42 protein-coding genes (2 of these 42 running past the window's edge) are annotated in these 57,671 nt (G+C 75.6%); 25 read left to right on the top strand and 17 right to left on the bottom strand.

Going from position 1 to position 57,671, the window contains the following annotated elements:
- Both KSE_RS35120 and KSE_RS35115 read left to right on the top strand, forming a co-directional pair.
- Positions 1-440, top strand: partial view of a dienelactone hydrolase family protein gene (locus tag KSE_RS35120; RefSeq protein ID WP_051055554.1) — the 3' portion only. It extends 325 nt beyond the left edge of the window; the window shows 440 of its 765 coding nt (coding positions 326-765); its start codon lies beyond the left edge, outside the window; its stop codon occupies positions 438-440.
- 77 nt (positions 441-517) lie between these two features.
- Complete coding sequence (locus tag KSE_RS35115) at positions 518-871, top strand: VOC family protein (protein WP_197540728.1); 354 nt, start codon at positions 518-520, stop codon at positions 869-871.
- 63 nt (positions 872-934) lie between these two features.
- Here the strand turns inward: KSE_RS35115 and KSE_RS35110 are convergent, their stop codons facing one another.
- The 6 genes from KSE_RS35110 to KSE_RS35085 form a co-directional block, all read right to left on the bottom strand.
- On the bottom strand, positions 935-1,885 hold the full coding sequence (locus KSE_RS35110; protein WP_014140147.1) for a PfkB family carbohydrate kinase: 951 nt from the start codon (positions 1,883-1,885) through the stop codon (positions 935-937).
- A 98-nt stretch (positions 1,886-1,983) separates the two neighbouring features.
- Positions 1,984-2,733 carry a CPBP family intramembrane glutamic endopeptidase gene (locus KSE_RS35105; protein WP_014140146.1) on the bottom strand — a complete coding sequence of 250 codons (750 nt, stop codon included), beginning with the start codon at positions 2,731-2,733 and terminating at the stop codon, positions 1,984-1,986.
- 7 nt (positions 2,734-2,740) lie between these two features.
- Positions 2,741-5,290, bottom strand: a complete 2,550-nt coding sequence (locus KSE_RS35100; protein WP_014140145.1) for an MMPL family transporter — start codon at positions 5,288-5,290, stop codon at positions 2,741-2,743.
- Positions 5,287-6,222: a class I SAM-dependent methyltransferase gene (locus KSE_RS35095; protein ID WP_014140144.1), complete on the bottom strand. Its 936-nt coding sequence runs from the start codon at positions 6,220-6,222 to the stop codon at positions 5,287-5,289. Before KSE_RS35095 ends, KSE_RS35100 begins: the two co-directional genes overlap by 4 nt.
- A 91-nt stretch (positions 6,223-6,313) precedes the next feature.
- The gene (locus tag KSE_RS35090) at positions 6,314-7,015 is read right to left on the bottom strand and encodes a hypothetical protein (protein ID WP_014140143.1); all 702 of its coding nucleotides are present in this window, start codon (positions 7,013-7,015) and stop codon (positions 6,314-6,316) included.
- Positions 7,012-8,259, bottom strand: a complete 1,248-nt coding sequence (locus KSE_RS35085; protein ID WP_014140142.1) for an aminotransferase class I/II-fold pyridoxal phosphate-dependent enzyme — start codon at positions 8,257-8,259, stop codon at positions 7,012-7,014. The genes KSE_RS35090 and KSE_RS35085 overlap by 4 nt, the downstream gene beginning before the upstream one ends.
- A 648-nt stretch (positions 8,260-8,907) precedes the next feature.
- Between KSE_RS35085 and KSE_RS35080 the strand changes: the two genes are divergently transcribed.
- The 11 genes from KSE_RS35080 (at position 8,908) to KSE_RS35030 (ending at position 21,218) form a co-directional block, all read left to right on the top strand.
- Positions 8,908-9,477, top strand: coding sequence for a TetR/AcrR family transcriptional regulator (locus KSE_RS35080; RefSeq protein ID WP_014140141.1), 570 nt, complete (start codon positions 8,908-8,910; stop codon positions 9,475-9,477).
- A 153-nt stretch (positions 9,478-9,630) separates the two neighbouring features.
- Positions 9,631-9,963 carry a DMT family transporter gene (locus KSE_RS35075; protein WP_014140140.1) on the top strand — a complete coding sequence of 111 codons (333 nt, stop codon included), beginning with the start codon at positions 9,631-9,633 and terminating at the stop codon, positions 9,961-9,963.
- A gap of 28 nt (positions 9,964-9,991) precedes the next feature.
- Positions 9,992-10,435: a DUF5360 family protein gene (locus KSE_RS35070; protein WP_063747392.1), complete on the top strand. Its 444-nt coding sequence runs from the start codon at positions 9,992-9,994 to the stop codon at positions 10,433-10,435.
- Between the two features lie 207 nt (positions 10,436-10,642).
- Positions 10,643-10,873: a hypothetical protein gene (locus KSE_RS35065; protein ID WP_014140138.1), complete on the top strand. Its 231-nt coding sequence runs from the start codon at positions 10,643-10,645 to the stop codon at positions 10,871-10,873.
- Positions 10,874-11,407: 534 nt separating this feature from the next.
- A complete protein-coding gene (locus KSE_RS35060) occupies positions 11,408-12,382 on the top strand; it encodes a TauD/TfdA dioxygenase family protein (protein WP_014140137.1) in 975 nt (324 codons plus the stop codon).
- A 61-nt stretch (positions 12,383-12,443) separates the two neighbouring features.
- A complete protein-coding gene (locus tag KSE_RS35055; RefSeq protein ID WP_014140136.1) occupies positions 12,444-13,655 on the top strand; it encodes an ROK family protein in 1,212 nt (403 codons plus the stop codon).
- A gap of 119 nt (positions 13,656-13,774) precedes the next feature.
- A complete protein-coding gene (locus KSE_RS35050; RefSeq protein ID WP_014140135.1) occupies positions 13,775-15,382 on the top strand; it encodes an ABC transporter substrate-binding protein in 1,608 nt (535 codons plus the stop codon).
- Between the two features lie 3 nt (positions 15,383-15,385).
- Positions 15,386-16,330 (top strand): ABC transporter permease, encoded by a 945-nt coding sequence (locus KSE_RS35045; protein WP_014140134.1) that lies wholly within the window; start codon positions 15,386-15,388, stop codon positions 16,328-16,330.
- Between the two features lie 7 nt (positions 16,331-16,337).
- Positions 16,338-17,183, top strand: a complete 846-nt coding sequence (locus KSE_RS35040; RefSeq protein WP_014140133.1) for an ABC transporter permease — start codon at positions 16,338-16,340, stop codon at positions 17,181-17,183.
- A 64-nt stretch (positions 17,184-17,247) separates the two neighbouring features.
- Positions 17,248-18,885 carry a dipeptide ABC transporter ATP-binding protein gene (locus KSE_RS35035; protein ID WP_014140132.1) on the top strand — a complete coding sequence of 546 codons (1,638 nt, stop codon included), beginning with the start codon at positions 17,248-17,250 and terminating at the stop codon, positions 18,883-18,885.
- Entirely contained in the window at positions 18,882-21,218 is a 2,337-nt protein-coding gene (locus KSE_RS35030; RefSeq protein ID WP_014140131.1) for an arylsulfatase, read from the top strand. Before KSE_RS35035 ends, KSE_RS35030 begins: the two co-directional genes overlap by 4 nt.
- A 97-nt stretch (positions 21,219-21,315) precedes the next feature.
- Here KSE_RS35030 and KSE_RS43160 read toward each other — a convergent pair whose 3' ends face one another.
- A complete protein-coding gene (locus KSE_RS43160; RefSeq protein WP_157850044.1) occupies positions 21,316-21,459 on the bottom strand; it encodes a hypothetical protein in 144 nt (47 codons plus the stop codon).
- A gap of 180 nt (positions 21,460-21,639) precedes the next feature.
- Complete coding sequence (locus tag KSE_RS35025) at positions 21,640-22,113, bottom strand: GNAT family N-acetyltransferase (RefSeq protein WP_014140130.1); 474 nt, start codon at positions 22,111-22,113, stop codon at positions 21,640-21,642.
- A 252-nt stretch (positions 22,114-22,365) separates the two neighbouring features.
- Here KSE_RS35025 and KSE_RS35020 point away from each other — a divergent pair, with 252 nt between their 5' ends.
- The 3 genes from KSE_RS35020 (at position 22,366) to KSE_RS35010 (ending at position 24,784) form a co-directional block, all read left to right on the top strand.
- Complete coding sequence (locus KSE_RS35020; protein ID WP_033257895.1) at positions 22,366-23,061, top strand: hypothetical protein; 696 nt, start codon at positions 22,366-22,368, stop codon at positions 23,059-23,061.
- A gap of 268 nt (positions 23,062-23,329) precedes the next feature.
- Positions 23,330-23,926, top strand: coding sequence for a hypothetical protein (locus tag KSE_RS35015; RefSeq protein WP_014140128.1), 597 nt, complete (start codon positions 23,330-23,332; stop codon positions 23,924-23,926).
- A gap of 42 nt (positions 23,927-23,968) precedes the next feature.
- A complete protein-coding gene (locus KSE_RS35010) occupies positions 23,969-24,784 on the top strand; it encodes a hypothetical protein (protein ID WP_014140127.1) in 816 nt (271 codons plus the stop codon).
- 7 nt (positions 24,785-24,791) lie between these two features.
- Here the strand turns inward: KSE_RS35010 and KSE_RS35005 are convergent, their stop codons facing one another.
- The gene (locus tag KSE_RS35005) at positions 24,792-25,472 is read right to left on the bottom strand and encodes a class I SAM-dependent methyltransferase (RefSeq protein ID WP_014140126.1); all 681 of its coding nucleotides are present in this window, start codon (positions 25,470-25,472) and stop codon (positions 24,792-24,794) included.
- Between the two features lie 299 nt (positions 25,473-25,771).
- On the opposite strand from KSE_RS35005, the gene KSE_RS35000 reads away from it, so the two are divergent.
- Entirely contained in the window at positions 25,772-26,929 is a 1,158-nt protein-coding gene (locus KSE_RS35000) for an ROK family protein (RefSeq protein WP_033257896.1), read from the top strand.
- 93 nt (positions 26,930-27,022) lie between these two features.
- Positions 27,023-27,661, top strand: coding sequence for an alpha/beta hydrolase (locus tag KSE_RS34995; protein WP_014140124.1), 639 nt, complete (start codon positions 27,023-27,025; stop codon positions 27,659-27,661).
- Here KSE_RS34995 and KSE_RS34990 read toward each other — a convergent pair.
- Both KSE_RS34990 and KSE_RS34985 read right to left on the bottom strand, forming a co-directional pair.
- Positions 27,658-28,329: a hypothetical protein gene (locus tag KSE_RS34990; RefSeq protein ID WP_014140123.1), complete on the bottom strand. Its 672-nt coding sequence runs from the start codon at positions 28,327-28,329 to the stop codon at positions 27,658-27,660. The two genes, KSE_RS34995 and KSE_RS34990, sit on opposite strands and share 4 nt — an antisense overlap.
- A 100-nt stretch (positions 28,330-28,429) precedes the next feature.
- Entirely contained in the window at positions 28,430-29,179 is a 750-nt protein-coding gene (locus KSE_RS34985; RefSeq protein WP_014140122.1) for a GntR family transcriptional regulator, read from the bottom strand.
- Positions 29,180-29,431: 252 nt separating this feature from the next.
- On the opposite strand from KSE_RS34985, the gene KSE_RS34980 reads away from it, so the two are divergent.
- Positions 29,432-30,250, top strand: a complete 819-nt coding sequence (locus KSE_RS34980; protein WP_014140121.1) for an exodeoxyribonuclease III — start codon at positions 29,432-29,434, stop codon at positions 30,248-30,250.
- A 77-nt stretch (positions 30,251-30,327) separates the two neighbouring features.
- Here KSE_RS34980 and KSE_RS34975 read toward each other — a convergent pair whose 3' ends face one another.
- A complete protein-coding gene (locus KSE_RS34975; RefSeq protein WP_014140120.1) occupies positions 30,328-31,164 on the bottom strand; it encodes an MmyB family transcriptional regulator in 837 nt (278 codons plus the stop codon).
- 134 nt (positions 31,165-31,298) lie between these two features.
- Between KSE_RS34975 and KSE_RS34970 the strand changes: the two genes are divergently transcribed.
- Complete coding sequence (locus KSE_RS34970; protein WP_014140119.1) at positions 31,299-32,540, top strand: CynX/NimT family MFS transporter; 1,242 nt, start codon at positions 31,299-31,301, stop codon at positions 32,538-32,540.
- 291 nt (positions 32,541-32,831) lie between these two features.
- Here the strand turns inward: KSE_RS34970 and trpD are convergent, their stop codons facing one another.
- Positions 32,832-33,938, bottom strand: a complete 1,107-nt coding sequence (gene trpD / locus KSE_RS34965; protein WP_014140118.1) for an anthranilate phosphoribosyltransferase — start codon at positions 33,936-33,938, stop codon at positions 32,832-32,834.
- Between the two features lie 163 nt (positions 33,939-34,101).
- On the opposite strand from trpD, the gene KSE_RS34960 reads away from it, so the two are divergent.
- Entirely contained in the window at positions 34,102-35,484 is a 1,383-nt protein-coding gene (locus KSE_RS34960) for an aminotransferase-like domain-containing protein (protein WP_014140117.1), read from the top strand.
- On the opposite strand, the gene KSE_RS34955 is transcribed toward KSE_RS34960, so the two are convergent.
- Both KSE_RS34955 and KSE_RS34950 read right to left on the bottom strand, forming a co-directional pair.
- Positions 35,462-36,046 carry an anthranilate synthase component II gene (locus KSE_RS34955; protein WP_033257897.1) on the bottom strand — a complete coding sequence of 195 codons (585 nt, stop codon included), beginning with the start codon at positions 36,044-36,046 and terminating at the stop codon, positions 35,462-35,464. The genes KSE_RS34960 and KSE_RS34955 overlap by 23 nt on opposite strands.
- Positions 36,043-37,479, bottom strand: coding sequence for an anthranilate synthase component I family protein (locus KSE_RS34950; protein ID WP_014140115.1), 1,437 nt, complete (start codon positions 37,477-37,479; stop codon positions 36,043-36,045). Before KSE_RS34950 ends, KSE_RS34955 begins: the two co-directional genes overlap by 4 nt.
- A 191-nt stretch (positions 37,480-37,670) precedes the next feature.
- Here KSE_RS34950 and KSE_RS46090 point away from each other — a divergent pair, with 191 nt between their 5' ends.
- From KSE_RS46090 to KSE_RS34935, 4 genes are all read left to right on the top strand, one after another.
- A complete protein-coding gene (locus tag KSE_RS46090) occupies positions 37,671-37,790 on the top strand; it encodes a 3-deoxy-7-phosphoheptulonate synthase (RefSeq protein WP_148283214.1) in 120 nt (39 codons plus the stop codon).
- 227 nt (positions 37,791-38,017) lie between these two features.
- Positions 38,018-39,121, top strand: a complete 1,104-nt coding sequence (locus tag KSE_RS34945) for an NAD(P)/FAD-dependent oxidoreductase (RefSeq protein WP_157850045.1) — start codon at positions 38,018-38,020, stop codon at positions 39,119-39,121.
- A 74-nt stretch (positions 39,122-39,195) separates the two neighbouring features.
- Positions 39,196-40,149 carry a cucumopine synthase-related protein gene (locus KSE_RS34940; protein ID WP_014140113.1) on the top strand — a complete coding sequence of 318 codons (954 nt, stop codon included), beginning with the start codon at positions 39,196-39,198 and terminating at the stop codon, positions 40,147-40,149.
- Between the two features lie 48 nt (positions 40,150-40,197).
- The gene (locus tag KSE_RS34935) at positions 40,198-41,376 is read left to right on the top strand and encodes a cytochrome P450 (protein ID WP_014140112.1); all 1,179 of its coding nucleotides are present in this window, start codon (positions 40,198-40,200) and stop codon (positions 41,374-41,376) included.
- A gap of 195 nt (positions 41,377-41,571) precedes the next feature.
- Here KSE_RS34935 and KSE_RS34930 read toward each other — a convergent pair whose 3' ends face one another.
- Positions 41,572-50,808: a type I polyketide synthase gene (locus KSE_RS34930; protein WP_014140111.1), complete on the bottom strand. Its 9,237-nt coding sequence runs from the start codon at positions 50,806-50,808 to the stop codon at positions 41,572-41,574.
- On the bottom strand, positions 50,805-57,671 hold the 3' portion of the coding sequence (locus tag KSE_RS34925) for an SDR family NAD(P)-dependent oxidoreductase (protein ID WP_014140110.1). It continues 111 nt past the right edge of the window; the window shows 6,867 of its 6,978 coding nt (coding positions 112-6,978); its start codon lies beyond the right edge, outside the window; it ends in the stop codon at positions 50,805-50,807. Before KSE_RS34925 ends, KSE_RS34930 begins: the two co-directional genes overlap by 4 nt.

Here is a 57,671-nt window from a genome sequence, read left to right as displayed (position 1 = left end):
GCGCCGCGCTCGGCGCCGGGCCCGGCCGGGCCTTCGTCGGCTTCTCGGTCGGCGGCCACCTCGGCCTGCTGGCCGGCACCCGCCTCCGGCTGGACGCCGTCGCCGCCTGCTACCCGACCTGGACGCTGGAGGGCGGCACCCCGCTCGCCGACGACGAGCCCCCGCTCACCCCGGCGGGCGCGGCCGCGCTCGCCGCCCACGGCACCGCCGTCCTCGGCCTGGTCGGCGCCGAGGACCACGTCGTCCCGCCCGAGCAGTGGGCGGTGATCACCGACCGCCTCGCCGGCGCGGGCGTCCGCCACGACCTGGTCAGCTACCCGGGCGTCCCGCACGGCTTCCTCTGCGACCACCGCCCCGCCACCCACCGCCCGGCCGAGGCCGCGGACGCCTTCGCCCGCGTCCTCGCCACCCTGGCCGCCCTGCCCGTCCCACCCGCCTGACCCGGCGCCACCGACCGGCGGCGGAAGGCGAGGAGGCCCAGCTCAGGGCGGTCGGTTGCATGTCTATGATCACCACCATGGCACTTGAATGGGAACAGATCATGGTCGACTCCGCCGACCCCGTCGCCCTCGGGCACTGGTGGGCGGAGGCCCTCGGCTGGGTGGTGGTCGACGAGACGGAGGAGATCGTCGAGATCCGGCCGGAGCCGGACCGGCTGCCGGGTCTGCTCTTCGCCCCCGTCCCGGAGGGCAAGGTCGTGAAGAACCGGCTGCACCCCGACTTCCGGCCCGACGACCAGGCCGCCGAGGTGGCCCGGCTGCTCGCCCTCGGGGCCCGGCGGGTCGAGGACGTGCAGGAGGGGCAGCACTGGGTGACGCTGCTCGACCCGGAGGGGAACGAGTTCTGCGTGCTGAGCGAGCCGCGCGACTGAGCAGGTCCGGGGCCCGACCGGGCCGACCCGGTCGGCCCCGGCCGGGCCCCGGCGGTGGCGGGGTCACCAGCCGGTGTCGGCGGTGACCGCGTAGGCGTCGTCGAGGCGGGCGTCGAAGGCGGGCCGGGTGAACCGGTACTCCTGGCTGCCGGCCGATTCCAGGGCGTAGGCGGCGAGGACGCAGCCCGTCCGGGCGGCCTGTTCGTCGTCGAGGCCGTCGGCCTTCGCGGCGAGGAAGCCGGCCCGGAAGGCGCCGCCGCCGCCCGCGCCGTCGGGCAGCCGGGAGATCGGTGCGGCGGGGACGGCGACGGAGGGGCTGGCGGCGTAGTCGATCCAGACGCCCTCGGGGCCGAGGGTGGTGATCCAGCTGCCGACCCGGCTGAGCACGTCGGTGGCCGCCCAGCCGGCGTGTTCCAGCAGGGCGGCGCGCTCGCGGCGGTTGGTGACCAGGTGGGTGGCGCCGGTGAGGACGGCGTCGGCGCCGGCCCGGCCGAGCTGTTCGGTGCGGCCGGCCACGTCGACCAGGTAGGGCAGGCCGCGGCGGCGGCACTCGGCGGCCCGGGCGACCAGCAGTTCGGGTTCGGCGGGGCCGAGGAAGACCAGTCCGACGTCCTCGGGCCAGCCCTCCGGGCCGGGTGCGTCGTCCTCGGCGAGGGCGCCGGAGTGGTAGGAGACGATCCGGTTGTCGTCGGCGTCGGTGGTGCGGGTGTAGCGGGCGGTGGCCAGGCCGGCGGAGACCCGCACCCGCGAGGTGTCGACGCCGACCTCCTCCAGCCGGGCCCGGTACTCGCCGAAGTCCCGGCCGGCGGCGCCGAGCAGCAGCGGCGCGCGGCCGAGCCGGCCGAGGCCGAAGGCGACGTTGGCGGCCACGCCGCCGTAGCGGACCTCCAGGTCGTCGACCAGGAACGACAGGGACAGGTGCTGGAGTTGGGTCGGCAGCAGTTGGCTGGTGAAACGGCCGGGGAAGGTCATCAGGTTGTCGATGACGATCGGGCCGGTGACGGCGATCCTCATGAAATCCCTCACCTGGGTCGGACGGGCCGCGGACGGGCTGGTGCCGGGGAGTCGCTAGAGCAGGACGCGGTGGCGCGGGCCCGCCGGGCCCGCCGGCCTCAGAGGGCCCAGAGCACCCAGGCCAGCAGCAGCAGGTTGGCGGTGCCCTGGGCGACGGCGCTCGCGAGCGCGGAGCCGGTCCAGGCGCGGCAGACGCCGAGGGCGACGCCCATCGCGAAGACGGAGGGCAGGACGCCGCAGATCACCCGGGCGTTGAACGGGTTCAGCCCGTAGTCGCCGAGGTGGACGAGGGCCCAGCCGGCCGAGGTGACGGCGATCGCGGCGAACGGGCCGCGGGTGCGTTCGACGGCGTCGTACAGCACGCCGCGGTAGCAGACCTCCTCGACCAGCGGGACCAGGAAGCCCATGCAGAGCACCATCGCGGTGCCGATGACGACGGGCTGCCCGGGTGCCATCTGCCGGAAGAGGCCGGGGACGAGGAAGGTCCAGTTGTCGGCGCCGCGCCCGAAGCCGGCCCGGGTGGCGAACACGGTGTCGGCGTAGGCGAGCACCACCAGGCCGGTTCCGGCGAGGGCCGGGAGGAGGCGGAAGCGGCGCAGGCCGGCCGCCGCCCACTCGGCGCGGTCCAGGACCGCGACGACGGCGGCGCTCAGGCCGACCGAGAGCACCATCAGCGGCAGCGACACCGCCCCGGCGATCCGGACGGCGGCGAGCAGGGCGAACACCTTGGCGGCGGAGGCGGCCGGCACCCGCCGGTGGTGGTGTCTGAGTCGGTGCAGGGTGCGGGCCCGCCCGGCAGTGGCGGGCCCGGGGGTGGCCGGTGCCACCGCCGGGCGGTCCGCGGTCATCGTCCGGTCACCCCGCCTTCGCGGGGGCCGGGGCAGTGCGGCGCAGGCTGGGCAGCCACCAGTTGTAGCGGCGGAACAGCAGCAGCGTCGCCGGGACGAACAGCATCCGGATCAGCGTGGCGTCCAGCAGGACGGCGAGGCCGAGGCCGACGCCGTACTCCTGGAGCATGACCGTCGAGGAGAGGGCCATGGTGCCGAGGCTGCCGGCCATCACCAGGCCGGCCGCGTTGATCACCCGGCCGGTGTCGACCACGGCTCCGACGGTGGCGGTCTCCTGGTCGGCGCCGCCGCGCACCAGGTCGCGGACCCGGGTGACCAGGAAGATCTCGTAGTCCATGCCGAGGCCCATCATCAGCACGGTGAGGAAGATCGGCAGGTCGTCGATGATCGCCCGGTCGAGCCAGAAGTGGAAGACCAGCACGGTGATGCCGATCGCCCACACGTTGCTCATCATGATCGTGAGGATCAGCCGGATCGGGATCAGCAGCGAGCGCAGCGCGAAGACCAGCATCACGAAGACGCCGACCGAGACGAGTCCGATCATCTGCCAGAAGCTGGAGTTGAGCGCCTCGCCGTACTGCCGGTCGACCTGGGTGGCGCCGCCGACCGCGAGCGGGCCGACGTCGCCGGCCGCGGCGGTGGCGTCCTGGATCCGGTCGACGGTCTGCACCGCGGCCTCGGTGTAGGGCTTGTCGGCGAGTTCGACGACGATCCGCAGCGTGCCGTCGTCGGCCAGGTAGTCGCGGCGGACCTCGGGGCCGAGCGCGTCGAGCTCGGCGGCGCCGACCGGGGTGCCGAACGGCCTGGTCACGGCGGAGACCCGGGCGACGCCCGGCAGCGCGGCCAGTCTGTCGGTGAGCGCGGTGACGGCGGTGCGGCCGCGGTCGGTGAGGCGGTGCTGCCCGTCCACCAGGCCGGCGGCGGGCCGTCCGACGACCAGGGTGGGCAGCACGGCGGCGTCGCCCCACTCGCGGGCGACCAGTTCGAAGCCGGTCCGGGAGTCGGTGGCCGGGCTGAGCGCGACCGGGTCGGCGGTGGAGCGGTGCTGGGCGGTGATCACCGCGAACGGGACGGTGACGGCCGCGAAGACCAGCACGATCGCGATCTTGCGGCGGCGGGCGAGGTCGGCGGCCCGCTTCAGGTGGCGGCCGAGTGCGCTGCCGTGCTCCAGGTCGGCCAGCGCGCCGCGGCCGAGCCAGAAGAAGCGGTCGCCGAGCAGCGCCAGCAGGGCCGGGGTGAGCGTCAGCGCGGCGAGCAGGACGATCGGGATGCCGATCAGGCCGCCGTAGCCGAGCGGCGGGATCCAGTCGACGGGCGAGAACAGCGTGGCGCCGAAGGCCAGCACCACGGCGACCGCGGCGAGCAGCATCGACTCGCCCGCGTGCGCGGTGGCGTGCACCGCGGCCTCCCTGGGCGGGCGGCCGGCCAGCCGCTCCTGCCGGTAGCGGGAGGACAGCAGCATGCTGTAGTCGACGCCGGCGCCCAGCATCACGAAGTTCATGATGGTGATGGTGAACTGGGTGAGCGTCACGCCGTGGCCGAGCGCGAACAGCGCGGCCTGGCTGACGGTCATCGCCAGGCCGATCGCCGCCACCGTGAGCACGGCCGGCAGCACGGCCCGGAAGAACAGCAGCAGCACGACGAAGATGATCGCGTAGGCGACCGTCTCCATCAGCGCGTTGTCGTCCTCGGCCTTCTGGTACGTGTCCTTGATCAGCGCGAGTTCGCCGGTGACGTGGGCCTCGACCTCCGGGCCGGTGGCGGCGGCGCGCTGGGCGTCGGCGATCGCCGAGCGGAGCCAGTCGACGTCCGGGTCGTGCCCGGCGAGCTTGGCGAAGCTGACCGAGACCAGGGCGGCCCGGCCGTCGTCGGCGAGCAGCCGGGAGACGGCCCCGGCGGGCACCGGCACCGGGTAGCCGCGCCAGTCCGTCGCCTTCGCGAACGCGCCCGCGATCGCGCGGAGCTGGTCGTCGCCGGTGGCGGCGACGGCCTGCCGGGCCGGCTCGGCGAGGGCGGCCGGGAGCTGGCCGCCGGCGACGGCGGCGTCCACCGCCTGGCGGCGGGTGTCCGGCGTGGCCGGGGTCCGGGCGGCGGCGAGCTGCCGGTCGACCTCGGTGCGCACGCCCTTGAGGTACTCGTCGGTCGCGTCGCGGTACAGCGTGTACGCCGAACTCGACTGCCGCACCTCGCCGGTGCGCACGCGCGCGGCGATCCGGTCGTCCAGTTCGGCGAGCAGGGCGCGCAGCCGGGCGTCGCGGACGTCCGGCGCGCCGATCGCGACGATCGACTCGCGCTGCGAGCGGGCCGGGAACGACTCCTCGACCAGCCGGTCGGCGCGGGCGCTGCTGGTGCCCGGCACGACCTTGGACGCGCCCTGCTTGGTGAGCACGTCGTTGAGCTGGGAGGCGAACGGGAAGCACGCCGCGATGACCAGCGCCCAGATCACGAGCACGGTCTTCGGGCGGCCGGTGAGCGCCGCGGCGAAGCGCAGCAGCTGTCGCTGCACCGCGCCGTGGGTGCTCTCCGCCGGCGGTGCGGGTGTGGCGGTGGTGGTCATGCGCTGTGGACTCCCTCACGGTGCCGGCTGCCCGGCCCGGTTCCGGTGGTGGTGCCCGGGTTGGTCCCGGTGACGACGACGAAGGTGTGGCGCAGCTCCAGCGCGCCGTGGCGGGCGACGTGGTCGGCCAGGCCCTTGCGGATCAGCTCCAGGGCGTGCTCCTCGCGGCTCTGGTCGACGGCGTCCTTGAAGCCGGCCGCCGCGCCGGAGCGCTGCACCCACTCCAGGGCGGTGTCCGGCGTGGTCGCGGGCAGCACCTGCTGGCCGTCGCGCTGGACGTCCACGGTCAGGCCGGCCTTGGTGAACCAGCGGGCCACGGCGGCCGCGTCCTTCGGCAGGTTGACCCGGATCATGCCGGTGAGCAGCGACGGGTCCGCGGTGAACACCTTCTCCAGCTGCTCGATCAGCGTCTTCAGCGCGTCGCCGCGGGTCTCGATGACGACGATCCGGCCGCCGGGGCGCAGCACCCGCTTGACCTGCTCCAGCAGCCGGACCGGCTTGCTGTAGCAGATCGCCCAGCCGATGACGACGAGGTCGGCGCTGTCGTCCGGCCGGGCCCGCAGGAACTCCTCCATGTCCCCCACCTCCAGGGACACCTCCAGGCCCGGCGAGCGGGTCGCCTCCGGCAGGACCTTCGCCTTGGCGACGGCCAGCATGCCGGGGGACTTGTCGACCGCGCGGACGGAGCCGCGGCCCTCCAGCCTGCGGACGATCTCCTCGGTCAGGTGGCCGGTGCCGCAGGCGAGTTCGAGGACGTCGTCGCCGGGGCTGACGGTGACCTCGCGCAGGGCGGCGAGCGAGTGCACGCCCATCACGGGGCTGAAGTAGGTGTCGTAGCTGGAGCTGGCGGCGTCGTAGTCGGGTGTGGTGTCGGCATTGGTCCGGCTCAGCGTCAGGCGCAGGGCACGGGCGGCGAGTCCGAGGCGGCTCATGGCTGGCTCCTTGGGTTCGGTACGGGTACGCGTACGGGTACGGGCGTCGGTGGCTGGGTCGGGGTGTCGGCTCGGTTCCTCTGGGGGTGGGCTATCCGGGACGGGGCGGTTCGGGGCGGAGCCGGCCGGGGCCGGGCGGTGCGGGGCTGAGCGGCTGTTCGGGGGCGGGCGGGGCCTCGGACGGGGTCACGGACGGGGTCACGAACGGGGTCTCGGGCGGGGCCTCGGACGGGGGCGCGGCGGCCGGCCGGACGCTCCCGGGCAGGTCGGCGACGAGCAGCAGCCCGCCGATTCCGGCGAGGGTGCCGAGGACGGCGGCGGTGGCCGCCGGGGCGGCGGTCGCGGCGAGCGCCCCGGCGGCCAGGGCCGTGGCGGCACCGGCCGCGGCCGCCGCGCGGGGTGCGGGGGCGAGCGCGACGGCGACGGCGAGGGCGGCGAGCGCGGCGGCGAGGGCCGCGCACCACGGGCTGCCGGAGGTCGCGGCGGCCGGCAGCGCGCCGCCGACCAGCAGCAGTCCGGCGGCCGGCGCCCAGCCGGGCCGGGGCCGGCCGGTGCGGTGGTGGAGCGCGGCGGCCAGTGCGGCGAGCGCGGTCCCGGCCGCGGCGGCGGCGCACCACGACAGGTCGGGCCCGCCGCCGTCGCCGGGCGGGCCGGGCGCGGGGGCGAGTCCGACGCCGAGGACGGCGCCGGCCGAGGCCCCGGCCAGGGCGGCGACGGCGGCCCGGAGCGCGGGCGGTGCCGCCCGGCCCGGGGCGGCGGGCGGCACCGCCCGCGGGTCGGCCGCCGTGCTCACGGCCGGGCTGCGGCGCCGGAGTAGGCGAGTTCGGCGAGCGCCTCGACCGCGTAGCCGTCGTCGACGTCGGGTTCGTCGTCGGCGAGGAAGTGCTCGGCCCGGGCGCCGAGCGCGTCCAGGACCCGGTCGAGGTGCTCGGTGGTGTGGGTGGCCATGAAGCTGAGCCGCAGCCGGGGGGAGGCGGCGGGCGGCAGGACCGGGTTGGTGTAGACGCCGGCGTCGATGAGCTCGCGCCAGAGCACGATGGTCTCGATGGTGCCGCGGGTGCGCAGCGGGATGACCGGGGTGGCGCTCTCGCCCGGGCTGATGCCGCGCTGGCCGAGGCCGGCCCGCATGTACTCGGCGTTCTGCTGGGCGCGTTCGGCCCGCCAGGGCTCCTCGCGCAGGATCCGCAGGGCGGCCAGCGCGGAGGCGGCGCTGGCCGGGGTGGGCGAGGCGCTGAAGATCAGGCTGCGGGCGTGGTGCTTGAGGTAGTGGATGACGTCCTCGTCGCCGACGACCGCGCCGCCGAGGGAGGCGAGCGACTTGCTGAAGGTGACGGTGATCAGGTCGACCCGGTCGGTGAGGCCGAAGTAGGAGCAGGTGCCGCGGCCCTTGTCGAGCACGCCGAGGCCGTGGGCGTCGTCGACGACCAGGCGCGCGCCGCGCCGCTCGCACACCTCGACGATCTCCGGCAGGGCGCAGAGGTCGCCCTCCATCGAGTACACGCCGTCGACGACGACGAGCTTGCCGGCGCCGTCCGGGACGGCGGCGAGGGCGCGGTCGAGGGCCGGGATGTCGTTGTGCCGGAAGCGTCTGAGCTTGGCGTCGCTCAGCCGGCCGCCGTCGACGATGGAGGCGTGCGCGGCGCGGTCGGCGAAGACGACGTCGTCGCGGCCGGCCAGCGCGCTGATGGTGCCGAGGTTGGCCTGGTAGCCGGTGGAGATGACGGCGGCGGCGGGCTTGCCGTAGAAGTCGGCGAGCTCGGCTTCCAGTTGGTCGTGCAGGGCCAGGTTCCCGTTGAGGAACCGGGAGCCGGTGCAGGAGGTGCCGAACTGCTCCACCGCCCGGATGGCGGCCTGCTTGACGCGCGGGTCGGCGGTCAGTCCGAGGTAGTTGTTCGACCCGCACATGACCAGCTCGCGGTCACCCAGCGTGACCGTGGTGCCCTCGTTTCCGGTCAGCGGCAGGAAGTACGGGTAGATGCCGGCCGCCATGGCGTCGCGGGCGGCCGTGTAACCGGAGACCTTTGAGAATATGTCCACTATATTTCCCCCGAAATCCTATGGGCGGTGCACCGGCGGTCCGGAGAGCGGTGATTGACCGGCGGGCGGAATGGCGAATGCGCCCCGGGTGCCCGATGGCTTTCGGGCGGGTGGAAGTGCCACGGGTCGCGGAAGGGCGGACCGGCCTCGCGGCGGCGCGTCGTTGCGCCGCTCCGGGCCAGCTGCGCCCGGTCGTGCCGATGCTCGGCGGACGGCCGGAGAGGGTCGGACGTGTGACGGACCGCCCGGGTCACTCCCAGACAGGGATGACTGCGTGACGGATCGTCAGTCAGTGCGTGAAGGGCTTTCGACGGCTGCGTCGACCCGCGTCGGGCCGGTTCGGACGCAGCCGGAACCGCATGGCTCGCAATGGTCCCCCGTGGATGTCGAAGAGCGTTTCCCCCGGGCCCGGGTGAATTCCCGGACCGCCTTTTCGATCATCGTTCCTGGCAAAGCATCGGGCCATCGGCGGATCGATCTTCAGCCGCCTCTCCGCCGCTGGCCGAGGAAACGAAAGCATGCGCGCCGGAGGCTGTCAACAACCGTTCGAAAGCGGCGTATTGGCGTTTCCTGCCGTTACTCGCCAGTTCTGCTAGGCTGGGACCGACCGTCTAGACGGTTCGTAACACGGAGAGAAGGAACCACCCAGTGCGTGATCAACTGCTCGACGCCGTCGAGCGGCTCCTGGTGCGGGGCGGTGTCGACGCGGTGCGCCTGGACGCCGTCGCCGTCGAGGCCGGCGTGAGCAAGGGCGGCCTGCTGCACCACTTCCCCAGCAAGCGGGCCCTCGTCCAGGGCGTCGTCGAACGCCTCGCCGACCGGTTCGAGGCGGTGCTGCCCGGGCCGGACGCCCCGCCCGGCGCGTTCGCGCTCGCCTGGCTGGACGCCAGCATCCCCACGGAGTCGCCGACCGGGGACGGCAGCGGCGCCGACCAGGTGCCGGTCGCCCTGCTCGCCGCGGCCGGCGGGCCCGAGGTGCTCGACGTCCTGCGGGGGCGGTACGACGCGTGGCAGCGCCGGCTCGTCGACAACGGGCTGGATCCGGCCGTCGCGACGCTCGTCCGCTTCGCGGTCGACGGCTGGTGGACGTCCCGGCTGCTCGGCCTCGCCGTCCCGCACGACGACCTGCACCGACGGCTGCGCGAGCTGCTCGTCGACCTCACCCGCCCGGGCGGCGGCCCGGTGCCGGGCGCGGCGGACGCACCGGAGCACGGGTAGCGCACACCGCGCGCCGCCCGTGGCCACGGGCACGCCCACGGCCGCACCGCACGCAGCCGGACGATCGAGGGGGATCGTCCGGCCGGTCGACCCGGACGGGACCGTCCCGTCCGGCCGAGTCAGCACGATGACGGATGACGGGGGACGGACGGCATGACGGCATACCTTCTGGTCGGAGCGGCGATCTGCGCCGAGGTCACGGCCACCCTGGCGCTGCGCGCCTCGCACGGCCTCACCCGGCTGCTGCCCAGCGCGGTCGTCGCGATCGGCTACATCGCGGCCTTCGTGCTGCTCGCGCAGGCGCTCAAGTCGCTGAACGTCGGCCCGGTGTACGCCGTCTGGTCCGGCCTGGGCACGGTCGGCGCGCTGGTCGGCGGGGTGATCGTCTTCGGCGAGCCGGTCAAGCCGGCCACCGTGGCCGGGGCGGTGCTGGTGGTGGCCGGTGTCGCCGTGCTGTACCTCGGCGGGGGGATGAGCCACGAATGACGCCACGACCCGCGGCAGAGGAGTCCCCATGCGTGCCACGTCCGCCCCGAGCAGGGTGCTGCGCTTCACGAAGGCGTCGATGCTCGTCACCGACATCGGCTTCCTGCTCTACTGGACGGCCACCCTGCTGGCCCTCGTCCCGGCCCAGTACGCGTACAAGGACTACGACAACCCGGTCCTGAGCGACTGGAACTACTCCTTCGTCCTGCTGGACGTGCTCGCGAGCGCCACCGGCCTCACCGCGCTGCGGCTCAGCCGCTGCGGCGCGGCGAGCGGGGCCCGGCCGCTGATGCTGGTCTCGCTCGCGCTCACCAGCACCGCCGGGCTGCAGGCGGTCGCGTTCTGGGCGCTGCGCGGGGACTTCTCGATGGCCTGGTGGCTGCCGAACCTGTTCCTGCTGCTCTTCCCGGTGCCCGGCATCGCGTACCTGGTGCGGCAGATGGCCGCCGAACCGGGCCGGCCCCCGGCCTGACGCCCGCCCGCACACCTGCCCTTCCGGGCACCCTCCCGGCCCGGCTCCCGCCCGTACGGGCAGCGGCCGACGGCACTACGCGGCACCACACGACGCTGGACAGCACCACACCGCGCTGCGCCGAACGGGCCTCCCCGCGTCACCCGCCCGTAGCGCGGCGCGTTGGAACGGCGTCAGCCCTTCCCCTCTCCCCCGAGGACCCGCCCGATGCGCACCGCACTCACCGCCCTCGCCCTGGCCGCCGCCGCCCTGCTCACCCCGGCCGCCACCGTCACCGCCACCGCCGCCCCGGCCCTCGCCGACGACGCACCCGCCTCCGCGCCCGGCCCGGTCCCGAACCAGGGCTACAGCATCCCGGTCGGCGCGATCACCGACCTGGGCGCCCTGCCGGTGCTGGGCGGCCTGGGCAACGACTTCGCCCACCTGCTGGGGCAGTAGGCCCCCGGCGCCGGGACACCTGCACAGGGGAACACCGGCCCGGTCGAACGCCGGTCCGGTTGTTTCCGCTCCGAAAGTTTTCCCCGGCCCGGCGGGCGGTGACAAGGGCCCGCCGGGCTTCGTCGTGGTCCCTTCACCAGGCCGCAACATGTCGAAATACTCCGCAACACCCGCTCTCAACTGGGGTTTTGGCGATTGACAGCGGGCGTTCGGGCCGAGCACGATGAGCGCCGAGCCCAGTCGTAGCGAACCGGAAGGAGGGCCGATGCGTACCGTCGTTGTCGTCTGTTGTCCGTCGTGCCCGGTCCCGGTGCGCGTGCGGCGTGGTGGCTGTTGTCGGCGCTGCCGCGGGTAGTCCGGCCGCGTTCCCCTTCTTCTCCTCTTCCTCTCTCCGTCGCGGCGGCGTGCCCTGGGGCCCGCCCGGTGCCGCGGCGTGTCCGCTCCGGCCGACGTGGCGCCCCCTGGCGGCGCCGCGGCCGTCGCTCCGTCGCTCCGTCTCTTCGTCTGCCCGTCCGTCCGTGAAGGAGTTCCACCATGTCCGTTTCCACTTCCGTTCCCACCGAGCTGCGGCTGACTCCGGCGGCGGGCCGGATCGGCGCGATCGTGCACGACGTCAAGCTGGGCGCCGACCTGCCGGCCGAGACGGTGGCGGCGCTGGAGGCCGCGCTGTACGAGCACAAGGTGCTCTTCTTCCGCGGCCAGGAGCACCTGGACGACGCCGAACACGAGGCGTTCGCACGGCTGTTGGGGCAGCCGGTGTTCCACCCGACGGTGCCGAGCGCGGACGGCCGGTACATCTTCGAGCTGGACGCCACCAAGGGCGTGCGGGCGAACAACTGGCACACCGACGTGACGTTCGTGCCCTCGTACCCGAAGGCGTCGATCCTGCGGGCGCTGGAGCTGCCGCCGGCCGGCGGCAGCACGGTGTGGGCGAACACCGCGGCCGCCTACCAGGACCTGCCGGAGCCGCTGAAGGTGCTGGCGGAGAGCCTGCGGGCGGTGCACACCAACGACTACGACTACGCGGCGAGCCTGGCGCTGTCGCCGGAGCTGGCCGACAACGCCGAGATCGCCGAGCGGTTCCGCCGGGTGTTCGTGTCGACGGCGTTCAAGACCGAGCACCCGCTGGTCCGGGTGCACCCGGTGACGGGTGAGAAGAACCTGCTGCTGGGCTCGTTCGTGCTGAAGATCGTCGGCGTGTCGGGCAAGGACAGCCGGGCCCTGGTCGAGCTGTACCAGCGGTACGTGGAGCGGCTGGAGAACACCGTGCGCTGGGACTGGCAGGTCGGCGACGTGGCGATCTGGGACAACCGGGCCACCCAGCACTACGCGGTGAACGACTACGGCGACGAGCCGCGCCTGGTCCGCCGGATCACCCTGGACGGCGACCTGCCGGTCGGCGTGGACGGCCGCCCGAGCCGCCTGCTGGAGCCGGCCGACCCGCCGCGGGTGGCCGGCCTGGTGCCCGCCGCCGAGCTGGAGGCCGAGGCGCTGGGCGCGAAGTCCTGAGTTCGGAGCCCGGATTCCCCCCCCCGCCGACCACCGTACGAGAAGAAGAGGAGTCGACCGCGTGAACGGCACCGTCCGTGGCACCGCGGCACCCCGGGCCGGGGACGACCGGCGGGAGGCGAACGCCGCCACCGTGCTGCGGGCGGTGCTGGACCACGGGCCGGTGGCCCGCAGCGGGGTGTCCCGGCTGACCGGGCTCAGCCCGGCGGCGGTCTCCCGGCAGACCGTCGACCTGCTGCGGCTCGAACTGCTGGTGGAGCGGCCGGAGTTGGCGGTCGCCGCGCCGGGGGTGCGGGGCCGTCCGCAGCTGCCGCTGGACATCGACGACCGGCGGCTCGCGGTGGCCGGGCTGCACGTCGGCCTGCCGTACAGCACCTTCGCGCTGCTGGACCTGCGCGGCCGGGTGCTGGTCCGGCAGGAGCTGCCGAACGGCGGACGGCGCGGCCGGGCGGTGCTGAAGGCGCTGCTGGAGCGGGTGCCGCGGCTGCTGGCGGCGGCCGCGACCGGGCCGGCGGCCGGCCGCCGGGTGCTGGGCCTGGGCGCGGTGACCGGCGGGGCGGTGGACGCCGAGCGCGGGATGACCGTCCGGCACGAGCCGCTGGGCTGGCGGGAGGTGCCGCTGCGGGAGCTGCTGGAGCGGGCCACCGGCCTGCCGGTGCGGGTGGACAACCACGCCCGGGCGCTGGCGGCGGCGGAGGTGCTGTTCGGCGATCCGGCGGCCCGGCGCTCGATGGTGCAGCTGTTCGTCGGCCACGTGGTGGACGCGTCCATCTCGGTGGCCGGGACGGTACACCAGGGTCCGCCGTCGGTGACCGGCGACGGCGGGCACCTGCCGGTGCCGGGCAGCTCGGCCCGATGTCACTGCGGCCGCCGCGGCTGCCTGTCGGTGGCCGCCTCGGACGACACGCTGTTCGCGGCGGCGGTCGAGCAGGGCGTGATCGCCCGCCCGGACCGGCAGTTGCTGCTGGCGGCGGTCCGGGCCGGCGACCCGCGGGCCGACGCGCTGGTGCGGGAGCGGGCCGTGGTGGTGGGCGGGGCCCTGGCCCTGCTCGCCGACGTGGTCAACCCGGACCTGCTGGTGCTGACCGAGACCTTCTCGGTGGCCGATCCGGCCTATCTCGCGGCGGTGCGCGAGGAGTTCGCGCTCCGCTCGCACCTGCACCGGGACGCCTCGCTGCTGGTGGCGCAGCGCTTCGGCGCGGACGCGCTGGCGGTGGCGGCCTGCGCGCCGGTGCTGGGCGAGCTGTACGCCCGGCCGCTCCCCGGCTTCTGACCGTCCCCTCCCTGCGCCGCGCCGGCTCCCCTGCCCGCGCCGCCTGCCCGCGCCGCGCCGCCTCCCGCCCCTCCCTGCCTTCTCTACTCGAACTCGCTTCTCTCGAAGGACTGTTGACGATGACCGTGTTCTCCGCCGGCTCCGGTGGCCAGCTTCCCCTCTCCGCGCTCTCCCGCCGCGCCCTGCTGCGCGGTTCGCTGGCGGGCGTCGGTCTGCTGGCGCTGTCGGCCTGCCGTTCGGCGGCGGACTCCTCGCCGGCGGCGGACGCGGCGGGCGCGGCGGCCTCGCCGCGCCGGGGCGGGGTGCTGACGGTGGGCGTCGGGGTGGACTTCACGCCGGCCCTGCTGTTCGCGCAGAGCGCCAACTCGCTGCTGCAGCGCCTGGTGTTCAACACGCTGACCCGCTACGACGAGCAGCTGCGCCCGCAGCCGGAGCTGGCGAAGAGCTGGGAGGTGGCGGCGGACGGCCTGAGCGTGACGCTGAAGCTGCGCGAGGACGTGGTCTTCCACAGCGGGCGGAAGTTCACCGCGGACGACGTGGTGTTCGCCATCAAGAACCTGCAGAACCCGGTGCGTTCGGCGCAGTTGAGGTCGACGGCGGCGACCGTGACGGACTTCCGGAAGAACGGCGACTTCGAGCTGACGCTGGTGCTGGCGCACCAGGTGTCCAACCTGTTCGACCTCTTCGAGTTCATGATCATCGCGGATTCGGCGAGCGTCGAGGACGCCGTCGCGGGCACCAAGCTGATCGGCACCGGCCCGTTCACCCTGACCGACCGCAAGCCGGGCGCCTCGCTGAGCTTCGCCCGCAACGAGAAGTACTGGAACCCGGGCCGGCCGTACCTGGACGGCGTGGAGATCAAGGTGATCCCGCAGGCCGAGACGCTGCTGTCGTCGGTGAAGACCGGCCAGGTGCACCTGTCGTACGCGGTGCGCGGCAAGGACGTGGCGACGCTGAAGGACGACAAGCGGTTCCGGATCACCCAGTACGACACCGGCGCGGGCGCGTACTACATCGGCGCGAACGTGTCCGTCCCGGAGCTCCAGGACAAGCGGGTGCGGCAGGCGATCGCCTGGGCGATCGACCGGGACCGGCTGGTGCAGCAGGCGCTCGGCGGCTACGCGTCGGTCTCCTCGGTGCCGTGGCCGAAGTCCTCCCCGGCGTACCGGGAGCAGGACGCCAAGCACTACCAGCACGACCCGGAGAAGGCGAAGGCGCTGCTGAAGGAGGCGGGCGTGACCTCGCTGTCGCTGCCGCTGGCGCACCAGTCGGACGCCGGGTCGACGGCGGTCGCGCAGATCCTGCAGTACGACCTGAAGCAGGTCGGCATCGAGGTGCAGCTGCAGCCGGTGGACTCGCCGACCATGCAGAAGCAGCTGATCTCGCAGACCATGCCGGCGCTGTGGACGCTCAGCCACAGCTTCGCGCAGGCGCACCCGGCGACGCTGGCGGTCAGCGCGTACCCGTTCAACGAGGCGAAGAACACCTCGAAGTTCTCCTCGCCCGCGTACACCGCGGCGGTGCAGAAGGCGTGGACCCGCTCGGACGCGGACAGCCCGGAGGCGAAGGCGCTGTACCAGCAGGTCACCGACATCCTGCTGGAGGAGCAGTTCATCGTCGACCTGGCGATCGCCGGGCTGGTGGAGGTCGCCGGGGCGCAGGTGCACGGCGCGACGCTGAACAAGTACTCGTACCTGAACCTCGACGACGCCTACCTGGCGGGCTGAGCGGTGCGGACCTTCCTGTTCAGACGGCTGCCGAGCGGGCTGGCGGTGCTGCTGGCCGCCTCGTTCACGGTGTTCCTGATGCTGCGGCTGATCCCGGGCGACCCGGCGACCACGCTGGCGGGGCCGGACGCCTCGCCCGCCACGGTCGCGGCGATCCGGGAGCGGCTGGGGCTGGACGCGCCGCTGCTCTCGCAGTACGCGCACTGGCTGGGGCAGGTGCTGACCGGTGACCTCGGGCCGAGCTACGCGATCGGCGGGCAGGTCTCCGGCCTGATCGCGGACGGCCTGGCCGCGACCGTGCAGCTGACCGTCGCCGCGCTGCTGCTGGTGGTGGCGCTGGCCGTGCCGACCGCGCTGTACGCGGTGGCCGGGCGGCGGCGGGCGCTGACCGGGGCGCTGCGGGCGCTGACCACCGGGGCGCTGGCGGTGCCGCCGTTCGTGACCGGCGTGGTGCTGGTGCTGGTGTTCGCGGTGGGCCTGGGCCTGCTGCCGGCCGGCGGGCACGCCTCGCTGTTCGACGCGCCGGACCTCGCGGCGCAGTACCTGGCGCTGCCCGCGCTCTGCCTGGCGCTGCCGAGCGCGGCGATCCTGGCCCGCTACCTGCAGGACGGCCTGGAGCGGGCGCTCGCCGAGGACTACGTGCGCACCGCGACGGCGCTCGGCGTGTCGCGGCGGCGGATCCTGTGGCGGCACGCGCTGCCGAACGCGCTGCCGTCGGCGGTGACCGTGCTCGGCCTGCAGATCGGGCAGTTGATCGCGGGCGCCGTGGTGGTGGAGCGGATCTTCGCCTGGCCGGGGCTGGGCCAGCTGATCGAGCAGGGCGTGGCGCGCCGCGACTACCCGGTGGTGCAGGACCTGCTGCTGCTGGTGGTCGCCGGGTACGTGGCCGTGCAGCTGCTCACCGACCTGTTGTACTCCTGGCTCGACCCGCGCGTGCGGTGGGAGTGATGCGACGATGACCACGATCTCCCTTCCCGCGGCGGCCCGTCGGGGCGGCCGCTACACCGCCGGGCTGCGCTCCTGGCGGGGCGTGACCGGCCTGGTGCTGGTCGGGACGGTCACGCTGGCGGGGCTGCTGGCCCCCTGGCTGACCGACGCCGACCCGAACGCGCAGGGCCCGCTGGCGCTGGCCGGGCCGAGCGGTGACCACCCGCTGGGCACCGACGACATCGGGCGGGACCTGCTCAGCCGGATCCTGCACGGCATCCTCACCGACCTGTCGATCATCCTGACGGCCGTTCCGGCGGGCGCGCTGATCGGCGCGGCGCTGGCGCTGCTGGCGGGCACCTCGCGGGCCGCCGACCTGGTGGTGCAGCGGCTGTTCGACCTGGTGCTGTCCTTCCCCGGGCTGATCCTCGGCCTGGCGGTGACGGCGATCCTCGGTCCGGGCCGCTGGCCGGTGGTGATCATCATCGCGCTGGCCGAGATCCCGTACTTCGGCCGGCAGTTGCGGGCCGGCGTGCTGGTCCAGCGGGAGCGCGAGTACGCGCTGGCCGCCCGGGTCGGCGGCGCGAGCCGGGCCCGGGTGCTGCTGCGGCACGTGCTGCCGAACGCGGTCGACCCGCTGATCGTGCAGGGCGCGGTCGCCCTCTCGGTGGGCGTCTTCATCGAGGGTGCGCTGAGCTTCCTGGGCCTGGGCGTCCGCCCGCCGGAGCCCACCCTGGGCAGCCTGATCAGCGGCTCGGTCGCCTACCTGGACACCCATCCGGTGCTGGCCGCCGCCCCGCTGGCCGTCACCACCGCCCTCGTCCTCGGCTTCACCCTGCTCGCCGAGGCCCTGAACCGGGGGGTGCGCTCGTGAGGGCCGGCCGCCGCCCCGAGCGGCGTCCCGACCAGAGCAGCGTCCCGTACCGGAGGGCAGCACGATGACCGAACTGATCGACCGCCCGCCCCAGGTGGGTGAACCCCCTTCGGCCACGGCCGAGTTGCTGCGGGTGCGCGGCCTGCACGCGGCGTTCGGGGAGCGGGTGGTGGTGCGCGGGGTGGACTTCGCGCTGGGGGCCGGGGAGAGCCTGGGGATCGTCGGCGAGTCCGGGTCGGGGAAGTCGACGACCGCGCTGGCGCTGCTGCGGATGCTGCCGGCCGGGGGCCGGATCACCGGCGGCTCGGTGGAGTTGGACGGCCGGGACCTCGCGGGGCTGCCCGAGGAGGCGCTGCGGGCGGTGCGCGGCAAGCGGATCGCGATGGTCTTCCAGGACCCGATGTCCTCGCTGAACCCGGTGCTCTCGGTGGGCCGCCAGCTGGACGAGGCGCTGCGCGCGCACGGCGGGCGCCGGCCGAAGGCCGAACGGGCCGCCCGGGCGGCGGAGTTGCTGGAACTGGTGGGGGTGCCGAAGGCGGCGTCCCGGCTGGGCGACTACCCGCACCGGTTCTCCGGCGGCCAGCGCCAGCGGATCATGATCGCCCTGGCGCTGGCGCACGACGCGCAGGTGCTGGTCGCGGACGAGCCGACCACCGCGCTGGACCCGACCGTGCAGCGGCAGATCCTGCGACTGCTGACCCGGATCAACCGGGAGCGCGGCACCGCGCTGGTGGTGATCAGCCACGACCTGGGCGTGATCGCCGAGACCTGCTCCCGACTGCTGGTGATGCGCGACGGCGAGGTGGTCGAACAGGGCCCGACCGAGCGGCTCCTGACGGACCCTCAGCACGTCTACACGAAGTCCCTGCTGGCCGCCGTCCCCCGGCTGGAGGCCCCGTCCCGGGCCGCCGCCAACAGCACTCCGGGCGCGGAACCGCTGCTGGTGGTGCGGGGGTTGGCGAAGGAGTACGGCCCGCGCCGGCGCCGGACGACGGCGCTGGAGTCGGTCGACCTGGAGCTGCATCCGGGCGAGACGCTGGGCCTGGTGGGCGAGTCCGGGTCGGGCAAGTCCACGCTGGCCCGGGCGCTGGTGGGCGCGCACGCGCCGAGCGCGGGCAGCGTCCGCTTCGACGGGCAGCCGCTGCTCGGCAACCGGGCCCGGCGGGAGATCCAGATGGTCTTCCAGGACCCGTACGCCTCGCTGAACCCGCGGCTGACGGTGGGCCGGATCATCGCCGAGCCGCTGATCGCGCACCGGATCGGCGACCGGGCGCAGCGGCGGGCCCGGGTGGCCGAACTGCTGGAGCAGGTGGGCCTGGAGGCGTCGGCGGCGGACCGCTCGCCGCGCGAGTTCTCCGGCGGCCAGCGGCAGCGGATCGGCATCGCCCGGGCGCTGGCGCCGCAGCCGCGGGTGCTGGTCTGCGACGAGCCGGTGTCGGCGCTGGACGTGTCGATCCAGGCCCAGGTGATCGACCTGCTGGCGCGCCTGCAGCGGGAGTTGGGCCTGGCGGTGCTGTTCATCGCGCACGACCTGGCGGTGGTCCGGCAGGTCAGCCACCGGATCGCGGTGCTGCACCAGGGCCGGATCGTCGAGAGCGGCCCGGCCGACCGGGTCGTCACCGCCCCCGAACACCCGTACACGGCCGAGCTGTTGGCGGCCGTCCCGTCCCTTCCCACCGCTACCCCCGGGAGTCAGGCATGAGCAGCAGCGAGACGGCGGGCCACCGCCGCGACCCGTACGAGGGCTTCCCCGGCCGGGTGGGGCGGACGTTCGGCGAGTCGGTGCCGTCCTGGCCGCGCCGGGTGCGGCCGCGGACCGGGGCGCCGAACGTGGTGGTGGTGCTGGTCGACGACCTGGGCTACAGCGACATCGGGCCGTTCGGCTCGGAGGTGCCGACGCCGACCCTGGACGGCCTGGCCGAGCGGGGCGTGAAGCTCGCCAACTACCACACCATGCCGCTCTGTTCACCGGCCCGGGCCGCGCTGCTGACCGGCCTGAACCCGCACCGGGTGGGGTACTCGTTCGTGGCCAACGCCGACCCGGGCTTCCCCGGGTACGGGATGGAGATCGCCGGCGACATCCCGACCCTGGCGCAGACCCTGCACGACGCCGGGTACGCGACGTACGCGGTCGGCAAGTGGCACCTGACCCGGGACTCCGCCTCCTCGGCGGCCGACAACCGGGCCAACTGGCCGCTGCAGAAGGGCTTCGACCAGTACTACGGCGTCCTGGAGGGGCTGACCAGCCTGTTCCACCCGCACCAACTGGTGCGCGACAACTCGCCGTTGGACATCGACGAGTTCCCGGACGGCTACTACTACACCGACGACATCACCGACCAGGCGATCGGCATGGTGAAGTCGCTGCGGGCGCACGACGCGGACAAGCCGTTCTTCCTCTACCTGGCGCACAACGCGGTGCACGGCCCGCTGCAGGCCAAGCCGGAGGACCTGGCCCGGCACCGGGGCCGCTACGACGGCGGCTGGGACGAGCTGCGGGCGGCCCGCTTCGCCCGGCAGCTGGCGGCCGGGCACTTCCCGCCCGGCACCGAGCTGCCCGAGCGCAACGGCGAGGCCGGGTACGAGGTCGGGGCGTGGGACGAACTCGACGAGGTGCAGCGGAAGCTGTACGCCCGCTACATGGAGGTGTACGCGGCGATGGTCGACAGCGTCGACCAGAGCCTGGGCCGGATCACCGGCATGCTGGAGCAGCTCGGCGAACTCGACAACACCATCGTGGTGTTCACCTCCGACAACGGCGGCACCGGCGAGGGCGGCGCGGAGGGCACCCGCAGCTACTTCAGCCGCTTCGTCCACCACCCGAACCTGCCCGCCGACTGGAACCCGGACGTGCAGCGGGAGATCGACCTGATCGGCGGCCCGCAGTCGCTGGTGCACTACCCGCGCGGCTGGGGCATGGCCTCCAACACGCCGTTCCGGCTGTACAAGGGGCAGACCTACGCGGGCGGCGTGCGGGTCCCGTTCGTGCTGTCCTGGCCGGCCGGGCTGCCGCGCGCGGCGGACGACGACGGGGTGCGCGGGCAGTACCAGTACGTCACCGACCTGCTGCCCACGCTGCTCGAACTCGCGGGCGTGGAGCGGCCGTCGGAGCGCGGCGGGGTACCGGTGCAGGAGCTGGACGGGGTGTCGTTCGCGTCCGTGCTGCGGGCCGCCGGGGCGCCGTCGACCCACCGCGAGCAGTACTGCGAGATGACCGGCAACCGCTCGTACTACCGGGACGGCTGGAAGCTGGTCACCCTGCACCGGCCCGGCGCGCCCTACGACGACGGCGAGTGGGCGCTGTACGACCTGCGCACCGACCCGACCGAGATCCACGACCTGTCCGCCGAACACCCGGATCTGGTCAAGGAGTTGGCGCAGGCTTGGGAGGACGCGGCCTGGCGGAACGGGGTCTTCCCGCTGGCCGACGCCTCCGGCGGCTTCGCCCTGCGCAACCCGGACGAGGAGGCGCTGCGCCGCCCGGTGACCCTGCTGGCCGGCACCCCCGAGCTGGAGCGCTACCGCTCCTCCCGGCTGGTCGCGTTCCGCTCGTTCACGGCGGAGGTCGCGCTCGACCACCACGGCGCGGACGACCGGGGCGTGCTGCTCTCGCACGGCGACCAGGGCGGCGGCTACAGCCTGTACGTGGAGGACGGGCGGCTGCGCCTGGCGTACAACCAGTACGGCGAGCTGTTCGAGGCCGACGCGGGCGAACTCCCGCCCGGGGCGCACCTGGTGGCGCTGGAGGCGACGGCGGTGGCCGACCTGAAGTGGGAGTTCGCGGTGCGGGTGGACGGGGAGGTGACGGGCGCGCTCGGCCCGGTGCACCAGCTGATCGGGATGGCGCCGTTCCAGGGCATCAGCGTCGGCGTGGACCGCAAGTCGCCGGTCTCCTGGCCGCTCTGGGAGCGCCACCGCTCGTTCCGCTACACCGGCGCGCTGCGCTCGGTCACCTACCTGCCCGGCCCGGCCGCGCCGTACGACCCGGAGACGGTGGTGCGGGCGCTGCGGGAGGCGGCGGCGGCCTTCGAGTAGCCGGTGCGGCACCCCGGGCCGGCGGCCCGGGCGGCACGGAGGGGACGGGGGGTCGGCGGCCGGAAGGGCGCCGACCCCCCGGTCGCGTCGGCGCGGCCTACGCCGGGTGCCGGCCGCCGAACGCCCGCAGGACGCCGGCGGGCCGGACCAGGTCGTACCCCGGCGCCCGGTCCGGCCGGTCCGGTTCGGCGAGCAGGCCGCGCCGGCCCGGCCAGGACTCCGAGAGCCGGCCGACTGTCAATTCGCTCGGCTGGACGGCGAATTCGTACCGCTCGTCCGCCGGGACGGCCCGGCAGCAGGTCGACGACCGCGCGCGGCTCGTCGCACCGGACGCACGACGGGTCCTCGCCGCCGGGGCCCCGGCGGTCAGGCGGCGGTCAGGCGGCGGTCAGGCGGCGGTCAGGCGGCGGTCAGGAGGCGGTCAGGCGGCGGGCCCGGCGGGGGCGTCCAGCGGCCTGGTCCAGCGCCGCCACTGCTCCTCCCGGCCGTAGCCGGCGGCGCGCCAGGCGGCCTGGCCGAGGTCGTTGTGCTCCAGCACCATCGCGTCGGCGCGGCGGCCGCCGGCCTCGGCGAAGCGGGCGTGGGCGGCGTCGAGCAGGGCGGTGCCGATGCCCCGGCGGCGGGCGGCGGGGTGGACGGCGAGGCGGTAGAGGTGGCAGCGCCAGCCGTCCCACCCGGCGATGACCGTGCCGAGGATCGCGCCCTCGCCCTCGCCCTCGCCCTCGGCCCCGCCCCCGCTCTCGGCCAGGATCAGCGCCGCGCCGTCCCGCTCCAGCAGCCGGGCGACGCCGGCCCGGTCGTCGCTGATGCTGGTGCCCTCGGCGGCTTCGGCCCAGAAGGCCAGCACGGCGTCGATGTCCTCGGGGCGCGCGGCCCGCAGTTCGTACTCGCTCATGCGGACGTTCCTATCACCCCAGCTCAACGCCCTGCCATCGGTTTCCGGGCGGCCCCGGCGCGGCCGCGCCCCGGCCGGTTTCCGACGGTGCGTCAGCCGGCCGCCCCCGCCGCCCTTGACGCGGCGGGCCGGGCCCGCCAGGGTGTGGCGCACTCCCTCGCACCGCTTCCATCGACCTCCCCACACCACGGAGATGGCATGCGTGCACCCCTGTCCCGCCGGCCCCGCCCCCGCCCGGTGTCCCGCAGACGCGTGAGCGACGGCCTGCCGGTGGCGGCCGTGTTCGGCGCGGTCGCGCTGGCCGCGACGGCCACTCTCGGCCTGGGCGGCCCGGCGTCGTCCGCCGAGCCGCCGCAGATCGACGTGATCGGCAACGGCACCTTCACCGCGCCCCCGGCGCACAGCGGCACCCCGACGGACTGGCTCTGCCAGGAGAGCGCGTCCGTGCGCGACGACCCGGACTGGGGGCGCCTGCTGGAGGGCGCCCCGAGCGCCGGCGAACTCGCCTGGTGCACCCAGCGGGTGACCGTGCTGCCGAACTCGACGTACACGCTGCGGGCGGGCGTCCGGGGCCCGTACGTCTTCCTCGGCACCGAGGGCGGCGGGCCCGGCGAGACGGTGCAGAACTGGTCGAACAACCCGGACTGGAACGCCCTCACCGTCACCGTGACCACCGGGCCGGACAGCACCTCGCTGCTGGTGCGCCTGCACGGCTGGTACGGGCAGGCGCCCTACCAGGTCAAGTGGGTCGACATGTTCGGCCCGGGCGTCCTGCCGTCCTGGTGCGTCCCGCCGTCCTGGACCAGCCCGGCGCCGCCCAGCAGCCCGCCGCCCTCGCGCACCAGCACGGCCGAGCCGGGCAGCACCGCGAACGACACCCCGGCCCCGGACCGCACCACCGTGAGCCCGAGCTTCCGGCCGACCGGACCGTGCCCCAGCCAGCGCTGACCCGCCCGAGCTGACCATTCGTCATCTTCCGGCCCGCACACCCGAGAAGGCGGGCCGGAAGCGGCCTTTGCCCGCCCTTGACGCGCGCCCTCGGCATCCCCCATCGTGTGGTCACTCCCTCGCACCGCTGCCCCGTCCACCTCCCCCACCCGGAGTCAGGCATGCGTGCACCCCGCCCCCGGCCGGCCGGTCCCGCCGCCACCGCCACCCGGGCCCGGAGCTGACGGCGCGCCCGTCCCCTCCACTCCACCCCCACCAGGGAGTCGCCATGCGTCGAGGTTCCCGTCACCGCGCCCGGGGCGCCGGCCCGCTGCGCGCGGTCCTGACCGCCGTGCTGCTGGCCGGCACCACCGTGCTCGCCGCGCAGGGCAGTGCCGCGGCCGGCCCGGCCCCGCGCGAGTGGGTGGCCGACGGCCGGTTCGCCGCCCCGCTCGCCGAGCACTGGACCTGCACCGGCGACGTCCGGCAGCTCGGCCCCGGCCTGGTCGAGGGCCGGCCCGGCGCGTACGACTTCGCGGGCTGCGTCCAGCGGCTGCCGATGGGCGGGAAGTACGACCTGACCGCCGTGGTGTCCGGCGCGTACGCCTTCGTCGGGGTCAGCGACGGCACCACCGGGCCGGGCACCCACCTGTGGTCGAACGACCCGGAGACCCGGGTCCTGCGCGCCACCATCGACGTCCCGGCCGGGGCCGAGGTGTACTTCCACGGCTGGTACGGGCAGGGCCCCTACCAGGTCTCGTACGTCTCGCTGGTCGGCCCGATCGTCCCCGACCCGTGCTCCACCTGGTCGCCGACACCCACCCCGGGCCAGACCTGGGTGCCGAGCTGCCACCCGCTGCCGCTGGCCCCGAGCACCGCCTCCTGACCCCACCGCAACCGCAACTCCCGCCCCCACCGAGGAGATCACGTGTCACGACCCACCCGCCACCGCGACCGCGTCCCGCTCGGCGCGGTCGCCGCGACCGCGCTGCTGCTGGCCACCGGCGGCTTCGCCGCGCTCGGCTCCGGCAGCGCCCAGGCCGCCCAGGAGGTGGTCCGGGACGGCTCGTTCCTCCAGCCGCTGGCCGACAACTGGACCTGCGCGGGCGACGTCAGCCGCACCGGCCAGGGCATCGAAGGCCGCCCCGGCGGCTTCGACTTCGCCGGGTGCACCCAGCAGGTCGAGGTCAAGCCGTACACCACCTACGACCTGACGGCCGACGTCTCCGGCGCGTACGCGTTCGTCGGCGTCACCGGCGGCGAGTTCGAGACGGTCTCCCAGTGGGCCGACGGCCCGGAGCAGACCCGGCTGCACGCCGTGGTCAGCACCAGCGGGACCACCCACACACTCACCGTCTACTTCCACGGCTGGTACGGGCAGGGCCCCTACCAGGTGCGGCGGGTGTCGCTGTACGACAGCAGCACCAGCCTGCCCGCCTGCCCGGACATGACCGGCATGCCGCCCAGCTCGCCCCGGCAGAGCCCGCCGACGCCGTCCCGGACCTCGACCCCGACGTCGCTCGCCCCCGCACTGGCCCAGACCATCCCGCCGAGCCCCGGCGCCTCCTCGCCGCCCCCGCCGACCTCGGCCGCCCCGACCCTGCCCACCGCGCCCCCGCCGAGCTCGGCGAGCCCGACCTGGACCGGGCCGACCTGCCTGATCCCGCCGTCGCCGTTCCCGACCGGGACGACCGCCCCGCTGCCGTCGGCCAGCACGTCCGCGCCCCGGCCGTCCGGGACCTGACGCCGTGTCAGCCGCGCAGCGCCCACACCGTGGTGGCCTTCTCGGCCGCGTCCTCCAGGTCGGCGGCGACCGGGACGGTGTACTCGGCGAGCGCGGTGAAGCGCCCGCGCGGCAGGTAGGCCCGCCCGGGGTCGCCGACCACCACGGTCGCGCCCCGGGCGGCGGCCCGCTCCAGGAACGGCAGGAAGCGGGCCGCCATCGCCCGCTCGTAGAACACGTCCCCCGCCAGCACCACCGCGTCCGGGCCGCCGTCGCCGTCCAGCACGTCGGCCAGCTCGGCCGCCACCGCGACGCCGTTCAGCTCGGCGTTCACCGCGATCGAGGCCACCGCGTACGCGTCGATCTCCGCCGCCCGGACGGCGGCGGCGCCGCTCAGCGCGGCCGCGACGGCCACCAGGCCGGAGCCCGCCGCCAGGTCCAGCACCCGCCGTCCGGCCACCAGTTCGGGGTGGTCCAGGACGTACCGGGCGACCGCGACGCCGCCCGCCCACGGGAACGCCCAGAACGGCGGCGCCAGGCCCTCCCGGCCCCGGTCGCGCTCGGTGGTCTCCCACAGCGCGATCGCGTCCGCCGCCATCCGCAGCCGCACCTCGGGCACGAAGGGCACCGGCCCCGGCACGGTGTGGGCCCGGACGAACTCGGTGTCGGCGGACGTGGCCTGACGCACGGTGGCGCTGTCGTTCCCCATGCCGCCCAAGCTTAGGGCGTCGGGGGGACGCCCCCGCGCCACCGACGGGTCACCCGGTGATCACGGACGACGTACCGTTTCGATACCGAAGCCGTTATGAGCTGCGGAAACGCTCGCCCCCCGGCGGGCCGCCCGAGTACGATCCGGACCAGACGCCCCGGTCGCGGCACCCCACAGTGCCGGGCCTCGGCGGAGAGCTCCGCGCGGGCCCGCACCGGTCTCACCACGGCCGGACGGGCGGCACCGCGCTCCACGGCACCGCGCGCCAGGGCAGTCGCGCGAAGCGGAAGGGCAGCGACTTGACGGACCGGCTCACCGGAGGGGACTCCTCACTGCTGCGGCGCATCAACGCGGCGGTCACCCTGCGGTCGTTGCGCGACGGCCAGGCCGTCACGCTGACCCAGCTCGTCGGCGACACCGGGCTCTCCCGGCCCACCGTCGAGGGCGTGATCGAGGGGCTGCTGGAATCCGGGCTGGTCGCCGAGGTCGAGCACGTCCAGGAGTCCGGCGGCCGGCAGCGCGGCCGCCCGGCCCGCTGGTTCCGCTTCCGGGCCGAGGCCGGGCACGTGCTGGGCATCGAGATCGGCGTGCACGACCTGCGGGTGGTGCTGGCCGACCTGGCCGGCGAGATCCTGGCCAGCCACGCCAAGCAGGTCGACGAGTCGGTCGAGGCCGAGGAGCGGCTCACCCTGGTCCGCACCACCGTCGGCGAGGTGCTGCGCAAGGCCGGCGTCTCCCGCGACAGCCTGTGGGAGGTCGCCGTCGGCACCCCCGGCATCGTCGACCGGGACGGCACCGTCCGGCTCGGCACCGCGATGCCCGGCTGGACCGGCCTCGACCTCGGCGCCCGGCTGCGCCGCTCCTTCCGCTGCCCGGTGGTGATCGAGAACGACGCCAACCTGGCCGCCATCGCCGAGCACTGGAAGGGCGCGGCGGTCGGCAAGGGCGACGTGGTGTTCGTGATGGCCGGCCTCAGCCCCGGCGCCGGCTCGCTGATCGGCGGCCGGCTGCACCGCGGCCACGGCGGCGCCGCCGGCGAGATCGGCGCGCTCCACCTGCTCGGCCAACAGGCCACCCCGGAACGGCTGCTGTCCACCACCGGCAAACCGCTCGACCCGCTGGACGAGGCCGCCGTGGCCCGGGTGCTGCGCCTCGCCCGGGAGGGCGACCAGGTCGCCCAGGTCGCGATGGACCGCTTCCTGGGCCGCCTCGTCCACGACGTCACCGCCCTCGTCCTCGCCCTCGACCCGGAACTCGTCGTGGTCGGCGGCTGGGCGGCCGGCCTGGACGGCGTCCTGGAGCCGCTGCGCGAACAGCTCGCCCGCTACACGCTGCGCGCCCCCGAGGTCGCGCTCGCCGGGCTCGGCTCCGAGGTGGTCGCGATGGGCGCGCTGCGGGTCGCCCTCGACCACGTCGAGGAGCAGCTGTTCGCCGTCGACCCGCCCGCCACGCGGTAGGCCCCGGCGGGCGGCGGGGCCCGGCCCGGTCGGGGAGGATGGACCGCGTCGTCCCCTCCCCCACCTCCCCCGACCCCCGTACCAGGAGCCCCCGTGTCCGAGCCCGCCGCACCCGCCGCGCCCTTCGTCGACTGGTCCGTCCCGCCGCCGGAGCGCGACGGCACCCCGCTGGTGGTCGCCCTGCACGGGCGCGGCGCCGACGAGCGCTCGTTCGCCGGCCTGGCCCCGCACCTGCCCGCCGGGACCACCGTCGCCTCCGTCCGGGCGCCGATCCCGGAGGGCGGCGGCTACGCCTGGTTCGCCAACCGGGGCATCGGCCGCCCGCTGCCGGAGTCGATCGACCGGACGGCGCGCTGGCTGTTCGACTGGCTGGAGACCGCACGGGCCCCGCACACCCGGGTCAGCGTGCTCGGCTTCTCCGGCGGCATGGCGATGGCCGGCGGCCTGGTCCTGGCCCGCCCCCGGGAGTTCGACGCGGCCGTGCTGCTCTCCGGCACCCTGCCCTGGGACGCCGGACTGCCCGCGGACGCCGGCCGGCTGGCCGGACTGCCGGTCTTCTGGGGCCGCGACACCGAGGACCGGGTGATCCCCGCCGACCTGGTCGACCGCACCGGCGCCTGGCTGCGCGCGGACTCCGGCGCCGCGCTCACCGAACGCGTCTACCCGGGCCTGGGCCACGGCGTCTCCGCCCAGGAGATCGCCGACGTCCGCGACTTCCTGGATCGTGCCTAGGGCAGGCAGAGCAGGTCGTACTCGCCCTTGAGCCGCCCCCGGGCGTGCGCCCGCATCCGGTGCGCGTACCGGGGGTCGTGCTTGAGCGCGTCGTAGCCCGGCAGGTCGCCGGGCGGGAGCAGGCCCGCGGTGGCGGCGAGGTAGACGTCGAAACCGGGGTACATCAGCACCGCGTACGGCAGGTCGTCGACGTCCAGCGCGAAGACCGGGTACTCGCCCAGCTCGTCGCGCTCGCCGTTCGGGCCGACCGACAGCACCCGGCGCGAGTCGGAGCCGCCGGGCAGCAGGAAGCACTCGCCGAACAGGCCGGAGAACGGCTCGAAGCAGGAGCCCCACAGCTCGCCGTACTCCTCGACGGCTATCTCGCCGAGGGTGCGCGGCGCGAGGGCGCCGCGCTCGTCGAACCAGCCGTGGCGCTCCAGCATGCCGCTGTCGTACGCCAGCCAGGCGCGCAGGGCGGGCGACAGCGGGTGGCCGCTGGGGAAGGACTCGATCGCGCGCGGGCGCAGCGCGCCCTCGACCCACGGGCCGGCGAACCGGTCGTGGTCGAGCACCAGTCTGGACGGGTCGGTGGCCACGGCCGCGATCGCCCGCTCGACGAGCGCCGTGCCGTGCTCCGCGCCCCGCTCCCGCCCCGCGTCCCGCTCCGCCGTGTCGGTCGAACCCATCGCCGTGCCCCCTGTTCACCGTCGGTCAGTGGGACAGGAGCGTAACGCCGTTCACTGACAGCGCTTCTGACGGGGTGTCAGGCCGGGAGGGTCGGGCGGGTCAGACCGCGGCGGCGACCTGGACGGCCACGCCGGACTCGCCGAAGGTCAGCTTGCAGGTGTCGGCGCGGTAGGTGGAGACGGCGACGGCGGCCAGCCGGCCCGCGGCGGCGTACTGGGTGGTGACGACCAGCACCGGGGTGCCCGGGGGGCGCTCCAGCAGTGCGGCCTCGGCGGTCTCGGCGACGCCCAGCTCGACCGAGCGGGACTCGCCGTCGACGCCGATCCGGTCCAGCTGGCGCAGCACGCCGCGGGCCCGGTCGTTGCCGTCGACGACCAGCGCGAGGTGCGGCAGCGCGGCGGACGGGACGTGCAGCGACTCGGCGGCGACCGTGACGCCCTGGACGGTGCGGACCCGGCGGACGGTGTGCACCTGGTCGCCCTCGGCGAGGTTCAGGGTGCGGGCCAGCGCGGCGGTGGCGGGGCCGGTGGTGCAGTCCACCACCGTCCAGTCCTGGCCGCCGCGGGCGGTGCCGGTGCGGCCGTACTCGCGGTCGCCGACCGGGATGCCCACCCGCGGGGCGGCGACCAGGGTGCCGATGCCGCGGCGGCGGACCAGCCGGCCCTCCAGCTCCAGCTGGTCCAGGGCCTGCCGGAGGGTGGCCCTGGCGACGCCGAAGCGGGCCGAGAGCTCACGCTCGTTGGGCAGCACCTGCCCGGTGGAGAACTCGGTGTCCATGGTGCGCAGCAGCACCGTGCGCAGGTGCCAGTACTTCGGCTCCGCCACCGCCGCGAGCGTTCCTTGCCCCACCGTGTCCTCCACCCTGAGGGACGACAGGCCCACCGCGACTCCCCGTTTCAGCAGGTGGGGGAGGCGGGCTTTATCCGTCCTTCTTTATTAAAGGTCTTTGCAGTAAGTGACAGTAGAGGGCGCCCCGGGAGATGGTCAAGACCAATGGGAAGGGTTCCTTGCGGATCGGCCGCCGGCCGGGTATGGCGCCCCGGTTCGCCCGGAGTTCACCCGGAATGCCGGATTGTCGGAGCCGCCCGGTACGCTCCCCCCGTGCAAAGCATCGTCACGACAGCCAATGTCAACGGGATCCGGGCGGCCGCCAAGAAGGGCTTCCTGGAGTGGATCGACGCCACCGAGTCCGAGGTGGTCTGCCTGCAGGAGGTGCGCGCCGAGACCGACCAGTTCGCCGACGTGCTCGCCCGGCTCGACGGGTGGCACGCGGTCTGGGCCCCCGCCGCGGCCAAGGGCCGGGCCGGGGTCGCGGTGCTGTCCCGCCGCGCCCCGGAGGCCACCCGGATCGGCTTCGGCTCCGCCGAGTTCGACGTCAGCGGCCGGTACGCGGAGCTCGACCTGCCCGGCCTGACGGTCGCCTCGCTGTACCTGCCGTCCGGCGAGGTCGGCACCGACCGGCAGGACGAGAAGGAGCGGTTCATGGCCGAGTTCCTCGTCCACCTCGGCGAGCTGCGCGCCCGCGCCGCCGCCGACGGGCGCGAGGTGCTGGTCTGCGGCGACTGGAACATCGCGCACCGCGAGGCCGACCTGCGGAACTGGAAGGCCAACCAGAAGAAGGCCGGCTTCCTGCCCGAGGAGCGCGCCTGGCTCTCCCGCGTCCTCGACGAGCACGGCTACGTCGACGTGCTGCGGCAGCACCACGCCGACGTGGCCGAGGGCCCCTACTCCTGGTGGTCCTACCGCGGCCGGGCCTTCGACAACGACGCCGGCTGGCGGATCGACTACCAGATGGCCACCCCCGGCCTGGCCGCCCGCTGCACCGCCGCCCGGGTCGAGCGCGCCGCGACGCACGCCGAGCGCTGGTCGGACCACGCGCCGGTCACCGCCGTCTTCGACCTCGGCCTCGGCCTCGACTGACTGTCGCGTTCCGACAGTTGACGAACCGGCGACCGACCCTCCCCTGACGCGAGGCCCGCGTCAGGGGAGGGCCCGCGTCACGAGATGGACCGCAGTCGGCCGTGCGGCATCCGCTGGAGTTGTTCGACGGCCCGGGCCGACCGGTCGCACGCGGGCAGGAAGGCCACCAACTGCTGGTCGTCCATGGGCAGTTCGAGCGTCTCACGGAGCAGTCGCAGCTCGAATCCGCTCGGGTGGTTCAGCCGGAGGACCCGGGGGCGCGGCACCTCGTGGCGGCAGAGGCGGTTGGTGAACTCGACTCCGGCGAGGGGGATGAGCTCGGAGGTGAGCCACTCGAGGTTCTCCAGGGACGGCGCCTGCCACAGCTCGAAGGTCTGCTCGTCGGCGATGTCGCTCCAGTCGGCGAAGAACGCCCGGGCGCGGATGTCGGTGAACAGGTAGCGGTTGAGGTTCGGCCGCTCGTGGTCGAGGAGTCCGGTGCCACTGGTGATCGCCTGGTAGCCCGTGGTGTGGGCGAGGATGTCGCCGAGCCGGTTGGTCACGATGGCGACGCCGGGTTCCAGCAGCTGAAGCGTCCGGAGGACCGACGGCCGCACCCGCCGGGGTGGCGCCACCGGCCTGATGTCGACCAGGCACTGGTCACTGGCGATCTTCGCGAGGTAGCGCATGTGGTTGCGCTCGGAGGGGTTGAGGCAGAGCGCGTCGGCGAGCGCGTCGATGACCGCGCGCGACGGGTTGCGGTCGCGCCCTTGCTCGATGCGGGCCAGGTACTCGACGCTGATACCGGCACGGGTGGCGAGGTCCATGCGGCGCAGCCCGGGGGCACGGCGGCGGTCGTACCTCTGCAGGCCGAGGAGCTCCGGCTGGATGGCGTCACGCTTCGCGCGGATGAATTTCCCTAACGGTGTCTCCACACGGCCAGGTTACCCGTCCGCACCGACGGGCGGATCCCGCGGCGCGGCACCGCCCGACGCCGAGGGTGGCCCTGGCGGGGCTAGTCTCCGTGCGGTCTGGTTGAGCGCCACCAGGGAAATTGATGATGACGGTCATGGACACGAAATCGACACGGCGTTCCGGACAGGCGCTGTTGGTGTGGGGGCTGCTCGTCGCGGCGGCCAATCTCCGGGCGAGCCTGACCGGCGTCGGGCCGTTGCTGGACCGCCTGAAGGACGACCTGGGGTTGAGCTCGGGTACCCTCGGCCTGCTGAACACCCTGCCGCTGCTGGCGTTCGCGGCGCTCTCCCCGATGGTGCCCCGGCTCGCCGTGCGGTGGGGGAGCGAGCGTCTGCTGGGGGGCGCGCTCGTCGTGCTCACGCTGGGCATCGCGGTCCGGTGGCTGCCTTCGGTGGTCGGCCTGTTCGCGGGGACCGTGCTGATCGGGGCGGGCATCGCCGCCGGCAACGTCCTGCTGCCGAGCCTCATCAAGCGCGACTTCCCCACCAAGGTCGGGATGTTGACCAGTGCCTACGCGACGGTGATGGGCGGTGTCGCCGCGATCGCGTCCGGGGTGGCGGTGCCGATCAGCGACTCCGCTCCGGGCGGCTGGTCCACGGCCCTGGGCTGCTGGGTCGTGCTCGCGGTGGTGGCCGTGCTGCTCTGGATCCCCCAGATGCGCACCGCGCCGGCCGCCCCGCCGTCGGCGGCGCGCGGTCAGCACCGGCTGCCCTGGGGATCGGGCCTCGCGTGGGCGGTCACCGCGTTCATGGGTCTGCAGTCCTTCGGCTTCTACGTGATCGTCACCTGGATGCCCCAGGTCTTCCAGGACAGCGGTGTCAGCGCGGCCGAGGCCGGCTGGCTGCTGTTCCTGTTCCAGGTGGTCGCGGTCGGGACCAGCCTGGCGGTGCCGGGCGCGCTGCGCTGGGCGCGTGACCAGCGGGCGCTGGCGACGGTCTGTTCGGCCGTGCTGTTCCTCGGCTACCTCGGGCTCGTGGTGGCCCCGGACCTGGCCCTGCTGTGGTGCGTCGTGCTGGGCCTGGGCGGCGGGGCCTGCCTGGTGCTCGCGCTCGCGTTCCTCGGCATGCGCGCCCAGGACGCGGCCGGGGCGGGCGCCCTGTCGGCGATGGCGCAGTCGGTCGGGTACCTCCTCGCGGCCGTCGGCCCCGTGCTCTTCGGGCTGCTGCACACCGACGGCGCCGGCTGGCGGGGACCGCTGGCACTGATGTGCGTGGTCGCGGCCGCCCAGATCGCGGTCTCGCTGGTGGCCGGTCGGGGCACCGTGCGACGGGCCGGGGCCGGAGAGCCCGGCGTGGCACCTTCGGCGCCGGAGCGCGCCGCGTCGCCCGGGCACTGACCGGCCGGAGACCGCCGGTCCGGACGGCACGAACGGGGGAAGGGCATTGTCCGATGAGCATTCCGGCCCAGACCGGAGTCCGCCCGGAGCGGTGGAAGCGGTGGAAGCGGTGGGAAGGCACGGCCGGGAGGCGCCCTGAGGCTCCGCGGAGCGAGGCCCCGGCATGAGCGGGCGCCCGACCGGCCGGCCCGGGGTGGTCGACGCGTTCGCGGACGCTCCCCCTGGCCGCACCGACCACACTGACCGCACCGACCACACCGCACCGCTTCGGCCGCACCGCCGGAGGTCCGCTCATCCGGCCGCCAGTGCCGCGTCCTCGCCCAGTCGGGCCGTCACCTTGACCCACCGGTCGAGGAGTTCCGCGGCGTCACCGCTGTCGACGGCGTCGGCGGCCCGCGCCATGGCGGCCCCCAGTTGCTCCGTGAGCGGTGCGGTGCCGGGGGTCGCGGCGGTGAGCCCCGCCGCGGCGGACAGCAGGACGGCGTCCCGGACCGGGCCGCGGCCGCCGGCCAGCATGCTCCGGGCGATCTCCGCGTTGTCCGCCGGGCTGCCGCCGCGGAGGGCGTCCGGCGTCGCCGGCGGGATGCCGAGGTCCCGGGGGTCGAAGACCTCCTGGCGCACCGTCGCGGCCCGCACCACCCACACCTGGGACGTCGTGGTGACCGTCAGTCCGTCGAGCCCGTCGTCGCCGCGGAAGACGAGCGCCGAGCGGTTCCGGCGGGCCAGCACTCCGGCGACGACCGGGGCCGTCCGGGCGTCGGCGACGCCGACGGCGGAGGCGGCGGGCGCCGCCGGGTTGGTCAGCGGGCCGAGCACGTTGAAGGCCGTCGGCACGCCGAGCCGGCGGCGCACCGCGGAGGCGTGGCGCATCGCGGGATGGAACAGCGGGGCGAAGCAGAAGGCGATGCCCGCTTCGGCCAGCACCTGCGGCACCGTCGCCGGGGGCAGGTCGATGACCACGCCCAGTTCCTCGAGCAGGTCCGCCGGACCGCAGGCCGAGGAGGCCGAGGAGGCCGAGGAGGCCGAGCGGTTGCCGTGCTTGACGACGCGCGCGCCCGCCGCCGCCGCCACGATCGCCGAGACGGTGGAGATGTTCACGGTGCGGGCCGTGTCCCCGCCGGTACCCACGATGTCCAGCAGCGGCCCGTCCGCCCGCACGCTGACCGCGTGCTCGTCCATGGCGCGGACCAGGCCGTCGAGTTCCGCGACGGTTTCCCCCTTCGACCGCAGGCCCACGAGCAGGCCGGCGAGCCTGGCGTCGTCGACGGAGCCGCGCAGGGTCTCGCCCATGGCCCACTCCGCGTCGGCCCCGTCGAGGTTCCGGCGGTCCGTGAGGGCCGAAAGAATATCCGCCCATCGTTTCCGAACGGTGTCGGATGCGGTGCTCTGGCCGGTCATCGCCACTCCTTCGCCGACTGTCTACCCGGAGCATCGCGGCAGGCGGCGGCATCGGCCAAGTCCATTCCGCCGTCCTGTGAGCGGACCACTTCCGCAGTGAAGACCGACTCGTCCCCGATCGGGGATCCACGCTGACCGGGCGACCGGCTGCTACGGGGGAAAAATGCTACCGATATCCATCAACCGGAAGTTACCGCGCTCGATCACCACGCAGATCCAGGAGACCATCCGCGAACGGATAGCGGACGGAACCCTGCATCCGGGTGTCCGGCTGCCGTCGAGCCGGGACCTCGCCGAGGACCTCGGGGTCTCGCGCAGCGTCGTGGTCCAGGCCTACGAGCAGTTGGCCGCCGGAGGGTACCTGCGGTCCACCCAGGGGTCGGGGACCAGGGTGGCGACCCACCTGCCGGACCCCGACCGGGACCCGGCCGCACCGGCCCTGGCCCCGAAGGCCCGGTACGACCTGCGGGTCGACGCGACGAACTCGACGCTGTTCCCGTCCCGCGAGTGGCTGCGGGCCTACGAGTACGTGGGGCAGTCGATCGGCGGGGCGGGCCCGCAGCGGTACCCGCTCGGCGACCCGGTGCTCCGGAAGGAGCTCGCGGCGTACCTCGGCCGCTCGCGGGGGGTCCTGACGACCACCGCCGACCTCACCGTCACCGCGGACTTCGACCACACCGTCGACGTCGTCTGCCACATCCTGCACGACCTCGGTGTCGACCACATCGCCGTGGAGAACCCGGGCGCGCCCTGGCAGATCAGGATCGCCAAGCGCGCGGGGCTGCGGATCAGCGGGATCCCCGTGGACGGCGACGGCGTCAACGTGGAGGCCCTCGCCCGGTCCGGGGCGCGCGCCGTGCTGGTCACCCCGGTGTCGCAGGTGCCCACCGGGGCCGTGCTGTCACCGGAGCGCCGGGAGGCCCTGCTGAGCTGGGCCGCGGACGTGGACGGCTGGGTGATCGAGTACGACCGGGACGGGCACCTGTGGTTCGGCGCCGGCGGCGGCCCGCTCGCCCTGCAGCGGCGCCGCCCGGAGCGGGTGGTGTACATCGGGACCACCGGGGCGATGTTCGGCCCGTGCGTCCCGCTCGGCTGGGTGGCGGCGCCGGACACGGTCGCGGACCGGCTCCGCCGGATCCCGTTGGGCGTCCCGGATCCGCTCACCCAGCTGACGTTCGCGCACTTCATCGCGTCCGGCATGCTGGACCAGCACATCCGGGACGTCCGGACCCTCCTGCGGGCGCGGCGCGCGGCGCTTCGGGACGCCGTCGAGGAGCGCCTGCCGGGCGCGCGGATGACCGGTGAGCCGACGGGCATCCACGCCTACGTCCAGTTGCCCGAGGGCGTCGACGACGCCCGGCTCGCCGCCCTGGCGCGGGCGAGGTCGGTGATCGTGCACCCCGGCAGGCACTTCCACTTCGGTCACCGGCCGCCGTCGTCCGGGGTGGCGATCGGCTACGGCGCGGTGCGCCGCAGCCTGATCCCGGACGCGGTCGGCGTGCTCGCCCGGTCCCTGGGCGAGGTCACCGGGCGACCGGGGTCCTGACGCCGGCCAGGAAGTTCTCCAGCATCGTGAGGCCGGCGCCGGTGGTGATGCTCTCCGGGTGGAACTGCACGCCCTCGACCGGAAGGTCGCGGTGGCGCAGGCCCATCGGGTAGCCGTCGTCGGTGGACCGCGCCGTGCAGACGAGCTCGGCCGGCAGCGGATCGGCCACGACGATCGAGTGGTAGCGGGTGACCGTGTGCCGGGCCGGCAGGCCCGCGAACACGCCCAGGCCGTCGTGGTCGATCTCGCTGGTGCGCCCGTGCATGAGGTGGTCCGCGAGTCGCACCTGGCCGCCGAAGGCCAGCGCGATGGCCTGGTGCCCGAGGCACACGCCGAGCAGCGGGACGTCGCCGGCGAAGTGCCGGACCAGCTCCACGTGGCCGGAGTCGGCGGGGTGGCCGGGCCCGGGCCCCAGGACCACGGCGTCCGGCCGCCACCCGGACAGTTCCCGCGCGGTGCGCGTACCGGAGCGGACCACCTCGGTCTCCGCCCCGAGTTCGCGCAGGTACTGGTCGATGATGTGGACGAAGCTGTCCAGCGCGTCCACCACCAGCACTCTCATGCCAGCTCCTTCCCGGTGAGCGCCCAGTGGGCGGCCCCCATCTTGGCCAGGGTCTCGTCCCACTCCCGCTTCGGCTCGGACAGGGCGACCACTCCCGCGCAGCTCTGGGTGGCGTACCGGTGGTCCCCCGGGGAGGGCTCGCGGTGCGTGACGGTCCGGATGCAGAGGGCGAACTCGGCCCACCCCCGGACGTCCACCAGGCCGACGGCGCCCGCGTAGAGGCCGCGGCGCTCGATCTCGATCTCGTCGATGATCTCCATCGCGCGCAGCTTCGGCGCCCCCGTCATGGTGCCGGCGGGGAACGTCGCGCACAGCACGTCCCAGACGTCCCGGCCCGCGTCCAGGGTGCCGGTCACGGTGGACACCAGGTGGAACACGTGGGAGAACTCCTCGACCTTCATCAGGTCGGTCACCGCGAGGGTGCCGGGCCGGCAGACCCGGCCGACGTCGTTGCGGCTCAGGTCGACGAGCATCACGTGCTCCGCCCGTTCCTTGACGTCGGCCCTCAGCTCGGCGACCCGCCGCGCGTTGTCGGCGCCGGTCGGGTCGCGGCGCGTCGTCCCGGCGATCGGCCGCATGGTGATCAGGCCGTCGTCCAGCCGGAACAGCAGTTCCGGGCTCGCGCCGACGAGCGTCGTGCCGGACTGGGTGAGCAGGTACATGTACGGCGACGGGTTGCGGGCGCTCAGGCGCCGGTACACCTCCTCCGGCGTCAGTGCGCTGCGGACGTCGATCCGGTGGCCGACCTGGATCTGGTAGATGTCCCCGACCCGGATGCGGTCCAGGCAGCGTTCGACCCAGCCCAGGAACGTCTCCCGGTCGACGGTGTCGCGCACCTCCAGCGGGGCGGGGGCGTCCGGCACCGGGAGGTCGGCGTCGGGGATGCCGCGCAGCAGCCCGAGCGGCAGCGGCTCGGGCAGTCCGGGGCCGCTGGCGCGGAGCAGCACCGGCGGGCCGTCCTGGCGGCCGAACCACAGGGTGTCCTGGAAGAGGGTCAGGGTCAGGTCCGGCACGTCGGGTTCGACCTGCCGCGGCGGCAGCTCCTCCATGTACGCGGCCGCGTCGTAGCCGACCGTGGTGAGGAAGCCGAAGGAGAATCCGCGGACGTCGGTGTGCACCCGGAACAGGGCCGTGACCCGGCGGAGCATGGCCCAGGGGTCGGTCGTCGTCCGGCCGCAGCGGGCCCGCAGCAGGTCGGCGACCGGGCCGCTGCCGCGCACGGTGACCCGGTCCCCGGTCACCGAGATCTCGGCGAGCCGGCCGAAGCCCACCACGGTGCCGGTGCCCGCGTGGGACCGGTCCGGGTGCAGGTCGTCGAGCAGGAAGACCTCCTCCGGGCCGAGGATCCGACACAATTCGGCACGAACTTCCAGCGCTCTCGCGGTCGTCTCCACGGAAATCGCGGTCACGGTGACGTCGAGTAATTCCGTCATCACGGAGATGACGCACCTCCATAGTTGGCAGCAAAAGTAGACAAAGGCCGAAAAAGCCCGGCCGCCGGCCCGTCGTTCGGAAACTATGCCATCGCCCAGGTGACGGTTGGCCAGACCATTGGTCCGGCTGTCAGCCGGACCAATCAAGGAATTCATTGCGCCCCGGACGGGGACCGTGTTGGCCTGCATTCATGACGATTTCCGACCTGCTCGTCTCCTGGCGCGACGCTCCGGCGGAGCATCAGCCGGTCCGGCCGGACCGCGCCGCCCTGGCGGACGTGCCGGCCCGGCCGTCGGACGCCCCCGGCTGACCTTCATCACCAGGACGGGCGCGCGCACGGCCCGCGACCCTGCGGTCCGCGGCTCGACCGCGACCGGTCGCTCGACCCGGCCTTCGGCATCGCCGGCCTGCTGTGACCGGACGGCCGCCGGGGAGCGCCCGGCACGTACCGGACGCGCCCCGGCGGCCGCGTCCGCCCGAGACACCGGGGCCCCGAGACCCCGAGACATGGAGGGGACAGTGAAAACCGTAGGGATCGTGGGAGCGGGCGTCATCGGCGCCTGCCTCGCTTTCAGTCTTGCCCAGCGCGGGATGCGGGTGCACTGCGTGGAACGGGCCGAACCCGGCGGCCTGACCACCGACGTCAGCTTCGCGCGGCTGAGCGCGGTCCAGCAGCCGACGTACCCGAGGTTCGAACTGAGCCACACCGGAATGATCGAACACGCCCGGTTCGCCGAGCAGTTCTACTCGGCCCCCTGGTGGCATCCCACCGAGAGCCTCGCCTGGGACGACGAGGAGGGCGGCGCCGGCCCGTCCTTCGCGGACGTGGTCCGCCGCCTCGACTCCTGGGGCTACCGGACGGCATGGTCCGACGCGGCCCGGGTGAACCGCGACCGGGAGCCGGGGGTCGCCTTCCCGGACCCCGGGACACCGGTCGTCCGGTTCCCGGACGAGGCCTGGGTCGACGGGCCGAAGCTGGTCTCCGAGATGCTGGCGGCCGCCGGGGCCACCGGGCGGCTGACGCTGTGGAACGGCGCGGTCGACGCCGTCGAGGTCCGCGGCGGCGAGGTGCGGGCGCTGCGCCTGGAGGCGGGTGACCGCATCGAGGTCGACGCCGTGGTCAACGCCGCCGGCCCGGGGACGCCCGCGGTGGCCGCGACGCTCGGCACCGCCCCCCTCGAAGGCTTCGCGACGCGCAGCAGCCTGGTGATCGACCTGGTCACCGACGGCGATCCGGTGCGGCACGTGCTGCGCGGCGCGCAGGCCCACGTCCGGTCGGCGGGGCCGGGGCGGGTGCGGGTGCGCTCCGACCAGGTCGACGCCCGGCTGCCGGACGGGCTGCGCTCCGACCCCGACGACGCGCTCGTCAAGGACCTGCTGGAGCGCGCGTACCGCACGGTTCCCGCGCTCGAGTCGGCCGCGGTGGAGCGGGTGCGCGTCGGTACCGCCGTGTTCCCCGCGGACGGCTTCCCCAGCCTCGGCGCGCTGTCCGCCGTCTCCGGCTACTACGAGGCCTTCGCCAACAGCGGCATCACCCTCGCCCCGTTCATCGGGCGGACCCTGACCACCCGCATCGCCACCGGGGAGACCCATCCGATGTGGGCCCACTGCTCCCCCGACCGGCTGCGGGCGGCGCGCTGAGCGCCCCCGGCACCGCCGAGTCGATCCGGAGCCGTCGAACCGCGGCAGCGCCGCGGCCCAAGAGGAGGGGAAACATGTCCGCACTTCCAGAACTCCGCGAGCTGATCGCGAGCTTCGTCTCCGAGGAGCCGCCGGAGATCCGGCGGATACGCACGGGAACCGTTCCCGATCTGCCCGGGTCGTACGGCCAGTACTTCACCGCCTGGGACTTCTCGAACAGCATCGTCCGCGACTACGCGATGAACCTCTACCAGCTGACGAGGCTGGCGACCGACGAGAGCGTCTCCGTGGAGAACCTGCTGACGGTCTTCCGCACGCTGGACCCGATCTACAGCACCTTCCTCGGCTACAACGGGTTCCCGGTCCTGGCGGAGTACGCCCAGCGGGTCGGGCAGCCCGCGGAGAGCCGCGCCGAGCTGCTGGACCGGCTGACCACGTTCACCGAGTACGTCAACCGGCTCACCGCCTGGTCGCACCACTACTTCCCGTGGGACCTGGGCGGCGAGCGCTACCGCTACGCCGCCGAGGAGGTGGCGGCGCAGGCCGCGGAGGCCGCGGCGGCCTCCCCCTCGGTGGACTCGGTGGACTCCCTCGGGGACCCGTCCCAGCGGATCCCGGTCCGGCTCACCTGGCAGCCGCTCGGGGTGCAGGTCGACGCCGAGATCTACGCCGACCTCAACCCGCAGCTCGCCACGGACGTCCTCAAGGCCCTGCCGTTCACGGTGCTGCAGGACCACGCGGTGGTCAGCGGCGAGTCCATGTACGCCTGGGCCCCCCTGGTGAGCGTGGCGCCGACGCCGGTGCGCGAGCGGATCTGCGACGCGCCGGTCGGCCGGCTGAGGTTCAGCCAGGCGACCGGCAACAAGGTCATCGTCCAGTACGGGCCGACCACGGAGACGCTCAGCAGTCCCGTCCTCGGCAAGGTGGTCGACAGCCACGCGGACCGGCTCGCCGAGGTCGGCAAGGCCGTGTGGGAGAGCACGTTCAGTTCCAAGGAGCCCGTCTGGCTCACGGTGGAACGCCTCTGACGACGGTCGGACCGACGGAACGCACGGCCGGCCAGAAAGGGTGAAGGAATGACGAGTACGCCAGCGAAACCGACCAGGGAGCTCCTGTTCCCCGACCTGAGCGACGACATCGACGCGCGGATCGCCTGGTTCCAGCACATGCAGAAGAACCAGCCCCTGCGGTTCCGCCCGGAATACAACCTGTGGGAGGTCTTCCGGTACGAGGACGTGCAGTACGTGCTCAAGAACCCCGAAGAGTTCTCGGTGTCCAACAAGACCCACCTGGGCCTGCCGTTCTCCTTCGGCCGGGCCGACATACCGGACCACCGCTTCCTGCGGGGGTTCGTGGCCCGGTCGTTCCAGCCCGGCAACATCGAGGGCCTGGCGCCGGAGTTCGCGGCCATGGTCGACGCGCTCCTCGCGCCCGCCCGGGAATCCGGCCGGCTGGAGGTGCTCGGCGAGCTCGGCTACCCGATCATGGAGCGCGTCGTCGGGCAGATGTTCGGCCTGCGGATCCCCGGCGTGAACCTCTTCCGGGAGTGGTCCGACCAGATGTTCGGCCAGCTCATCGGAGTCCGCTCCCCTGACCACGCCGACGTGGTCGACCTGTTCCGGGAGCAGCTCGACGAACGGAAGCTCGACCCGCGCGACGACCTCATGAGCGCGCTGCTCGCGGCCCGGCGCAAGGACGACCGGCTCGCCGAGGAAAAGATCATCCACATGTGCCTCGACCTGGCGACGGCCGGCAACGCGCCCCTCTCCCTGCTGCTGGCCTACACCTTCCAGCGCTTCTGCCGGGACCCGGAGCTCTTCCAGACCCTGCGCCGCGACCCCTCCCTGATCCCCGGGGCCATCGAGGAGATCCTGCGGTTCGACTTCTCGTGGTTCAACCTCTGGCGCACGGCCCGGCACGACACCGTCCTGGGCGGTCAGGAGATCAAGGCCGACCAGTACGTGGTGGTCTGGGACTCGTCGGCCAACTTCGACGAGAAGCACTTCCCCCAGGCCGACCGGTTCGACATCAGGCGCTCGCCCAACCCCCACCTGACCTTCGGGCAGGGCATGTACATCTGCCTCGGCCTGCCCCTGGTGCGCGTGCTGGGGCGGGTCGTCCTGGAGCGCCTGGTCGCCACGTTCTCCGACCTCGCCGCCGACCCGGACCGGCCGGTGCGGACGCTGGAGCAGATGAAGGACTACGTCGTCTCCCTCGACGTCGTCCTGACGCCGTCGAAGACCGCCGTCTCCTGACCCACCGCCCGGGCGTCCGGGCCGCGAAGGCCGATCGCACGTGCCCGGGGGGCCGCCGCGATCGGCCTTCGCGCGTGCCCGGACGGTCCGCCGGACCCGCTCCGGTGCCACGCCCGTCCCGGGCCCGGAACGCCGCCCGCCCGGTGCCCGCCCCGGGCGGGGCGGGAACCGGGCGGGCCGGCGGGGCCTCGCGGATCAGTCCGTCCCGGCGGCCAGCCGGTCGATGACGAGGTCCGCCAGCACCTGCGGCGTCGGGTGCTCGTACAGCACGTCGGCAGGCCAGTCGAGGCCGGTCAGGGCCACGAGGTGGTCGCGCAGCTCGATCGCCGTCACGGAGGTGAGGCCGAGGTCGAAGAACTCGTCCTCGACGCCCACCTCGTCGGCGGATTCGTGCCCCAGCACCGCGGCCACCAGTCCGCGGACCCCGCCCAGGACGGCGTCCCGCCACTGGTCGCGCGGCAACGCGGCCAGGGCCAGCCGGAGTTCGGCCTCCTGGCCGGGGCCCGGCTCGGGGGCGTCCTGCGCCGTCCCCCCGGCGGGAGCGGCCGCCGGTCCGGCGACGGCGGCGGGAGCGGCGGCGGTGTCCGGCCCGGCGGTGGTGTCCGGCCCGGCGGCCTCGACCGCGGCGGCCCCGGCCTCCGCCGCCCCGGGACCGGCGGCGGCTGGCGGAGGCGTCGCCCCCGCAGGCGCGTCCACGTCGACGAGGCGGACCGCCGGTTCGCCCGCCGCCACCGCCCGGAACAGCCCGGCCGCCGCCGCCCGCGGGTCCAGCCCGGCGGCGACCGCCACCGAGACCGCGGTGCGCCCGAGGGCGCGGATCCCGACCGGCGGCTCCGCCACCCGCTCACCCACCGACACGACGGCGACCAGCGGTACCGTCCCGTCCGCCGCGTCCTTCCCGGCGAACCCCGGTTCGGCCCCGGCTCCGACGATCGCCGCCGCGAGCGCCACCGCGCCCTCCGCCTCGGCGAGCCGGACGGCGCCGGGCGGGCAGGGGGCGTCCCCGGCCACCAGGCAGCGGGCGCCGGAACGGCGTACGGCCTCGGCCAGCGCCTCGGCGAGCCCGTCCGGGAGGCCGGCCAGCAGGACGTCGCCGTCCGGCCGCCACCGCTCGGCCGGCTCCACCGTCTCGTAGGCGCGCACGGACACCCCGTCGGCCTCGATCCGGGCCTCGGGGTACCCCTCGGCGATCACCGCGCAGAGCCGGGAGCGCGCCCGGGCGTCGACCACCGACGGCAGGATCACCAGGTGGTCGCCGGCCCGGCCGGCGCCGTCCGCGCCGAGGACCCAGCGCGGGACGCCGGGCGCCGCGACCGGTTCGGCCCCGGGCAGCGCGACGACCAGGTCCGGCCGTTCGCCGCCGCCCGTACGGACGCGCGCGCCGTGCCGGGCCAGGGCCCCGGCGAGCGCGTCGGCCAGGTCGTCGTCGCCGCCGGGCGGGGCCAGCAGCAGCACGTCCCGGTCGAGGGCCGGGGCCCCGGCGTCCGGGACGCGCCGCCACCGGGCCGCCTGCACGACCGGGAGCGGCACGCCGGAGCGCAGCCGGCCGAGCGCCGCGAGGATCAGGGCGGGCGGCTCGTCGCCCTTGAGGTCGAGCAGCGCCAGCGCCGCAGTGACGTCCTCGTTCTCCAGGGCCGACCAGAGCGGGGCGAGCGCGCTGTCCGGCGCGGGCACCACGGGCGCGGGCGCGGCCGGCGTGGGCGCGGCCGGCGCGGGCACGGCCGGCGTGGGCCAGTAGTGCCGGCTGCGGAACGCGTACCGCGGCAGCGGCACCCGGCGCAGCGGCCGGCCCTCGTGGACGGCCGCCCAGTCCACGGGCACCCCGTGGGTGTGCAGGGCCGCCAGCGCCTCGGTGGCGGCGCGGACGTCCGCCCGGTCCCGGCGCAGCAGGGCGACCGGGCGGACCGGGAGGTCCGGCAGGCAGGCCGCGGCGGCCGGGGCGAGCACCGCGTCGGGGCCGGCCTCCAGGAACGCGGTGGCCCCGTCCCGGTGGGCCCGGCCGACGGCGTCGGCGAAGCGGACCGTTCCGCGCAGCTGGTCCACCCAGTAGTCGGCGCTGTCCATGGGGGCGTCGGTGCGGACGGTGGAGACGACCGGGATCCGGGCCGTCCCGAAGCGCACCGCCTCGGCGGCCTCGCGGAACCCGGCGAGCGCCGGCTCCACCAGCGGCGAGTGGAAGGCGGTGCCCACGTTCAGGCGGCGGGTGCGGTGCCCGCGCGCCGCGAGCTCCGCGGCGACCGCCGTCACGGCCTGGTCCTCCCCGGAGAGCACCACGGCCGCCGGTCCGTTGACGGCGGCGACCGCCACCCGGTCCGCCCGGCCGTCGAGCAGGGCGAGCACCTCCTCCTCGGACGCCCGGACCGACACCATCGCGCCGCCCGGCGGGAGGGATCCGAGCACCCGGCCCCGGGCGGCCACCAGCGCGGCCGCCCGGTCGAGCGGGATCAGGCCGGACACGCAGGCGGCGGACAGCTCGCCGACGGAGTGGCCGATCAGGTAGTCGGGCGTCACGCCCCAGGAGGACAGCAGCGCGGCCTGGGCCACCTGGAGGGCGAACAGCGCCGCCTGGGTGTACTCGGTGCGGTCGAGCGGCCCCGCCTCGCCGAACACCGCCTCCCGCAGCGGAGTGCCCAGGTCGAAGTGGTCGCAGACCTCGTCGAAGGCCCGCGCGTACACCGGGAAGGTCTCGTACAGTCCCCTTCCCATGCCCGGGAGCTGGCTGCCCTGCCCGGTGAACAGCAGGGCGAGCCGGGGCCGGCCGGCGGTGGCGCGCCGGAGGCCCGGGTCGGTCCGGCCGGCGGCCAGGGCGGTCAGGGCCGTGCGCAGGGCCGGCTCGTCCGCGCCGGTCACCGCCGCCCGGTAGCGGTGGGCGGAGCGGGTGGTGGCCAGGGCGCGGGCGACGGCGGACCGGTCGGCGGTGTCCGCCGCCAGCAGGCGGGCGGCCTGGGCCGACAGCGCCGCCTCGGAGCGCGCCGACAGCAGCCACGGCACGCCGTCGAGGTCGGGCCCGACCGCCTCGGCGGCGGGCTCCGGCGGTGCCTGTTCGAGCACCACGTGGACGTTGGTCCCGCTGATCCCGAACGAGGACACGCCCATCCGGCGCGGGCCGGAGCGCTCGGGCCAGGGCTGTGCCGAGCTCAGCAGGGCGACGTTCCCGGCGCTCCAGTCGACGTGCGGCGACGGCTCGTCGAGGTGCAGGCTGCGCGGCAGCAGCCCGTGCCGGATGGACAGCACGGCCTTGATGACGCCCGCGATGCCGGACGCGGCCTGCACGTGCCCCAGGTTGGACTTGAGCGAGCCGAGCCAGAGCGGCGACGGGCGGTCCTGGCCGTAGACCGCCAGCACCGCCTGGGCCTCGATCGGGTCGCCGAGCGCGGTGCCGGTGCCGTGCGCCTCGACGGCGTCCACGTCGGCGGGGCGCAGGCCGCCGGCGGCGAGCGCCGCCCGCATCACCTGCTCCTGGGCGCGGCCGTTGGGCGCGGTGAGGCCGTTGCTCGCGCCGTCGGAGTTCATCGCGCCGGCCCGCAGCACCGCCAGCACCTGGTGGCCCCGGGCGCGGGCCCGGGAGAGGCGCTCGACGAGCACCACGCCGGCGCCCTCGCCGAGCACGGTGCCGTCGGCCCCGGCGGCGAACGGCTTGCACCGGCCGTCGGCGGCGAGTCCGCGCTGGTGGCTGAACTCGACGAACGCCATCGGCGTCGAGAGCACCGTGACGCCTCCGGCCAGCGCGAGGTCGCACTCCCCCGCCCGGACGGACTGGGCGGCGAGGTGCAGGGCCACCAGGGAGGAGGAGCAGGCGGTGTCGACGGTGACGGTCGGGCCTTCCAGGCCGTAGGTGTAGGCGACCCGGCCGGACAGCACGCCGCCGCCGACGCCGGGGGCGAGGAAGCCCTCGGCCGCGGTGTCCAGGAGCCGGCCGTAGTCCTGGTACATGGAGCCGACGAAGACGCCGGTCCGGGTGCCGCGCAGCGTGGCGGGGTCGATCCCGGCGTCCTCGCACGCCTCCCAGACGGTCTCCAGCAGGAGGCGCTGCTGCGGGTCCATCGCGGCGGCCTCGCGCGGCGAGACGCCGAAGAAGGCCGCGTCGAAGGTGGTGGCGCCGGCGACGAAGCCGCCGTGCCGGGCGTAGCTGACCGGGTTGGGGCCGTCGAGCCGGTCGAGCGGCCAGCCGCGGTCCTCGGGGAAGGTCCCGACGCCGTCGCGTTCGGCGCGCAGCAGTTCCCAGAGGTCGTCCGGGGTGCGGATCCCGCCGGGCAGCCGGCAGCCGATGCCGACGAGGACGACGGGGTCGTCGGCGTCGGTTCGCGGGGCGGGGGTCGCGGCGGTCGCCGCCGTCCGGGAGCCGGCGAGCAGGTCGTCCAGGTGGCGGGCCAGCGCGGCCGGGCTGGGGTGGCTGAAGACCACGGTCGCGGGCAGCCGCAGGCCGGTGGCGGCGGAGAGGCGGTTGCGCAGTTCGACGGCGCTGACCGAGCCGAAGCCGACCTCCTTGAAGGCCCGGTCGGGGTCCACGAGGTCCGGCGAGCTGTGCCCGAGGACGGCGGCGGCGTGCCCGGCCACCAGGTCGAGCAGGATCCGCCGCCGGTCGGCCGGGGTCCGGCCGTCGAGCCGGCCGGCGAGCCCGGGGTCGACGGCCGGGCCGCCGCCGGCGGCGGTGCGGCGGGCCGGTGCGCCGACCAGGGCGCGCAGCGCGACGGGCACCCCGTCGCCCAGCGCGCGCAGGGCGGCCGGGTCGATCCGCATGGGGGCGAGGACCGGCTCGGGCGAGCCGAGGGCGGCGTCCAGGGCGGCGAGGCCGGCCCGGTCGGGCAGCGCGAGGAAGCCGGAGCGGCCGAAGCCGTCGCGGTCGACCCCCTCGGTCATGGTGCTGTCGGCCTCCCACAGGCCCCAGGCCAGCGAGACTCCCGGCAGGCCCCGGGCGTGCCGCAGCCGGGTCAGCGCGTCGAGTCCGGCGTTGGCCGCGGCGTAGTTGGCCTGTCCGAAGCCGCCGAGCAGCCCGGCCGCCGAGGAGAAGAACACCAGCCGCGCCTCGGGCAGGAGGTCGTGCAGGTGCCGGGCCGCGTCGAGCTTCGGTGCCAGCACGCGGGTGAGGCGCTCCGGCGTCAGTTCGGTGACCAGGACGTCGTCCAGGACGCCCGCGGCGTGGACGACGGTGGTGAAGCCCGCGCCCTCGACCAGCCGGGCCAGCGCGGCCCGGTCGCCGACGTCGCAGGCCGCCGTGGCGACCGTCGCGCCGGCGGCGGTGAGCGCGTCGGCGAGCTCGGCCGCGCCGGGGGTCTCGGCTCCGCGCCGGCCGACGAGCACCAGGTCGCGGACCCCGTGCGCGTCGACCAGGTGGCGGGCGACGAGCCGCCCGAGGGTGCCGAAGGCCCCGGTGATCAGGACCCGGCCGGGCTCCGCGGCCCGGCCCGCGGCCGGTTCCGGGGCCGGTTCCGGGGCCGGTTCGGCGCGTTCCAGCCGGAGCACCGTGGCGGTGCCGTCGGCCAGCGCGATCTGCGGCTCGCCGGCGGCCAGCGCGGCGGGGACGGCGGCGAGCGTCGCGTCGGTGCCGTCGGCCAGGTCGAGCAGCAGGAAGCGGTCGGGGTGTTCGACCTGGGCGGAGCGCACCAGGCCGGCCACGGCGGCCTCGGCGACGTCCTCGCGCACCCGGCGGGTGACCACCACGAGGGTCGCGGCCGCGGCCCCCTCGTCCGCGAGCCACTCCTGCACGGTGGCGAGCGCGCGGGTCACGGCGGCGGCCGGCTCGCCGGTCGGTGCCGGGACGAGGACGAACGGCGCGGCGTCCGTGCCGGGCGCGCGCTTCAGCAGCGCGGCGAGGCCCGGGTCGGGCACCGCGAACTCGGCCTCGGCGGTGCCGGGCAGGGCGCGCGGCACCCAGCGCGGGCTCAGCAGGTCGCGGTTGTCCGCCCGGCGCAGGAGGCCGTCGGTCAGCGGGCGCAGCACGAGGGTGTCCACGGTGGCGACCGGCGCGCCGGCGGGGTCGGCCAGGTCGAGCCGGACGGCGTCGGGCCCGGCCGCGGTGACGGCCACCCGGACGGTGTCGGCGCCGTGCGCGTGCACGCGCACGCCGGTCCATTCGAAGGGCAGCGAGGGCCGGTCCTGCGGCCCGGTGAGGAAGCCGCCGAGCGCCACCGGGTGGAGGCAGGCGTCGAGCAGCGCGGGGTGCAGGACGAAGCCGTCCGGCGCGGTGCCGGGGAGCGCGACCTCGGCGAAGACGGCGCCGTCGGCGCCGCGCCACAGCGCCCGGACCCCGCGGAAGGCCGGGCCGTACGGCAGTCCGGCGTCGCGCAGCCGCGCGTAGAGCTCCGCCACGTCGAGCGGTTCGGCGCCGGCCGGCGGCCAGGCGGCCGGGGCGGGTGCCGGTTCGGCGGCGGCGGGCAGCAGGACGGCGGTGGCGTGGGTGGTCCAGTGGCCGGTCGCGCCGGTGCGGGTGTGCAGGGTCAGGGCGCGGGACCCGTCCTCGGCGGGCGCCGCGACGTCGATCCGGACCCGGACCTCGGCGTCCTCCGGCAGGACGACCGGGGAGAGCAGGGTGAGCTGGTCGACGACCGCGCGGTCCACCTCGTCGCCGGCCCGGGCGGCCAGTTCGACGAGGGCCGCGCCGGGCAGCACCACCAGTCCGTCGACCACGTGGTCGGCCAGCCAGGGCAGGGCGGTCAGCGAGAGCCGGCCGGTCAGGACGGTCTGCTCGCCGTCCAGGCGGGCGCGCAGGACGGGGTGGTCGACGAGGTCCAGGCCGAGGGCGGCCGGGTCGTCGTCGGCGCGCCAGTACGGCTCGGTGACGAAGGCGGTGGTGGGGAGTTCGACGCGGCGGGCGCCCGGCCACACCGCGGGCCAGTCCGGCCGCACGCCCCGGACGTGCAGCCGGGCGAGCGCGGTGAGCAGTTGGGCCCGGCCGCCCTGGTCGCGGCGCAGGGTGTGCACGACCGCGACGTCGGCGTCGAGCGCCTCGACGGTCTCCTGCGCCCCGTTGGTGACCACCGGGTGCGGGCTGACCTCCAGCAGGGTCGTGCAGCCGCGCCGGACGAGCGCGGTGACGGCCTCGTCGAAGCGGACCGGCTCGCGCAGGTTGCGGTACCAGTAGTCGGCGTCGAAGGCGTCGGCGCCGTCGATCCACCGGCCTTCGACGGAGGAGAAGAACGGCACCTCGGGGGCGCGCGGGCGCACCGGCGCGAGGGCCTCCAGGACCTGGTCGCGGACGGCCTCGACGTGGAAGCAGTGCGAGGCGTAGTCGACGTCGACCCGGCGGGCCCGCACCTCCTCGGCCTCGCAGGCGGCGAGGAGTTCGTCGAGCGCGTCGGTGTCACCGGAGACGACCGCCGAGGACGTGCCGTTGACGGCGGCGACCGCCAGTCGGCCGTCCCAGCGGCCCAGCCGCTCGCGGACCTGGTCGGCGGGCAGCGCGACGGACACCATCCCGCCGCGGCCGGACAGCGCGGGCAGGGCCCGGCTGCGCAGGGCGACCACCCGGGCGGCGTCCTCCAGGGTGAGCGCGCCGGCCACGCAGGCCGCGGCGATCTCGCCCTGGCTGTGGCCGACCACGGCGGCGGGCCGGATGCCCAGCGAGCGCCAGACCTCGGCGAGGGCGACCATCACCGCGAACAGGGCGGGCTGGACGACGTCGACCCGCTCCAGGTCCCCCGCGCCGCGCAGCACGGCCTCCAGGTCGAAGTCGACGTGCGGGGCGAGGGCGGCCGCGCACTCGGCGATCCGGGCCCGGAACACCTCGTCGGTGTCGAGCAGTTCCACCGCCATGCCGCGCCACTGCGAGCCCTGGCCGGGGAAGAGGAAGGCCACCCCGCCGGCCGGGCCGACGGTGCCCTCGACCACGGCCGCCGAGGGCCGGCCGGCCGCGAGTTCGGCCAGGGCGGCCGTCAGTTCGGCGTGGTCGGCGCCGTGGACGACGGCGCGGTGCTCGTGCGCGGCCCGGGTGGTGGCCAGCGAGAGGGCCAGGTCCGCCTCGCGCGGCGCGGGCCGGGCGGCCAGGTACCCGGCCAGCGCCGCGGCCTGGGCGCGCAGCCCGCCGGCCGACCGGCCGGACAGCGCCCAGGCCCACGGCCCGGGGGCGTCCTGGGCGGGTTCGTCCCGGTCGGCCGGCGCCGGCGGTTCCTCCAGGATCACGTGGGCGTTGGTGCCGCTGACGCCGAACGAGGAGACGGCGGCCCGCCGGGGTTCGGGGCCGGGCGGCCAGGCCGCGTCCTGGACCAGCGGTTCCACGGCGCCCGCCGACCAGTCGACGTACGGGGTGGGCTCGTCCAGGTGGAGGGTCCTGGGCAGCACGCCGTGGCGCATGGCCATGACCATCTTGATGATCCCGGCGACCCCGGCCGCGGCCTGGGTGTGCCCGAGGTTGGACTTGATCGAGCCCAGGCGCAGCGGCTCGGGGCGTTCCCCGCCGTAGGCGGCGATGACGGCCTGCGCCTCCACCGGGTCGCCCAGCGGGGTGCCGGTGCCGTGCGCCTCGACCGCGTCGACCTGGGCCGGGGCGAGGCCCGCGTCGACCAGGGCCTCGCGGATGACCCGCTGCTGGGCGGGGCCGTTGGGGGCGGTCAGGCCGTTGCTGGCGCCGTCCTGGTTGACCGCCGATCCGCGCACCACCGCGAGGACGGGCCGGCCGGCCTCCAGGGCCGCCGACAGCCGCTCGACCAGCAGGACGCCGACGCCCTCGGACCACGCGGTGCCGTCGGCGGCGGCGGCGAACGGCTTGCAGCGGCCGTCGGGGGCCAGCCCGCGCTGGCGGCTGAACTCGACGAAGGCGGCCGGGGTCGCCAGCACCGTCGCGCCGCCCACCAGCGCCATGTCGCACTCGCCGCGCCGCAGGGCCTTGACGGCCAGGTGCAGGGCGACCAGCGAGGACGAGCAGGCGGTGTCGACGGTGACGGCGGGGCCGCGCAGGCCGAGCTGGTAGGCCACCCGCCCGGAGACGACGCTGCCCGCGCCCTGGGCCCCCGGGTAGTCGTGGTGCATCACGCCGGTGTAGACGCCGGTGCGGCTCTCCCGCAGGGCGGTCGGGTCCAGGCCGGCCCGTTCCACGGCTTCCCAGGAGGCTTGCAGGATCAGCCGCTGCTGCGGGTCGGTGTAGTGCGCCTCCAGGGGCGAGATGCCGAAGAACCCGGCGTCGAACTCGGCGGCGTCGTGCAGGAAGCCGCCCCGCAGGACGGTGGTCGTCCCGGGGTGGTCCGGGTCCGGGTGGTAGAGCGCGTCGAGGTCCCAGCCGCGGTTGGCGGGGAACCGGCTGATGCCGTCCCGGCCCTCGGCGACCAGGTTCCACAGGTCGTCGGGCGAGGCGACGCCGCCGGGGTAGCGGCAGGCCATGCCGACGATCGCGATCGGCTCGGCGGAGCGGTCCTGGAGGTCGCGGAGCCGGCGCTTGGTCGACTGGAGTTCCGCGGTGACCCGCCGCAGGTACTCGCGCAGCTTGTCGTCGGTGGTCATCGGGTACGGTCCTCCAGTCCCGGCAGCGGGCTGCCGAGCTCGGCGTCGATCAGGGCGAAGACCTCGTCGTCGGTCGCGGTCTCGAAGGGGTCGAGCGGTCCGGGCGCGGCGTGCGGCGTCAGCTGGTCGAGCAGGCCGCGGACGCGCTCGGCGGCCCGGTCGCGGGCGAGGTCGTCGGTGGCGGCGGCGGTGAGCTCGGCGGCCAGCCGGTCGAAGGCCGCGAACAGGGACGGCAGGTCGCCCGAGCGGTCCGCGCCGCCGAGCCGCCCGTCGAGGTGGACGACCAGGTCGGCCGGGGTGGGGTGGTCGAAGACCAGGGTGGCCTCCAGGGGCAGGCCGAGCGCGTCGCCGAGCCGGTTGCGGAACTCCACCGAGCTCAGCGAGTCGAAGCCGAGTTCCTGGAAGGAGCGGTCGGACTCGATCGCCCCGGCGTCGGCGTAGCCGAGCACGGCGGCGGCCTGGCCGCGGACGACGGCCGACAGGCGGGTGCGCCGCTCGTCCGGGTCGAGCCCGGCGAGCCCGGCGGGGGCGGCGAGCCCGGCGAGCCCGGCGAGCCCGGCGGGGCCGGCCGGCCCGGGCGCGGGCGGGACGAGCGCGCGCAGCAGGTGCGGGACGGCGGCGGACCCGCCGGGGGTGAGGCGGATCGCGGTCACCTCCGGTTCGGTTCCGGCCATGGCGGCGTCGAGCAGGCGCAGCGCGGCGTCCGCCGGCAGCAGTTCGATGCCGGCCCGGGCGAGCCGGGCGCGGTCGGCGGTCATGCCCTCGTCCGTCGCCCAGGGGCCCCAGGCGATCGAGACGGCGCGGCCGCCGGCCGCGACCCGGTGCCGGGCGAGGGCGTCCAGGTAGGCGTTGGCCGCGGCGTAGTTGCCCTGGCCGGGGCCGCCGAGGACGCCGGCCACCGAGGAGAAGAGCACCAGGTCGGCGTCGGGCAGCAGTTCGTGCAGGTGGCTGGCGCCGTCGGCCTTGGGGCGCAGCACGGCGTCGAGGCGCTCGGCGTCGAGGGCGGTGACCACCCCGTCGTGGAGCACGCCGGCGGCGTGGATCGCGGTGGTGATCCTCCGTCCGGCCAGCAGCGCGGCGAGCGCGGCGCGGTCGGCGACGTCGCAGGCGGCGGTCTCGACGCGGGCGTCGAGGCCGGCCAGGCCCTCCGGGACCCGGCCGCCGCGGCTGACCAGCAGGAGGTCCCGGACCCCGTGCCGCTCGACCAGGTGCCGGACGACGTGGCCGGCCAGCGCGCCGCCGGCGCCGGTGACCAGGACGGTGCCGTGCTCGCGCGGCGCGGGGTCGGCCTGCGCGGCGGGCGTCCGGACCAGGCGGGCCGCCCGGACGACGCCGTCGCGCAGGGACAGCCGGGGCTCGTCGGAGGCCAGGGCGGCCGGCAGGCCGGTGGGGCCGTCGGCCTCGACCAGGGTGAACCGGCCGGGGTGCTCGGACTGCGCCGAACGCGCCAGGCCCCAGGCGGCGGCGGTGGCCGGGTCCGGCGCGGTGGTGAGCAGGACGAGCCGGGCGGTGGCGAACCGCTCGGTCGCCAGCCACTCCTGGACCAGGTCGAGCACCCGCCGGGTGAGCGCGCGGGCGGCGGCGCCGGTCGGCCCGTCCGAGGCGACGGGCAACACGACCACCGGCGGCACGTCCGCCAGCGCGGACAGTTCCGCCGCCCGGACGACCTCGGCGCCGGACGCGGCCAGGGCTTCCCCGGCCCCGGCCGGGTCGGGGCCGACCACCGCGTAGCGGGCGGTCCGCTCCGGCCGGGGCGGGTCGACCGGGACCCACTCGACCCGGTACAGCGGGTCGGCCGGGGCGCCGGCCGGGCGCAGCACGACCGACTCGACGGTCGCGACCGGGTGGCCGGCCGGGTCGGTGAGCCGCAGCTCGACGGTGTCGGGGCCCAGGTGGACGACCCTGGCCCGGGCGGCCGTCGCCCCGGGGCGGTGCACCCGGACGCCCGACCAGGCGAACGGCAGCCGCGGGCGGCGGCCGTCGAGGACGCCGGCCAGCGCCACCGCGTGCAGGGCGGAGTCGAGCAGCACCGGGTGCAGGGCGTACGTGCCGGGCTCCCCGCCCGGCCCGGTCTCCCCACTGGGCCCGGTCTCCCCGCCCGGCACGGCCACGTCGCCCGGCACGGCCACGTCGGCGTACACGGCCTCGCCGGAGCGCCAGGCCCGGCGCAGTCCCCGGAAGGCCGGTCCGTACCCGGTCAGGCTCCGGTAGAGCCCGGTGACGTCGATCTCCTCGGCGTCGTCGGGCAGCGGCGGGGCGGCCGGGGCTTCGGCGGGGGCGGGGTCGAGGGCGCCGGTGGCGTGCCGGGTCCAGGTGCCGCCGGCCGGGCGGGCGTGCAGGTCGAACGCGCGCCGGCCGGCCGCGTCGGCGGGCCGGACGGTGACCCGCAGGTCGGCGTCGTCGAACAGGAGCGGGGCCTGGATCACCAGCTCGGCGATCCGGGGGCGGCCGAGCCGGGCCCCGGCCTGCAGGACCAGTTCGACGAGGAAGGCGCCCGGGACGATGGCGCTGCCCCCCACGGTGTGGTCGGCCAGCCAGGGCTGGTCCGCCCGGGACGTCCGGGCGGTGAGCACGTCCCCGTCGGCCAGTTCGACCAGTCCGACCGGTTCGACCGCCCCGGCCGGTGGGCGGGCGGCCGTGCGGGCGGTCTCCACCCAGTGGCGCTCGCGGGCGAACGGGTAGCCGGGCAGCGAGAGCCGGCGCGGGCGCGCGGGCGGGGCGAGGGTGATCTCGGCGCCCTCGACCCAGGCGTCGGCGAGGGTCCGCAGGTCGCCGGCCGCGACGGGCGGCGCGCCGCGCCGGCGGCGGCCGCGACGGCCGGTCCCGGCGCGCAGGGCCTCGGCGAGTTCGGCGGTGGTGGTGGCGACGACGGCCAGCCGCTCGTCCAGGTGGTCGCGGCCGGCCCAGAGGGTGTGGGCGATCGCCTCCGGGTCCAGCGCGGGGGCCCGCGCCGCGAGCAGGGCGGCCAGGTCGGCGGGGGTGGTCCCCTCGTCGATCGGCGGCCGGACGCCGAAGGCCGCCTCGACGCGGTGCGCGAGTTCGGCCAGCCGCGGGTAGTCGAGGCCGAGTTCGGCCAGCGGATCGCGCGGGTCGACCGGGAAGCCGACCACCTCGGCCAGGATCGCCTCCAGCGCCGCCGCGGCGTCCCCGGCGGCCGTGCGCTCCAGGTGGGCGAGCAGCTCCTCGACCACGGTGTCGAGCCGGGTGGCGTCCTTGGCGGAGAGCACGAAGAGCCGGGGTTCGGCCGGGGCCGGCGCGAACGCCTCGGCGGGGTGCTCGGCGAGCACCAGGTGGGCGTTGGAGCCGCCCGCGCCGAAGGAGCTGATCGCCGCCGTGCGCGGCCCGCCCGCGCGCGGTGCCCACGGCTCGGTGGTCCGCTGCACCCGGAAGCGCGTGCCGTCCCAGTCCACGGCGGGGTTGAGCGGGTCGGCGTGCAGGGAGGGCACCAGTTGCCGGTGCCGGAACTGGAGCACGACCTTGCTGACGGCGGCGATGCCGGCGGCCGACTCCAGGTGGCCGATGTTCGACTTGACGGAGCCGATCGGCCAGGGGCCGCGCCCCGCGCCGGCCTGGTCGAACGCCCGCTCCAGGGCGTCGAGTTCGATCGGGTCGCCGAGGCTGGTCCCGGTGCCGTGCGCCTCCAGGTAGCCGAGCTCGGCCGGGTCCACGCCGGAGTCCGCCAGCGACCGGGCGACCAGCGCGGCCTGGGAGGCCGGGTTGGGCACCGAGAAGCCGCCGGTGCGGCCGCCGTGGTTGAGGGTGGTGCCGCGGATGACGGCGTGCACGTGGTCGCCGTCGCGCAGCGCGTCGCGCAGCGGGCGCAGCAGCACCACCCCGACGCCCTCGCCGGGCACGTAGCCGTCGCCGCCGGCCCCGAAGGCCCGGCAGCGGCCGTCGGTGGACAGGAAGGACGACTGGCTGAGCAGCAGGTACTTGTTGGGGTGGACGTGCAGGTTGACGCCGCCGGCCAGCGCCGCCTCGCAGTCGCCGCGCCGGATCGCCTCGACGGCGAGGTGGATCGCCGTCAGGGACGACGAGCACATGGTGTCGAGGGCGATGCTCGGTCCGCGCAGGTCGAGGAAGTACGAGACGCGGTTGGCGATCGAGGCGGCGAACGAGGAGGGCACCAGGCCGGGTTCGTCCCGGACCCCGTACAGCTGGTACTGGTTGTACATCACCCCGGCGAACACCCCGACGTCCCGGCCCCGCCAGGCGGAGGGCGCGTGGCCGGCCTCCTCGAACGCGTGCCACGCCTCCTGGAGGAACAGCCGCTCCTGCGGGTCCAGGACGGCGGCCTCGTTCGGCGAGATGTGGAAGAACGCGGCGTCGAACTCGTCGACGCCGTCGACGAAACCGCCCCAGCGGCCGTACGAGCGGCCGGGCAGGCCCTTGGTGTCGGTGTGGATCGCCCGGTGGTCCCAGCGGTCGGCGGGCACCTCGGTGACGCAGTCGCGGCCGGTGCGCAGGTTCGCCCAGAACTCGTCGAGGTCGCGGGCCTTCGGGTAGCGCCCGCTGATCCCGACGATGGCGATCGCGTCGTCCCGGACGTCCGGGGCGTCCGGGGCGGGGGTGCGCTCCGCGACGGCGGTGCGCTCCTCGACGGCGGGGGCGGCCGGCTCGGGGAGGGGCTCGGCGGCCGGCTCGGCGGCCGGCTCCTGCACGGGACCGAACTCGGCGGTGATCCGGTCCGCCGACCCGACGAGGGCGACCAGGTGCGGGCGGCCGCTGCCGACCGCCGCCAGCAGGACGTCCACGGCGGTCGGGGTGTCCATCGGCCGCAGGCCCGCCCGCCGCAGCCCGGCGCTGTCGACCGGCATCCCGCCTTCGGCCCAGGCCGGCCAGCCGACCGAGACCACGCCCGGCCGCCCCTCGGCGAAGCCGTCCAGGAAGGCGTTGGCGCAGGCGTAGTCGGCCTGGCCGGGGTTGCCCCACGCCCCCGCCGTGGAGGAGCAGAGCACCAGGAAGTCCAGCCCGAGGTCCCGGGTCGCCGCGTACAGGTGGCGGGCGCCGGCGAGCTTGGGCGCGAGCACCGCGCGGACGTCCTCGGCGGGCTTGCCCGCGATCAGACCGTCCCGCAGCACGCCCGCGGCGTGGACCACGCCGTGCAGCGCGCCGAACCTGGACAGCGCCAGGTCGACGACCCGGCGGACGTCCTCGGCCCGGGTGACGTCGGCCGCCACCACGGCGACCTCCGCCCCGAGGGCGGTCAGGTCGGCGCTCACCGACGGGTCCGCGGCGGAGCGCCCGCAGAGCACCAGGCGGGCCCGGACGGTCCGGGCCAGGTGGCGGGCCAGGGCCAGGCCGGCCCCGCCGAGTCCGCCGGTGATCAGGTAGACGCCCCGGTCGCGCAGCTGCGCGGGGCGGTCCGGCGCCGGCACCGGCCGGACGTCCCGGACCTCGCGCCGCCCGCCGGCGTACCGCACGTCCGGGTCCGGGACACCCGCGGCGAGCTCCGCCAGCGCGTCGGCCGCGGACGGGGAGCGCACCACGCCGGCCCGCACGTCCGGCTGCTCCCGGCGCAGGGTCCGGAACAGGGCCGTGACGGCCGCGACGGGTGCGTCGGCGGCGAGGTGGAGGGCGAGGCGGACCGGCCCTCGGCGGGCGCGCAGCAGGGCCGCGGCGAACCCGGTCAGCGCCACCGCCTCGGCCGCGAGGTCCTGCGGGTCGGCGGGGGTCCAGAGCACGTCCGCGGCGTCGGAGCCCGCGAGCAGGGCCGGCCAGTCGTGGGCGGTGGCCGCGTCGACGGCCAGCACGGCGGACGGCGGCGCGGCCGCGGGCAGCGGCGCCGCCCGCCACTGCGGCGCGAACCAGACCACCTCGGCGGGCGGCTCCTCGACCGGTGGCTCCGCCGCGGGAGCGGCCTGCGCCGTCGGGGCGGCCGGGGCCGCCACCGGCTCGAACTCCCGCAGGTGCTCGGCCAGGGCCGCGAAGGTGTTGTACTCGAACAGCAGGGTCGGCGAGAAGTCCCGGCCGAACGCGCCCTCCAGGTCCGCGGCGACGCCCAGCAGGGCCGAGGAGTCCAGGCCCAGCTCGTAGAAGCCCGCCTCCTCGTCGAAGTCCGCCTGGCCGAGGCGGTCGGCGAGCAGCCGGCGCACGACGTCCTCGCCCGGCTCCCGGGCCGGCGCGGCGGCCTCCAGCCGGGTGATGGCGGCCTCGTCCCGGACCCGCTTGGACGTCAGCCCCCGCAGCCAGAGCCGCAGTTGTCCGTCCTCGTCGTGGAAGCGCAGGTCACAGGTGGTCAGGTCGCCGTCCGCACCGGTCGGGCGGGGCGGGGCCGCGACCACCAGCGAGCGGGTCCCGAGCGGGCCCCGGGCGCGGAACGACTCGATGAGCATCGGGATGTACGGCCGCGGGTCGCCGCCCGCGTCCCCGGTGGCGAACACCGTCGGCAGCAGCGTGGAGGCGTCCAGTCCGGCCGGGTGCAGGTGGAAGTACCCGGCGTAGTCCGCGGCCTGCGGGCTCAGCGAGAGGTCCGCCAGCATCTCCCCGGCACCGACGTGCAGGGTGCCGCGGGCCCGCATGAAGTCCCCGTGCTCGATGCCGGTGCGGCGCACGGTCGCGTACAGCTCCGCCATGTCGACGGTGCGGGCGGCCCGCGCGCGCAGCGCGGACAGGTCCGTCGACTCCGCGGGGAACGGCAGGTCGAGCAGGAGCCGGCAGTCGAACAGCGGCTCCACCTCGCCCGACGGCCGCCGGGTGCCGGTGGCCGACACCCGGTAGCCGTCGCCCTCGGCGGTGAACCGGATCGTCACCTCGGTGTCGAAGTCCGGCCCGGCCGCCGCCGGGTTGCGGAACAGCAGCCGGCGCAGCTCCACCCGCTCGGTGTCGACCCCGTGGGCCAGCAGGACGCGGTAGATCATGTC

The sequence above is a fragment of the Kitasatospora setae KM-6054 genome (genome assembly GCF_000269985.1).
Taxonomy (GTDB): Bacteria; Actinomycetota; Actinomycetes; order Streptomycetales; family Streptomycetaceae; genus Kitasatospora; species Kitasatospora setae.
Note: the sequence above shows the minus strand (reverse complement) of the source record. Positions and strands in the feature narration are given on the sequence as shown.

Excerpts from the sequence above, each read along its gene's own strand:
- KSE_RS35115 (WP_197540728.1), top strand. The coding sequence starts at position 518 with ATGGCACTTGAATGGGAACAGATCATGGTCGACTCCGCCGACCCCGTC.
- KSE_RS35110 (WP_014140147.1), bottom strand. The coding sequence starts at position 1,885 with ATGAGGATCGCCGTCACCGGCCCGATCGTCATCGACAACCTGATGACC.
- KSE_RS35105 (WP_014140146.1), bottom strand. The coding sequence starts at position 2,733 with ATGACCGCGGACCGCCCGGCGGTGGCACCGGCCACCCCCGGGCCCGCC.
- KSE_RS35100 (WP_014140145.1), bottom strand. The coding sequence starts at position 5,290 with ATGACCACCACCGCCACACCCGCACCGCCGGCGGAGAGCACCCACGGC.
- KSE_RS35095 (WP_014140144.1), bottom strand. The coding sequence starts at position 6,222 with ATGAGCCGCCTCGGACTCGCCGCCCGTGCCCTGCGCCTGACGCTGAGC.
- KSE_RS35075 (WP_014140140.1), top strand. The coding sequence starts at position 9,631 with ATGACGGCATACCTTCTGGTCGGAGCGGCGATCTGCGCCGAGGTCACG.
- KSE_RS35070 (WP_063747392.1), top strand. The coding sequence starts at position 9,992 with ATGCGTGCCACGTCCGCCCCGAGCAGGGTGCTGCGCTTCACGAAGGCG.
- KSE_RS35065 (WP_014140138.1), top strand. The coding sequence starts at position 10,643 with ATGCGCACCGCACTCACCGCCCTCGCCCTGGCCGCCGCCGCCCTGCTC.
- KSE_RS35060 (WP_014140137.1), top strand. The coding sequence starts at position 11,408 with ATGTCCGTTTCCACTTCCGTTCCCACCGAGCTGCGGCTGACTCCGGCG.
- KSE_RS35050 (WP_014140135.1), top strand. The coding sequence starts at position 13,775 with ATGACCGTGTTCTCCGCCGGCTCCGGTGGCCAGCTTCCCCTCTCCGCG.
- KSE_RS35040 (WP_014140133.1), top strand. The coding sequence starts at position 16,338 with ATGACCACGATCTCCCTTCCCGCGGCGGCCCGTCGGGGCGGCCGCTAC.
- KSE_RS35035 (WP_014140132.1), top strand. The coding sequence starts at position 17,248 with ATGACCGAACTGATCGACCGCCCGCCCCAGGTGGGTGAACCCCCTTCG.
- KSE_RS35030 (WP_014140131.1), top strand. The coding sequence starts at position 18,882 with ATGAGCAGCAGCGAGACGGCGGGCCACCGCCGCGACCCGTACGAGGGC.
- KSE_RS35025 (WP_014140130.1), bottom strand. The coding sequence starts at position 22,113 with ATGAGCGAGTACGAACTGCGGGCCGCGCGCCCCGAGGACATCGACGCC.
- KSE_RS35015 (WP_014140128.1), top strand. The coding sequence starts at position 23,330 with ATGCGTCGAGGTTCCCGTCACCGCGCCCGGGGCGCCGGCCCGCTGCGC.
- KSE_RS35005 (WP_014140126.1), bottom strand. The coding sequence starts at position 25,472 with ATGGGGAACGACAGCGCCACCGTGCGTCAGGCCACGTCCGCCGACACC.
- KSE_RS34990 (WP_014140123.1), bottom strand. The coding sequence starts at position 28,329 with ATGGGTTCGACCGACACGGCGGAGCGGGACGCGGGGCGGGAGCGGGGC.
- KSE_RS34970 (WP_014140119.1), top strand. The coding sequence starts at position 31,299 with ATGGACACGAAATCGACACGGCGTTCCGGACAGGCGCTGTTGGTGTGG.
- trpD (WP_014140118.1), bottom strand. The coding sequence starts at position 33,938 with ATGACCGGCCAGAGCACCGCATCCGACACCGTTCGGAAACGATGGGCG.
- KSE_RS34960 (WP_014140117.1), top strand. The coding sequence starts at position 34,102 with ATGCTACCGATATCCATCAACCGGAAGTTACCGCGCTCGATCACCACG.
- KSE_RS34955 (WP_033257897.1), bottom strand. The coding sequence starts at position 36,046 with ATGAGAGTGCTGGTGGTGGACGCGCTGGACAGCTTCGTCCACATCATC.
- KSE_RS34950 (WP_014140115.1), bottom strand. The coding sequence starts at position 37,479 with ATGACGGAATTACTCGACGTCACCGTGACCGCGATTTCCGTGGAGACG.
- KSE_RS46090 (WP_148283214.1), top strand. The coding sequence starts at position 37,671 with ATGACGATTTCCGACCTGCTCGTCTCCTGGCGCGACGCTCCGGCGGAG.
- KSE_RS34940 (WP_014140113.1), top strand. The coding sequence starts at position 39,196 with ATGTCCGCACTTCCAGAACTCCGCGAGCTGATCGCGAGCTTCGTCTCC.
- KSE_RS34935 (WP_014140112.1), top strand. The coding sequence starts at position 40,198 with ATGACGAGTACGCCAGCGAAACCGACCAGGGAGCTCCTGTTCCCCGAC.
- KSE_RS34930 (WP_014140111.1), bottom strand. The coding sequence starts at position 50,808 with ATGACCACCGACGACAAGCTGCGCGAGTACCTGCGGCGGGTCACCGCG.